Here is a 57,671-nt window from a genome sequence, read left to right as displayed (position 1 = left end):
GTGGAGGGCAAACCGACCGGAGTGGTCAGCCGCCAGGACCTGCTGGCCTTCCTCGCCCGGGGCGCCGGGACCGGAGGCGGCGGGGCACAGTAGGCAGGCGCAGTGGGTACCGGGCCGTCACGGGCCGGAAAAACGCGGTTAACACCCGTCGGGCACGGTGGTGTCCAACGGCGCGGAGGACTTCCGGAGCGGCTCCCGGACTCCTTCCGGCGCCCGGGACGCGGGCCAGGCCCGGCCGCGCGTCCTCGCGGGGACCGCCGTCGTCCCGTCCCCGGTGTACGCACCGGGGTGCGGCGGTCCCCGCGCGGAACCCCGCGCGAGCCCCCGGCACGGCCCCTCGCACGGCGGGGTGCGGTGTTCCCGCCTTCCTGCCCTTCCTGTCCTCGTGGGCCGAACCCGTTCCGTCCCGCGGCCCCCAGCCCCCACCGTCCCGTCGCGCCCGGACCCCGCGCGCCCGCGCTCCCGCCCCCGGGAGAGCGGGGGCGGGGCCGATACTGAATAGGCTTATGCGGAGCAGGAGGGCCCTGAAGAGGGGGCAGAGGGGCAGGTGGGCACGGTGAGTGGTGCGGGCGCGCGGCTGCTGAGGATGTTCGAGGGGCACCGGCTGACCCCCACCCAGCGGCGGATCGCCCACTGCATGGTGCGGCGCGCGGACGACGCCCCGTTCCTGTCCAGCGTGGAACTGGCGGAGCTGGCCGGTGTCAGCCAGCCGTCGGTGACCCGCTTCGCCGTGGCACTGGGCTTCGACGGCTACCCGGCGCTGCGCAGGCATCTGCGCGAGTCCCTGCCGGCGCCCTCGGCGGGCGGTGCTCCCGGGGCCGGGGAGGACGGCGGCGCGGCGGGCAACGCGTACCAGCAGGCCGTGCACGCCGAGATCGAGCATCTGCGGCAGCTCGCGGCCCTGCTGGCCGACCCGGCCCCCGTCGCCGAGGCCGGGCGGCTGCTGGCCGCCTCCCGGCCGCTGCCCGTCCTGGGGCTGCGGGCCGCCGCCGCGCAGGCCCGCGGCTTCGCGTACTTCGCCGCCAAGGTGCACCCGGACGTACGGCTGCTGGACGAGGGCGGCTCGATGCTGGACGACCGCCTCGACGCCGCGGTACGGGCCGGGGCGAGCGCGCTGCTGTGCTTCGCGCTGCCCCGCCATCCGCGCGAGACGGTGGCGGCGCTGGAGCACGCCCGGGAGGCCGGGCTGCGGATCGTCACCGTCGCCGACAGCGTCTTCGCGCCCGTCGCCCGCCCCGGCGACCTGCTGCTGCCCGCCGCCGTCGGGACCGCGCTGTCCTTCGACACCGCCTGCTCGCCCATGATGCTGGGACGGGTGCTGCTGGAGGCGATGTGCGACGAACTGCCCGACGCGCAGGCCCGGCTGGAGGAGTTCGACACGCGCGCCGCCCAGCGGGGCCTGTTCGCCGAATGACCGATTCCGGATGATCCCGGACGATCCCGGACAACCGATCCCGGCCGGGGTCCGGGGGATTTCGCCGGAAGCCGGGCGGGATCCGCCGTTCTCTCAGGCGAATCTCATCATCCCTCAGTACGCTTTCGCACCGGACGAGCCGTCACGCGGTGACGCGGTGGCGGCACACAGCCGAACGGAGAACGTCACCGAAGGAATGAGGAGGGCTGCCGTGGGACGGGGAGCGTACGCGCTGGCGAGGGTCGCGGTGTACACGCGGACTGCGGGCACCGCGCTGTGGTGGACCGGCCTTGCGGCCGCGGGCGTCGGCCTGGCCGTACCGGGGCTGACCGGGCGGCGCGTCGGGATCCTGGGCGGGGCCGCGCTCTTTGTCGTGGCGGCCGCCGCGGCCTTTCTGGCACGCCGCCGCCGCTGCACCGGGCTGATCGAGGCGTCGACCGCGGCGGGCAAGTGGGTGGTGCTCCACGACCGGGCGGTGACCGTGCGCGCCTGGCTGCGCGGGCGCCGCTGGTGGCTGGTCGCCGCCTTCCTGGCCGCCGTGGCATCGTCCCTGGCCGCCCCGGCCGCCGGCGGCCTGCTGCTGGCCGGGGCCGGCGCGGGGCTGTGGGCCAAGGCGGTGTGGCTGGGCCGCTGGGAGCGGCGCAACGAGAAGCTGCTGTGGGTGCGCCCGGAGTGGGCGGACGGGCGCAGCCCGTCCCGCGGGAGCGTACGCGGCTGGATGACCACCGGCCCGCTGGCCGGGGACGCCGCGCCGGGCGGCGCCCGCCGCCGGACCCCGGTGCCGGGCGCGGCCCGGGAGCGCCGCCCCCGGGCGCGGGTCACGGCCGCGGCGCGGTGAGCGCGTCGCGCTGAGCGCCGCCGGACGCGGCGACGAGGTCGTCGAGGGTCTGGGGCGGGCGTACGGTCGCGAAGCGCACGCCGTCGATGTCGATGTCGTCGCTGCCGCCGTCACCGTCTTCGCCGCCCGCCCCGTCCGCCGCGGCGCTCGCGGTGTCCCCGGTGGTGAAGCCGTACACACCCGGCCTGGGCAGGCTGTTGTAGTCGAACGGGGTGGAGAAGTAGTACGCCCCCGTGTCCAGCAGCGCCACCAGATCGCCGGAGGCCAGCTCCGGCAGTTCCCGGCCGCGCGCCACGAGGTCGCCGGCGAAGCAGCAGGGCCCGGCGATGTCCTGCACCACGGGCGCGCCCTGCTTGGGCCGGCCCAGCCCGTCGTAGGCGGCGACCCGCAGCGGCCACGCCTCGGGCGCGAAGACCGTCCGCACGGCGACCTGGGCGCCCGCGTGGGTGACCGCTATCGGACGGCCCCCGGAGCTCTTGGCGTACTCCACCCGGGCCAGCACCAGCCCGCACTTGGCCAGCACCGACCGTCCGAACTCGGTGACCAGCCCGTAGCGCCCGTCGAACAGGCCGGGGACGGTGTCGCGCAGCAGCCGGGCGTACTCGGCGAAAGTGGGGGAGACCTCCTCGGAGTCGAAGTTGACCGGGAGGCCGCCGCCGATGTCGAGGGTGTCGATCCGCCGTTCCCCGGCGGCCCGGTTGATCTCCTCGGCCAGTTCGTAGGTGGCGGCCACGCCCGCGGCCATCTTCTCCAGCGGCATGCCCTGGGAGCCGACGTGGCAGTGCAGCCGGGTGATCCAGGGGCGCTCCACGCAGGCGCGTACGACGAACTCGCGCGCCCCCTCGTCCTGGAGGGCGAACCCGAACTTCGAGGTGGCCGTCGCGGTGCTCATCGCGCCGATGCTGCCGCCGCCGAGCTGCGGGTTGACGCGCAGGCCGACAGGCGAGGCGGACCGGCCCCCGGAGAGGGAGGGCAGGGCGCCGGGGGCCATCAGGGCGTCCAGGCGCTCCAGCTCCTGGCGGTTGTCCGCGTTGAGCGCGATGCCCAGCTCCAGGGCCTCGCGCAGCTCGCCGGCGGTCTTGGCGGGCGAGTCCAGGACGATGCTCTCCGGTCCGACCCCGGCGGCCCGGGCCAGGGCCAGCTCGCCGGGGCTGGCGACCTCGCAGCCCAGCCCGTGGTCGGCGAGCAGCCGCAGCACGGGGACCAGGGAGGACGCCTTCACCGCGAAGGAGTGCAGCACGGGCTGGCCGGGGGCCGTCACCTCGTCGAAGGCCGCGTGCAGGGCCGCGGCCGTCTCCCGTACGGACGCCACGTCCAGCAGGGCCGCGACCGGGTGCTCGTCGGAGAGCAGCCCGCGGGCGACGGCGGCCCGTACGGCGGCGTCGCGGCGGGCGACGGCCGCGGCGGCCCGCGGGCTCCCGCAGGCGTCGGGGGACTCCGGGGCCGCGGGGGACTCCGGCTGGGCGGCGGCGTGGTGCGTGTAAGCCATGGACACAAGACAAACACGGTCGGAGCAGGCGGACGACACCACCCGTTGACTAGTTCTATTCAGTGAATAGAGTTGATGTAGTAACCAATTCACACCTGGAGGCAGGGGACCATGGCAGACCTCTCAGGGCCCTCAGGGCCGCGAACCGTACGGGCCCCGCGCGGCTCCGGGCTGACCGCCCGGGGCTGGCAGCAGGAGGCCGCCCTGCGGATGCTGCGGAACAACCTCGACCCCGAGGTCGCCGAGCACCCCGAGAAGCTCGTCGTCTACGGCGGTACCGGCAAGGCCGCCCGCGACTGGCGCTCCTTCGACGCCATGGTCCGCACCCTCACCACCCTGGGACCGGACGAGACGATGCTCGTCCAGTCCGGCCGCCCGGTCGGCGTGCTGACCACCCACGAATGGGCGCCGCGCGTGCTGATCGCCAACTCCAACCTGGTGGGCGACTGGGCCAACTGGGAGGAGTTCCGCCGCCTGGAGGCGCTCGGGCTGACCATGTACGGCCAGATGACGGCCGGCTCGTGGATCTACATCGGCACCCAGGGCATCCTCCAGGGCACCTACGAGACCTTCGCCGCCGTCGCCGCCAAGCGCTTCGGCGGCTCGCTGGCCGGGACGATCACCCTCACCGCCGGACTCGGCGGCATGGGCGGCGCCCAGCCGCTGGCGGTCACCATGAACGGCGGCGTGGTCATCTGCGTCGACTGCGACCCGCGCGCCATCGAGCGCCGCATCGAACACCGCTACCTCGACGTGCGCGCCGACTCCCTCGACCACGCCCTGCGGCTGGCCGGCGAGGCCCGCGACGCCCGGCGCCCGCTGTCGATCGGAGTCCTGGGCAACGCCGCCGAAGCCGTGCCGCGCCTGCTGGCCATGGGCGCGCCGGTCGACATCGTCACCGACCAGACCTCCGCCCACGATCCGCTGGCCTACCTGCCGCTGGGCGTCGACTTCGCGGACATGGCCTCCTACGCCGCCGAGAAGCCCGCCGACTTCACCGCGCGGGCGCGGGAGTCGATGGCCCGCCACGTGGAGGCGATGGTCGGCTTCCAGGACGCCGGCGCCGAGGTCTTCGACTACGGCAACTCCATCCGCGGCGAGGCGAAACTGGCCGGCTACGAGCGGGCGTTCGCCTTCCCCGGCTTCGTGCCCGCCTACATCCGGCCGCTGTTCTGCGAGGGCAAGGGGCCCTTCCGCTGGGCCGCGCTCTCGGGCGACCCGAAGGACATCGCCGCCACCGACCGTGCCGTACTCGACCTCTTCCCCGAGAACGAGTCCCTGGCCCGCTGGATCCGGATGGCCGGGGAGCGGGTGCACTTCCAGGGCCTGCCCGCCCGCATCTGCTGGCTCGGCTACGGGGAGCGCGACCGGGCCGGGGAGCGCTTCAACGACATGGTGGCCTCCGGCGAGATCTCCGCACCGCTGGCCATCGGCCGCGACCACCTGGACTGCGGATCGGTGGCCTCGCCGTACCGTGAGACCGAGGCCATGCTCGACGGCTCCGACGCCATCGCCGACTGGCCGCTGCTCAACGCCATGGTCAACGTGGCCTCCGGGGCCTCCTGGGTCTCGGTCCACCACGGCGGCGGCGTCGGGATGGGCCGCTCGATCCACGCCGGGCAGGTCACCGTCGCCGACGGCACGCCGCTGGCCGGGGAGAAGATCCGGCGGGTGCTCACCAACGACCCGGGCACGGGCGTCATCCGCCATGTGGACGCCGGGTACGAGCGCGCCGAGGAGGTCGCCGCCGAGCGCGGGGTGCGCGTCCCGATGCGCGAGGACGGCGCGGACGGCGCGGACGGCGCGGACGGCGAAGGATCCGGGAGCGCATCGTGAGGCCGGGCGCCTCCTTCCACCAGATGTGGCGGGAACTGCTGCCCGTCGGACGGTCGGCGGCCACCGGCGGCTACCGGCGCCACGCCTGGACCGGGGCGGACGCCGAGTGCCGGGCGTGGTTCCGTGCGCAGGCCGAGGCGCGCGCACTGGCGTACGAGACGGACCGCAACGGCAACCAGTGGGCCTGGCTGGACGGCTCCGACGGGGCCGCCGGGAACGCCGTGGTGACCGGCTCGCACCTGGACTCCGTGCCCGACGGCGGAGCCTTCGACGGACCGCTGGGCGTGGTGTCGGCCTTCGCCGCCCTCGACGAGCTGCACGGCAGGGGAGTGCGCCCGGCCCGGCCGCTGGCCGTGGTCAACTTCGCCGACGAGGAGGGCGCCCGCTTCGGCCTCGCCTGCGTCGGCTCCCGGCTGGCCGCCGGACAGCTCACCCCCGAGCAGGCCCGGGAGCTGCGCGACGACGACGGCGTCTCGCTGCCGCGGGCCATGGAGCGCGCCGGGCACGACCCCGACGCGATCGGGCCAGACCCCGAACGGCTCGCCCGTATCGGCGCGTTCGTCGAGCTCCACATCGAGCAGGGCCGCAACCTCGCCGCTGAGGACGCGCCGCCCGGCGCGGCCGGCGCGCCCGCCGCCGGGCGCGCGGTGGGCGTCGCCTCCGCGATCTGGCCGCACGGCCGCTGGCGGTTCGACTTCCGCGGCGAGGCCAACCATGCCGGGACCACCCGCCTGGAGGACCGCCGCGACCCGATGCTCACCTACGCCAACACCGTTCTGGCCGCCCGGAAGAAGGCCCGGCTGGCCGGGGCGCTGGCCACCTTCGGCAAGGTCGCCGTCGAGCCGAACGGCGTCAACGCCATCGCCTCCCTGGTGCGCGGCTGGCTCGACTCCCGCGCCCCCGACGAGGAGACCCTGGCCGCCGTCGTCGCCGAGATCGAACGCTCGGCCGCCGAGCGCGGCGCGCGCGACGGCGTGCGGGTGGCCGTCACCCGGGAGTCCGCCACACCCGTGGTGGAGTTCGCCCACGGGCTGCGCGACCGCATCGCGGCCCGGCTCGGCGGCGCGCCGGTGCTGCCCACCGGCGCGGGGCACGACGCGGGCATCCTCTCCGCCGAGATCCCCACCGCCATGCTCTTCGTGCGCAACCCCACCGGCGTCTCGCACTCGCCCGCCGAGTCGGCCGAGGAGGACGACTGCGTCGCCGGGGTGCGGGCGCTGGCCGACGTGCTGGAGGACCTGGCGTGCCCCTGACCCCCGACTCCCCGGCCCCCGACTCCCCGGCTCCCGGCGCACCGCCCCCCGAGGCCGTGTACTGGGCCGAGTACGCCTGGATCGGCGGCACCGTCGAGCCCGGCACGGTGATCGGGACGGCCGGCGGCGAGATCACCGCCGTACGCACCGGGGAGCCCGCCCCGCCGCCCGGTGCCGAGCCGCTGCGCGGCCTGACCGTCCCCGGCCTGGCCAACGCGCACTCCCACGCCTTCCACCGAGCCCTGCGCGGCACCGTGCAGATCGGCTCCGGCACGTTCTGGACATGGCGGCAGGTGATGTACTCCGTCGCCGACCGCCTCACCCCCGACAGCTACTTCGCCCTGGCCCGCGCCGTGTACGCCGAGATGGCGCTGGCCGGTATCACGGCCGTCGGCGAGTTCCACTACCTGCACCATGCCCCCGGCGGAACCCCCTACGAGGATCCCAACGCCATGGGGAACGCACTGATGGCGGCGGCCGCCGAGGCCGGCATCCGCATCACCCTCCTCGACACCTGCTACCTGGCCTCCGGCCTCCTGTCCGACCGCCGCGGCGGCGCCCTGGACCGCCACCAGCTCCGCTTCGGCGACGGCGGCGCCGCCGCCTGGGCCGAGCGGGCCGCGGCCCTGCGGCCGCCGGGCGACCGGGCCCGCGTGGGCGCCGCGATCCACTCGGTGCGCGCCGTGCCCGCCGCCGAACTGGCCGCCGTCGCCGACTGGGCCCGGGAGCGGGACGCGCCCCTGCACGTCCACCTCTCCGAGCAGCCCGCCGAGAACGACGCCTGCCTGGCCGTCCACGGCCGCACCCCCACCCGGCTGCTGGCCGACCACGGCGTGCTCGGCCCCCGCACCACCGCCGTCCACGCCACCCACCTCACCGACGCCGACATCGCCCTCCTGGGGGACTCCGGCACCCGGGTGTGCATGTGCCCCACCACCGAACGCGACCTCGCCGACGGCATCGGCCCGGCCGCCGCGCTGATGCGGGCGGGCTCGCCGCTGTGCCTGGGCAGCGACAGCCACGCCGTGATCGACCTGCTGGAGGAGGCCCGCGCGATGGAACTGGACGAGCGGCTGCGCACCCGCGCCCGCGGCCACTGGACGGCCTCTCAACTGCTGCGTGCCGCAACCGAGTTCGGCCAGGCGGCCATCGGCTGGCCGGAGGCGGGACGGCTGGAGGCGGGCCGGCTCGCCGACTTCGCCACCATCGCCCTGGACACCGTGCGCACCGCCGGGCCGCCGCCCCGGCTGGGGGCGGAGACGGCCGTGTTCGCCGCAACCTCGGCCGACGTACGCCACACGGTCGTCGGTGGTCGCCATGTGGTGCGCGACGGGGTACACCGGAGCGTGCCGGACGTCCCCGCGGCCCTGGCGGAAGCCATCCAGCAAGGAGCAGCCCGCTGATGAGCAACCCGAACACCCCCCTCGACACCACCGCCGGCACCCTCGTCACCAACATCGCCACCCTGGTCACCAACGACCACCACTCCTCCGAGGCCGCCGAGGACACCCCCCTCGGCCTGATCCGGGACGCGGCCGTCGTCATCGAGGGCGACCGCATCGCCTGGGTCGGTACGGAAAGTGAAGCACCCGCCACCGACAGTCGCGTCGACGCGGGCGGCCGGGCGATGATCCCCGGCTTCGTCGACTCCCACTCCCATCTGGTCTTCGGCGGCGACCGCACCGAGGAGTTCGGCGCGCGCATGTCCGGCCGCCCCTACTCCGCCGGCGGCATCCGCACCACCGTCGAGGCCACCCGGAAGGCCACCGACGAGCAGCTCGCCGCGAACCTGGCCCGCCACGTCCGCGAGGCGCTGCGGCAGGGCACCACCACCCTGGAGACCAAGTCCGGCTACGGCCTCACCTCGCGGGACGAGGCACGCGCTCTGCGCATCGCCGACGACCACGTGGACGAGGTCACCTACCTCGGCGCCCATGTGGTGCCCCCGGAGTACGCCGACGACCCGGACGGCTACGTGGACCTCGTCACCGGTCCGATGCTGGCCGCCTGCGCCCGCTGGGCCCGCTGGGTGGACGTCTTCTGCGAGCGGGGCGCCTTCGACGGCGACCAGGCCCGCGCCGTCCTCACCGCCGGAATCGCCCACGGCCTGGTCCCGCGCGTCCACGCCGGCCAGCTCGGGCCCGGCCCCGGCGTGCGGCTCGCCGTGGAGCTGGACGCGGCCTCCGCCGACCACTGCACCCATCTCACCGACGCCGACGTGGACGCCCTGGCGAACAGCCGCACCGTCGCCACGCTGCTGCCCGGCTGCGAGTTCTCCACCCGCTCGCCCTACCCCGACGCCCGCCGCCTGCTGGACGCCGGCGTCACCGTCGCGCTGTCCACCGACTGCAATCCGGGCTCGTCGTACACCAGCTCCATGCCCTTCTGCGTCGCGGTCGCCGTCCGCGAGATGGGCATGACACCCGACGAGGCCCTCTGGTCCGCCACCGCGGGCGGCGCCGCGGCCCTGCGCCGTATCGACATCGGCCGGATCACCCCCGGCGCCCGTGCCGATCTGGTGCTCCTGGACGCGCCCTCGCACGTCCACCTGGCCTACCGGCCCGGCGTGCCACTGGCCGCGGCGGTCTGGCAGCGCGGTACCCGCGTGCTGTGAGCGGGGGCGTCCCGCGCCGCCGTACGCGCCCGTCGCACCCGGGGCCCGTCGGCGTGTGAAGGCCGTTCCAAGGTCAAGTGCGGGTCAAAAAACCGAAAGGGTGATTCCCGTAGGCCATAGGAGTGACGGAACGGGGCACTCGTCCGGTTGGACGGGAGTGGGTCACTCCTCGACCAGCAGACCCTTGCGGAGCTTGCCCAGCGTCCGCGAGAGCAGCCGGGAGACGTGCATCTGGGAGATGCCCAGCTCCTCGCCGATCTCGGACTGGGTCATGTTCGCCACGAAGCGGAGGGAGAGGATTCTGCGATCACGCGGCGAGAGTTCGGCGATCAGCGGCTTGAGGGACTCCACGTACTCGATTCCCTCCAGCCCGTGGTCCTCGTAACCGATGCGGTCGGCGAGCGCGCCCTCGGTCTCGTCCTCGTCGGGCTGGGCGTCGAGGGAGCTGGCGGTGTACGCGTTGCTCGCGGCCATGCCCTCGACCACCTCCTCCCGGCTCAGACCCAGGCGGTCGGCCAGTTCGCCGACGGTCGGGGAGCGGTCGAGCTGCTGGGCCAGTTCGTCCCCGGCCTTGGCCAGGTCCAGGCGGAGTTCCTGGAGGCGCCTGGGGACGCGCACCGACCAGGAGGTGTCGCGGAAGAAGCGCTTGATCTCGCCCACGATCGTCGGCATGGCGAAGGTCGGGAACTCGACCCCGCGGCCGATCTCGAACCGGTCGATCGCCTTGATCAGGCCGATGGTGCCGACCTGGACGATGTCCTCCATGGGCTCGCTGCGGGAACGGAACCGGGCGGCGGCGAACTTCACCAGCGCGAGGTTCAGCTCGACCAGGGTGTTGCGGACGTACGCGTGTTCGTGCGTGCCCTCCCGGAGCGTCTCCAGGCGCTCGAAGAGGGTCTTGGACAGGGCTCGCGCGTCCAGCGGCCCCACCTCGTCGTACGGCGGGACCTCGGGCAGGCCGAGCAGGCCGGACAGGCTCTCCGCCTGCTCCGGACCGGCCTCCGGGAACCCGCTCCCGAACGGTTCGGGTGGGACGACCGACGAGGTGACGGGCGATCCGTCGAGCCGGGGTGACATGGTGCCTCCATCGTTTTCGGCGTATGGCTGCCGAAGCCGTTCCTGCACTACGGGGTGCGGCGCCTCCAAGCCGACGTGTTTTAGTGGTCCCTCCTACGCCTACCTGCTCCCGAGGGAGGATGGCAAGTGCTGGATGCCCGAATATGCCCTGATGTGCTGGTTGCGCGGCTACCGGTTGCGGCTGTAAGGGCGTAGGGTTCGAACGTCCATGTCCGGACGGCAGTGATCGGTTACTGGGAATGTTGAAGGGGTGTACATGGACCGCGGGGTGCCCGGCAGCACCAGCCACCGGGGTCGACTGACGGTCGACGTACAGCGCCACGGCGCGAGCCTGGTGGTGACGCCTGACGGCGAGCTCGACCACCACACCGCCGATCTGCTGCGAGAACCGCTGGAGCGCTCGCTGGAGGACGGGGACAGGCTGCTCGTCGTGGACTGCTCGAAGCTGGAGTTCTGCGACTCCACCGGACTCAACGTCCTCCTGGGCGCCAGGCTCAAGGCCGAGGCGGCCGGAGGAGGGATCCACCTGGCCGGAATGCGGCCGGTCGTCGCGAGGGTGTTCGAGATCACCGGCGCCGACGGCGTGTTCACCCTGCACGAGAGCCTGGCCGACGCGCTGAAGGAGACCCCGCAGCCCTGACCGTGCGGCCTCGGCCGCGTGGTTCCGGCGGAGCGGTTCTCAGGTCGTACGGGCGCGAGGTCGTGCGGACCGCCCGCGTGCCGGCCCGTGACCAGAGTGTTACGTCCGAGCGCGATTCCGTCCCGACGGACGGGTGTTCTCCCGCCCGCGCAGGGCAGGAGACTCCCTGGAATCCCTCCGAAACAGTTGTTCGCAGACCAGGCGAAGACCGACGAACTGGTCAACCGGTGAGGTGAAGCACTGATGAGCACCACCCGGCCGCAACCGGCGGGCGACCGCGGCCCGGAGCCGGAGGGCACCGCCGCGGCCGCGGCCGCACCGGTCGGTCAGGTGCGCGAGATGCGCCAGGTACGGAGGCTGCGACTCATGGGGGCGAGCGGTGCGGTCCCCCGTGCACGTGACTTCACCCGCCAGGCGCTTCACGACTGGGGTTGGCTGCCCGCGGTCGGCCCCGAGCAGCGCGCCGCCGCCGAAGACGCCCTGCTCGTTGTCTCCGAGCTGGTGACGAACGCCTGCCTGCACGCCGACGGGCCGGAAGAGGTGCGCATAGGCTGCGGCCCCAAACTGCTGAGGATCGAGGTGGCCGACCGCGGCACCGGCCTCCCCTCGCCCCGTACCCCGCACCGCCCCGGGCGGCCCGGCGGGCACGGCATGTTCATCGTCCAGCGGCTCTGCCTGGACTGGGGCGTGGTGCGCCATCCGGACGGTACGGCCGGGAAGACGGTCTGGGCCGAACTGGCCGGGCCGGACGCGGACTGAGAGCCGGGCCGCCCCTTCAGCCGGCCCCGCCGGAAGTACGATCCCCACCGCCGGGTCCCGCTCGGGACTCGGCGCACTCGTGTCCGGACACGCCCGCCGGGAAGCGGACCGCGGACGACCAGGGGTAGGGCACATGGAGGGGACGGCGGGCCCCCGCAGACAGCCGACGAGCCGGGTTCCGGTCCTGTCACAGGACCGGGACCCGGCTCGTCCGTACGGGATGGGCAAGGACCCCAAGACCCCCAGGACCCCCAGGACCCCGGAGGCCCCGGGAGCGTTACTTCACGCCGCCCATCAGGGCCCGGATCCGCTTCCCGGCCGTCATGAAGGCGAGGCCCGCGGCCACGGCGACCACGCCCCACATGGTGTAGTACGCCACGTCGCCCATCGGCTCGTTGAGCTGGGTCGCCCAGCCGTTGAGGGCGTTGCCGGTGGCGGTGGCGAGGAACCACAGACCCATGATCTGGCCGACGAACCGCTTCGGGGCCAGCTTCGTCGACAGCGACAGGCCCACCGGGGACAGGCACAGCTCGCCGAGGGTCTGCAGCAGGTACACGCTCAGCAGCCAGAAGACGGTGACCCTGCCCGTCTCGCTGTTCGCCGCGGCGGCGCCCGCCAGGCCCATCAGGCCGAAGGAGCCGCCGATGAGCAGCATCGCCAGGGCGAACTTCATCGGCGCGCCGGGCTCGCGGTCGCGCTTGGCCAGCCACACCCACAGGGTCGCGAACAGCGGCGCCAGAACGATGATCATGACCGGGTTGACCGACTGGAACCAGGAGGCCGGGAACTCCCAGCCGCCGATCGTGCGGTCGGTGTCGTTGTTCGCGAAGATCGTCAGCAGCGAACCGGACTGGTCGTAGATCATCCAGAACAGCACGGCGGTGACGAAGAACCACACGAACGCCTTGACGCGCGGGCGGTCCTGCTCGGTCAGCTCCGGGTTCCGGTACATCGAGGCGAAGTACAGGACGGGGACGACGACGCCGAGGACGGCCAGGAAGTTGACGATGTGCTCGATGTCGTACGTGCCCAGCGCCAGGTCCACCAGCAGTGCCGCGGCGGCCAGGCCGGTCCACAGCGCCACCTTGCGCAGCACCGCGCGCTTCTCCTCCGGCGTGGCCGGAGTGCCGGGGTGGCGGCCCACGTCGCCGAGGTACCGGCCGCCCAGGACGTACTGGATCACGGCCAGCGTCATGCCGACGCCGGCGACGGCGAAGCCCAGGTGCCAGTCGACGTTCTCGCCGAGGTAGCCGACCACCAGCGGCGCGAACATGGCGCCGATGTTGATCGACATGTAGAAGATCGTGAAGCCGGCGTCGCGGCGGGCGCTGGACTGGCCCTCGTAGAGGCCGCCGACCATCGCGGAGATGTTCGGCTTGAGCAGGCCGGTGCCGACCGCGATCAGGCCGAGCCCGGTGAAGAACGCCACATCGGACGGGATCGCCAGCGTGTAGTGGCCCAGCGCGATGACGATGCCGCCGACCAGGACCGCCTTGCGCGCGCCCCACAGGCGGTCGGCGACCCAGCCGCCGGGCATGGCGGCCATGTAGACGACGGCGTTGTAGACGCCGTAGATCGCCGCGGCGAGGGCCTCGCGGCCCGCGAGGGGGCCTTCGAGTACGCCCGCGATCAGGTAGAGGACGAGGATGGCGCGCATTCCGTACCAGGAGAAGCGCTCCCACATCTCCGTCATGAAGAGTGTGGCCAGACCGCGGGGGTGGCCGAAGAAGGTCTTGTCGGTGCTGCCGACGGAGTCCTTCGTCAGGCTGGACGCCATGGTGGTGGTTCCTTGCTCGGTCGGGACGCGCGCGATGTGGTGCGCACGCGCCCGGGCGGGTGGTCGGCCCGGCTCCGCGCCCCCGTCCGCGCGTGTCCGCTCCCGGCCGACAGTTCCTGCGGCGCCGCCGCGCGTCCGGGACCTCGCGGGCCACGGACGGACCGGCTTCCGGGACGCCCCCGCGTACGGGGTGTGTACAGGGGGTTCCTCGGCGACGGGCCCCGGCGCGTCACCGCGCCAAGGGCCGCCGGATTCCGGACGGCGCCTCGGCCAGAGTACGACACCGTCTTCCGCGCACCCGGCCGGCGGCGGGCGGTCAGAGGCGCATGTCACACGTCCTTCCGGGAACCGGGGCGGGGCCGCCCGGGTTCCCGGCGGCCCCGCCGGAGCCGCCGGGGCGAGGTCTACCATCAGGCCATGACCCGAGTACTGCTCGCCGAGGATGACGCCTCCATCTCGGAGCCACTGGCCCGAGCCCTGCGCCGCGAAGGGTACGAGGTCGAGGTGCGCGAGGACGGTCCCGGCGCGCTCGACGCCGGCCGGCACGGCGACATCGACCTGGTCGTGCTCGACCTCGGTCTGCCCGGTATGGACGGACTGGAGGTCTGCCGCCGGCTGCGCAACGAGGGGCACACCTTCCCCGTCCTGGTGCTGACCGCGCGTGCCGACGAGGTGGACACCGTCGTCGGCCTGGACGCGGGCGCCGACGACTACGTCACCAAGCCGTTCCGGCTGGCCGAGCTGCTCGCCCGGGTGCGGGCACTGCTGCGGCGGGGCGCCGTCGAGCCCGTACAGCCCGCCGCCACCCACGGTGTGCGCATCGACGTCGAGTCGCACCGGGCGTGGATGGGGGAGGAGGAGCTACAGCTCACGGCGAAGGAGTTCGACCTGCTGCGGGTGCTGGTGCGCGACGCCGGCCGTGTCGTCACCCGCGACCAGCTGATGCGCGAGGTCTGGGACACCACCTGGTGGTCGTCCACGAAGACCCTCGACATGCACATCTCATGGCTGCGCAAGAAGCTCGGCGACGACGCGGCCAACCCCCGCTACATCGCCACGGTCCGCGGCGTCGGCTTCCGCTTCGAGAAGGACTGACGGCGGCCGTCTCCCGCGCGGGCCCGCCGAAGAAGCCGAAGACACCGCGAAGACACGCGAAGACACGCGAAGACCGCAGCGACACCATGAAGGGCCGGCGCCGCCATGCGCAGACGTCTGATCAACTCCACGCTGGCCGTGGTCCTCGTCGTGATCGCGGTCTTCGGGGTCTCCCTGGTGATCGTCGAGACCCGCACCATCGAGGAGAGCGCCCACGAGAGCGTCCGCTCCGACGCCGCACGGCTGGTCTCGGTCGTCGAGAGCCGCCTGGTCGCCGAGGAGAGCGTGACCGCCGCCTCCATGCGCTCCCAGGTCCCCCACGACCGTCACGTCCGCATCGAGCTGCCCGGGCAGCCGCCCATCGAGCTGGGCGAGCGCCCCGGCGAGGGGGCCATCGAGGGGCGCGCGACCGAGCCGGGCGGCGTCACCGTCACCGTCCGGCAGGACGACGACCGGGTCCGCGAGGAGGTGGGCCGGACTCTGCTGATCATCCTGGCGGTGGCGCTGCTGGCGGTGATAGCGGCGGTGCTCCTGGCGGTGCAGCAGGGCCGCCGTGTCGCGGCCCCCCTCACCGACCTCGCCGAGACCGCCGAGCGCCTCGGCTCCGGCGACCCCCGCCCCCGCCACCGGCGCTACGGCGTGCCCGAGCTGGACCGGGTGGCGGACGTGCTGGACGCCAGTGCCGAGCGGATCGCCCGGATGCTCACCGCCGAGCGGCGGCTCGCCGCGGACGCCTCCCACCAGCTGCGCACCCCCCTGACCGCGCTGTCCATGCGGCTGGAGGAGATCGTCGCGGCGGCCGACGCCATCGAGACCCCCGCTGCCGGGGGTACCGGGGGTACCGGGGGTGCCGGGGACACCACCGGCGCCGACCGGGCGGCCGCCTCCACCATCCGGGAGGAGGCACTGGTCGGCCTCGCCCAGGTGGAGCGGCTGACCGACGTGGTGCAGCGGCTGCTGACCAACTCGCGTGACCCCCGCTCGGGCTCCGCGGTGGGCTTCGACCTGGACGAGGTGGTCAAGCAGCAGATCGAGGAGTGGCGCCCGGCGTACCGCAAGGCGGGCCGGGCCGTCGTCCGCTCCGGCCGCCAGGGCCTGCGGGCGGTGGGCACCCCGGGGGCGGTGGCCCAGGTGCTGGCCACGCTCATCGAGAACGCCCTGATGCACGGTGGCGGCGCGGTCGCCCTGCGCACCCGGATCGCCGGGAACCAGGTGGTGGTCGAGGTGACGGACGAGGGGCCGGGCGTCGATCCGGAGCTGGGGTCGAGGGTGTTCGAGCGCACGGTCAGCGGGCGCAACTCCACGGGCCTGGGCCTGGCCGTCGCCCGCGACCTGGCGGAGGCCGATGGGGGGCGCCTGGAGCTACTTCAGCAGTGCCCGCCGGTCTTCGCGCTCTTCCTCAGCCGTGAGGCCGACGAGCCGCCGGCGGGGGATTGACGCCGTACGCCCCTCGCGGCCGCCGGAAACCCGGCGCTCCCCGCGGAAGACCCAGGTGCGGTACGCCCAGAAGCGGAAGACGGTGGCGACGCCGAGCCCGACGACGTTCCTGGCGATGTTGTCGGCCAGCGGCGAGGTCAGGTCCAGCCCGTAGTGCGAGACGGCCAGCGCGCCGTTCTCGATCACCAGGCCGATGCCGCTGAACAGCGTGAACAGGCCGGCCTCGCGGTGCATCCGGCTCTTGTCGGTGTGCCGGTAGGTCCAGTAGCGGTTGCCCAGGTAGTTGGTCCCGATGGCGACCGCGGTCGCCATCACCCCCGAGCGCACCGGCGCCAGGCCCAGGCCGTGGATGCAGAGGTTGAAGACGGCCACGTTGACGAGGAAGCCGAAGGCCCCCACCGCGCCGAACTTGGCCAGCTCACGCCGTAGCCGCAGCAGCCTGCAGCGCGGTACGCGCCGTTCGCCCATAGTGACCCACTCGCCCCGTTCTCTCGGCTCTCGCGCGGCCCTGCGGGGCCCGCCGTCGCGTCTCGGTCCGCCATGCTAGTCACGGCCCCGTACCGCGCCGGGTACCCGCCGTCCGGCCGATAGGCTACGGACGTGACATTTCCTGTGATCGGCATGGTCGGCGGCGGGCAGCTCGCGCGGATGACGCACGAGGCGGGCATCCCCCTCGGCATCAGGTTCAAGCTGCTCAGTGACACTCCGCAGGACTCCGCGGCCCAGGTGGCCCGCGACGTCGTCGTCGGCGACTACCGCGATCTGGACACCCTGCGCGCCTTCGCCCGCGGCTGTGACGTGATCACGTTCGACCACGAGCATGTGCCCACCGGGCATCTGCGCGCCCTGGAGGCGGAGGGCATTCCGGTGCGGCCCGGGCCCGACGCGCTGGTGCACGCGCAGGACAAGGGCGTGATGCGGGCGCGGCTGAGCGAGATCGGCGTCCCCTGCCCCCGGCACCGGATCGTCGCGGACCCGGCCGACGTCATGCGGTTCGCGCGGGAAGGAGCCGCGCGGGAAGGAGCCGCGCGGGAAGGGGCCGCGCGGGAAGGGGAGGCGCGGGAAGGGGAGGGCCGGCCGGTCGTCCTCAAGACCGTCCGCGGCGGCTACGACGGCAAGGGCGTGTGGGTGGTGTCCTCCGAGGCCGAGGCCGCCGAGCCGTTCCGGGCGGGCGTGCCGGTGCTGGCCGAGGAGAAGGTGGACTACGTCCGCGAGCTGGCGGCCAACGTGGTGCGCTCCCCGCACGGCCAGGCCGTGGCCTATCCGGTGGTGGAGTCGATCCAGGTGGACGGAGTGTGCGACACCGTGATCGCCCCGGCCCCCGGCCTGTCGCCGGAGCTGTCCGCCCACGCCCAGGAGATGGCGCTGGCGATCGCGGGGGAGCTGGGTGTGATCGGGCACCTGGCGGTGGAGCTGTTCGAGACCCGCGACGGCCGTGTCCTGGTCAACGAGCTGGCCATGCGCCCCCACAACAGCGGCCACTGGACCCAGGACGGCGCGGTCACCTCCCAGTTCGCCAACCACCTGCGGGCCGTGCTCGACCTGCCGCTGGGCGATCCGCGCCCCCGCGCGCCGTGGACGGTGATGGCCAACGTGCTCGGCGGCGACTACCCCGACATGTACCAGGGCTATCTCCACTGCATGGCCCGTGACCCGCGGCTGAAGATCCACATGTACGGCAAGGACGTGAAGCCCGGCCGCAAGGTCGGCCACGTCAACACCTACGGCGACGACCTGGCGGACGTACGCGAGCGCGCCGCCCACGCCGCCGCCTATCTGCGAGGGACCATCACCGAATGAGCAACGCCCCCAGCCCCGCATCCGCCCCCGCCGTGGGGATCGTCATGGGATCCGACTCGGACTGGCCCGTCATGGAGGCCGCGGCCGAGGCCCTGGACGAGTTCGAGATCCCCTACGAGGTCGACGTCGTCTCCGCCCACCGCATGCCGCACGAGATGATCGCCTACGGCGACGAGGCGGCCGGACGCGGGCTGAAGGCGGTCATCGCGGGCGCCGGGGGAGCGGCCCACCTGCCGGGCATGCTCGCCTCCGTCACCCCGCTGCCGGTGATCGGCGTGCCCGTGCCGCTGCGGCACCTGGACGGCATGGACTCCCTGCTGTCGATCGTCCAGATGCCCGCCGGGGTCCCGGTCGCCACGGTCTCGGTCGGCGGCGCGCGCAACGCGGGCCTGCTGGCGGTCCGCATTCTGGCGGCCCACGACGAGGAGCTGCGCGAGCGCATGGAGCGGTTCCAGGCGGAGCTGAGGGAGCAGGCGCGGGAGAAGGGCAGGCGGCTGCGGAGCAAGGCCGCCGCGGGCGGCGCCGGGTTCGGCTTCGGAGGCAGGTGAGATGGGTCACTCCGCCGAGCTGCTGGCCCGGGCCAGGGCGCTGCTGGAGGCCCATCCCGTCGCCGACGGCCACAACGACCTGCCGTGGGCGCTGCGCGAGCAGGTGGGTTACGACCTCGACCGGCGCGACATCGCCGGCGACCAGTCGGCCCATCTGCACACCGACATCCCGCGGCTGCGCGCGGGCGGGGTGGGCGCGCAGTTCTGGTCGGTCTACGTGCGCACCGACCTGACGGGCGACGCCGCCGTCAGCGCCTGCCTGGAGCAGATCGACGTGGTGCGGCGGCTGGCCGACCGCCACCCGGCCGACCTCAGGCTCGCCCTCACCGCCGACGACATGGAGGCGGCCCGCGCCGAGGGCCGCATCGCCTCCCTGATGGGCGCCGAGGGCGGCCACTCCATCAACAACTCCCTGGCCACACTGCGCGCCCTGTACCGGCTGGGCGTGCGCTACATGACACTCACCCACAACGACACCATCGACTGGGCGGACTCGGCCACCGACGCCCCGCGTCACGACGGCCTGACCCGCTTCGGCGAGGAGGTCGTGAAGGAGATGAACCGGCTGGGCATGCTGGTGGACCTCTCCCATGTGGCGCCCGCCACCATGCGCGACGCCCTGCGCGTGACGACGGCTCCGGTGGTCTTCTCGCACTCCTCGGCCCGTGCGGTGTGCGACCACCCGCGCAACATCCCCGACGAGGTGCTGGAGCGGCTTCCGGTCAACGGCGGTGTGGCGATGGCCACATTCGTGCCGAAGTTCGTGCTGCCCGCCGCCGTCGCCTGGACCGAGGCCGCCGACGAGAACATGCGTGCCCACGGCCTTCACCCCCTGGACGGCACGGAGAGGGGCCTGGCGGTCCAGCGCGCCTACGAGGAGGCCAATCCGCGCCCGGTCGCCACGGCGGCGACGGTCGCCGACCACCTGGACCACATGCGCGAGGTCGCGGGCATCGACCACATCGGCATCGGCGGCGACTTCGACGGCACGGCCTTCACCCCGTCCGATCTGAGCGATGTGTCCGGATATCCGCACCTGGTGGCCGAGTTGCTGGACCGCCGCTGGTCCGAGGCCGATCTCGCCAAGCTCACCTGGGGGAACGCGGTGCGTGTGCTGCGCGACGCGGAGGCGGTCGCCCGTCACGAGCGGACCAGGCGCGGCCCGTCCATCGCCACCGTCGGACAGCTCGACGGGTAGCCCCTCGACCTTCTCGTGATTCAACTCACGAGCCGGCCCTCCCCGGTACGTCGCTCTGTGTGCCGGGGAGGGTCTTTCTGTGTCATAGCTCCTGGCAGTGGAGGAGAGTGACGCGGAGCCAGACCCGGAATTCGCCACTCTTCGAGAGGTGAACACAGCGGACGGTGATGATCGGACGATCATCAAAGCCTTCGAAACGGGCGTCCTGTGACCCATCGGCTTGTATCGGCGGAAACGATGTGTCTACCGTTCTGGCCGTGCCGTACGAATGTGCGGCGGCCCGCTGTCGAACGCCGAATCCTGTCAACGGCGGCGGGCTGGACCATCCACACCACCCGATGGCAGGAGCGGGGGACCCAAGGTAAGTCGCCGTCCCGGGCCCACAGGGCCCGTACGGGACGGCTTGGGGTGAAGCCATGCCGCGGCACTCGCCGCGGCGCACATGGCCGGGCAACTCCAGCCCGAACCCGACAGCTCACCTCGCAGGCGTAGGAGAAGGAGCACACCTATGTCCGCACGCGGACGTCACCGTCGTATGCGCAACAGCCGTCTCACCCGCCTGTCGCTGGCCATCTCCGTGGGCGGCGCCGGCATGGCCCTCCCCCTGGTGACCGCCGGCGGGGCCAACGCCGCCTCCGTCGACACCTGGGACAAGGTCGCCCAGTGCGAGAGCACGGGCAACTGGTCCATCAACACCGGCAACGGCTTCTACGGCGGCCTGCAGTTCACGCAGAGCACCTGGGCCGCCTTCGGCGGCACCCAGTACGCGCCGCGTGCCGACCTCGCCACCAAGGACCAGCAGATCGCCGTCGCCGAGAAGGTGCTGGCGGGACAGGGCCCGGGCGCCTGGCCCGTGTGCTCGGTCAAGGCCGGCCTGACCAAGGGCGGTCCCGCCCCGGCCGTCTCCCCCGACGGCCGGAGCAACCCGACCGAGCAGAAGGAGCAGGCCCCGGCCGCCGCTCCGAAGGCCGAGGCCAAGCCCGAGAGCAAGCCCGAGCCGAAGCGGGAGAAGAGCGAGCCCGAGGCCGCGCCGCAGCGCGCGGACCGCGGTGAGCGTGCCCACGGCCACGACCACGGCGCCGGCAAGGGCGCCTCCTACGAGGTCGTCGGCGGCGACACCCTCTTCAAGATCGCTGACGCCCAGGGCGTCCAGGGCGGCTGGGAGCGCATCTACGAGGACAATCGCCAGGTCATCGGTGACAACCCGAACATGATCTTCCCGGGCCAGGAGCTCACCCTGGGCGGCGCCGCCGCCCAGCAGAAGGCCGCGGCCAAGCCCGAGGCCAAGCCGGCTCCCAAGGCCGAGAAGACCGAGAAGGCCGCGCCGGCCCCGAAGGCCAAGCCGGCCGAGAAGGCCGAGAAGGCCGAGCCCGTGCGGCAGTCGGCCGAGCGTGCCGACCGCAGCGACCGCGGTGCGGTCACCGGCTACGCCGCCCCAGTGAACGCCGCCCCGTCCGGCTCCTACAAGGCCTCGGGCGCCCGCTGGTCCAACGGCCACACCGGTGAGGACTTCGCCGCCGCCTCCGGCACCCCGGTGAAGGCCGTCACCAACGGCACCGTGGTCTCCGCCGGCTGGGGCGGGGCCTACGGCAACCAGATCGTCATCCGCCACGAGGACGGCCGGTACAGCCAGTACGGCCACCTGTCCTCGCTGTCGGTCAGCGCCGGCCAGTCGGTCAGCGCCGGCCAGCAGATCGGCGCCGTCGGCTCCACCGGCAACAGCACCGGCCCGCACCTGCACTTCGAGATCCGCACCGCCCCCGGCTACGGCTCGGACATCAACCCGCTGGCCTACCTGCGCGCCAACGGCGTCAGCATCTGAGGGTCCTGACCCTCACCGACCCGGCCGCCCGGGTCCGGCCTCCGGGCCGGACCCGAGCCCGGAGCCGGTCATGAGGCGGGCGGGGCAGGGGTGTTCACACCCCTGCCCCGCCCGCCTCTTTTCCGTTCCTCCTCCCTCGCGCGCCCCGCTCACCGGCGTGCCCTGCCCCACACCTTCGCGCCCCACGGGCGGCCGGCTCACTCGACGCAGAGGCAGAAGGGGTGCCCGGCCGGGTCGCGGTAGACGCGGAAGTCGCGCTCGCCCCCGTCGCCCTGGAGAAGTTCGGCCCCCAGCTCCAGAGCCTCCCGCTCAGCCGCGTCCAACTCCTCGCGGGGCACGTAGAAGTCGAGGTGGAACTGCTGCGACCGCTCGGCGCTCGGCCACTGCGGCGGCACGTACCCGCGCGCCTCCTGGAAGGCGAACGTCCGGCCCTTCAGGGGGCCCGAGTCGAACGTCACCTCCACCCACCGGCCCTCGCCCTCGGCCCTCCCGCCCAGCAGCCGTGCGTAGAAGTCGGCGAGCTTCCCCGGCTCCGGGCAGTCCAGTACGACGACGTCCCGCAGTACGGTGATGGCCATGGTGATCTTCCCTCCTGTGTCGCGGATCACTGCTTCTGCTACCCGGCCCGTCATCTGTTGACGACTCCGGCAGGGGGCGCGCACCGCAGTGGCCGACGGCACCCGGCCCCGCCCGCTCGGGGCCGGCGAAGCGGGGGCGGGCCCTACGCCGCCGGCCGGCCCAGCGCGCGGAAGGACCAGCCGGCCTTGCGCCACAGGGCCGCGTCGAGGGTGTTGCGGCCGTCCAGGATGCGCTTGTGCGCCACGGACTGCCCCAGCGCCTCCGGGTCGAGCTCCCCGAACTCGCGCCACTCCGTCAGGTGCAGGACCACGTCCGCCCCGCGCACCGCGTCCGGCGCGCTGCCCGCGTAGCCGAGGGTGGGGAAGACCCGCCGGGCGTTCTCCATACCCTTGGGGTCGTAGACCGTCACCTGCCCGCCCTGCAGATGGATCTGGCCGGCGACGTTCAGCGCCGGGGAGTCCCGTACGTCGTCGGAGTCCGGCTTGAAGGTCGCCCCCAGCACCGCCACGCGCTGCCCCAGGAAGGTGCCGCCCACCGTCTCGCGGGCCAGCTCCACCATGTGGGAGCGGCGGCGCATGTTGATCGAGTCCACCTCGCGCAGGAACGTCAGCGCCTGGTCGGCGCCCAGCTCGCCCGCCCGCGCCATGAACGCGCGGATGTCCTTGGGCAGGCAGCCGCCGCCGAAGCCGATCCCGGCGCGCAGGAACTTCCGCCCGATCCGGTCGTCGTACCCGATGGCCTCCGCCAGCTTCACCACATCGCCGCCGGCCGCCTCGCAGACCTCGGCCATGGCGTTGATGAACGAGATCTTGGTGGCCAGGAAGGAGTTCGCGGCGGTCTTCACCAGCTCCGCCGTCGGGAAGTCGGCGACGACGAACGGCGAGCCCTCGGCCACCGGCTTGGCGTACACCTCGCGCAGCAGCTCCTCCGCGCGTGCCGAGCGCACCCCCACCACGATGCGGTCCGGGCGCAGGGTGTCCTCGACGGCGAAGCCCTCGCGCAGGAACTCCGGGTTCCACGCCAGCTCCGCCGCCTCGCCAGCCGGGGCCAGCTCCGCCAACCGCCTCGCCAGCCGGTCCGCGCTGCCCACCGGCACCGTGGACTTGCCCACCACCAGGGCGGGCCGCGTCAGGTGCGGGGCCAGGGAGTCCACCGCGCTGTCCACATAGGACATGTCGCACGCGTACTCGCCCTGCTTCTGGGGGGTGTTCACACAGACGAAGTGGACGTCCCCGAACGCGCCCACCTCTTCCCAGGAGGTGGTGAAGCGCAGCCGCCCGGTCGAGCCCTCCACCCCGGAGACATGGCGGCGCAGCAGCTCCTCCAGCCCGGGCTCGTACATCGGGGCCCGCCCCTCGGTCAGGGCCTCGATCTTCTCCGGCACCACGTCCAGGCCCAGTACCTCGAAGCCCAGCTCGGCCATGGCCGCGGCGTGCGTCGCGCCGAGGTAGCCGGTGCCGATCACGGTGATTCTGAGGGCCATGGACTGCTCCTGGGATACGGGCGAGATGCTGCCCGCGAGCATATCCGGCCACCGCCGGGGCGGGCGGGGGGAGTGCGGGAGCCGGAGCGGGCCGGTGCGCGGGGGCCGGTGCGGGGCGGTGTCGGCAAACTCATGTATCCGCGGCGACGGCGGGCCACTAGAATTGTGTTACTTAACGGTAGTTAGCAGCAGCGCACCCAGGGAGTGAGACACCGTGGCGGGATCGACCGACTTCGACCTCTACCGTCCGTCGGAGGAGCACGACATGCTCCGGGAATCGGTGCGCTCGCTCGCCGAGGCGAAGATCGCGCCCTTCGCGGCCGAGGTGGACGAGCAGGGCCGCTTCCCGCAGGAGGCCCTGGACTCGCTGGTCGCCAACGACCTGCACGCCGTCCACGTACCCGAGTCCTACGGCGGCGCGGGCGCCGACGCGCTCGCGACCGTCATCGTGATCGAGGAGGTCGCCCGCGTCTGCGCCTCGTCCTCCCTGATCCCGGCCGTCAACAAGCTCGGCTCCCTCCCGGTGATCCTGTCCGGCTCCGAGGAGATCAAGAGCAAGTACCTCGCCCCGCTGGCCAAGGGCGACGCGATGTTCTCCTACTGCCTCTCCGAGCCGGAGGCCGGCTCGGACGCCGCGGGCATGAAGACCCGCGCCGTGCGCGACGGGGACTTCTGGGTTCTCAACGGCGTCAAGCGCTGGATCACCAACGCCGGCGTCAGCGAGTACTACACCGTGATGGCCGTCACCGACCCGGAGAAGCGCTCCAAAGGCATCTCGGCCTTCGTGGTGGAGAAGGGCGACGAGGGCGTCTCCTTCGGCGCCCCGGAGAAGAAGCTCGGCATCAAGGGCTCCCCGACCCGCGAGGTCTACTTCGACAACGTCCGCATCCCCGCCGACCGCATGATCGGCGAGGAGGGCACCGGTTTCGCCACCGCGATGAAGACCCTGGACCACACCCGCATCACCATCGCGGCCCAGGCCCTCGGCATCGCCCAGGGCGCGCTGGACTACGCCAAGGGCTACGTCGCCGAGCGCAAGCAGTTCGGCAAGCCGATCGGCGACTTCCAGGGCGTGCAGTTCATGCTCGCCGACATGGCGATGAAGCTGGAGGCCGCCCGCCAGCTCACCTACGCCGCCGCCGCCCGCTCCGAGCGCGTCGGTCTCGGCGCCGACGGCAGGGCCGAGGACCTGACCTTCTACGGAGCGGCCGCCAAGTGCTACGCCTCCGACGCCGCCATGGAGATCACCACGGACGCCGTCCAGCTGCTGGGCGGCTACGGCTACACCCGCGACTACCCGGTCGAGCGCATGATGCGCGACGCCAAGATCACGCAGATCTACGAGGGCACGAACCAGGTCCAGCGCATCGTCATGGCCCGCAACCTGCCGTAAGGCGCCTTGCCCGGGCGGTGCGCCCGGGAACACGTGCGGGCCCCGGACCGTCCGGTCCGGGGCCCGCACGTTCACATGGCCATGGTGTCGGTCTTCCCCGCGCCGGCGGGTTCAGTCGGCCCGGACGGTGACCTTCTCGCCGTTCTTCAGCTGCCCGACGAGCTGCTTGACCCTGGTCATGTCCCACTTGAGCGAGCCCTGCGGGGCGGAGCCCGCTATCGGCATGTTCATCGAGGTGCCCTCGCCGCCCGAGACGTCCTTCATGGCCCAGAACATCGAGGCGAGGTCGAACAGGCCCATGTCCTCGTCCACGATCAGGGTGTCCAGGCCCGCGCCCAGCGTCGGGTAGAGCCGGAAGGGGTTGATGACCGTGGAGGGGGTGGCGGCCTGGTTCGCCAGGGCGGAGAGGAACTTCTGCTGGTTCTTGGTGCGCTCCAGGTCGCTGCCGGCCTCGTAGCGGTTACGGACGAAGGCCAGGGCCTGGGCCCCGTCGAGGGTCTGGCGGCCTTTCTTGAAGTCGGCGCCGGAGTTCTTGTCCTTGATGTCGCGGGGGATGTCCATCTCCACGCCGCCGAGGGCGTCCACGATGGAGGCGAAGCCGCCGAAGCCGATCTCCGCGTAGTGGTCTATGCGCAGGCCGGTGTTGTACTCGACGGTGCGGACCAGCAGGGTGGCGCCGTCCATGGAGTAGGCGGCGTTGAGCTTGCGCGCGCCGGGGGAGGGGAAGGTCTTGCCGCTCTCGGAGCCCTTGAACTCGGGGATGGTGACCCAGGAGTCGCGCGGCAGGGAGACCATCGTGTTCCCCTCGGGGCCCACATGCAGGATGATCATGGAGTCGGTGCGTTTGCCCTCCGCCGAACCGGTGCGCAGTTCCTTGCGCTCCTCGTCCGACAGCCCCTCGCGGCTGTCGGAGCCGACTATGAGGTAGGTGGTGCCCTCGCCCTTCTCGGGCCGGTCCATGACCGTGCTCAGATCGACCTCCCGGCGCAGCTTGGAGTCGGCCCAGAAGTACGTGCCGACCGACCACACCAGCAGCACGACGAGCAGTGTGACGAGCCCCACCTTGAACCGGCGGCCCCAGTCCGGCGCGGGTCTCGCGTCGCCGTAGCCGGGCCCGGCGGGTCCGGCCGGGCCGCCGCCCGCGTAACCGGAACCGGCGTAGACCTGGCCCGTGTTGTAGCCGGAGTCGTAGCTCGCCTGTCCGCCGTAACCGGAGCCGCCGCCGGGGTCGTTGCCGTATCCGGTCGTCGGTACGGAGCGGTTGGGAACCGGGCGCGGGCCGACGCCGCCGCTGTTGGGCCAGTCAGTCATGGGAGGCAGTGTGCCCTCCCGGACCGGGCGCGCCATAGACAGGGGGGCGGAACAGAAGCGCGGCTGTTGCAGAGCTGATGCATTGCGGGGCGGATCCGGCGGGGAGCGTACGGGATCACACCGGGCCACCCGGTTCCGCCCGTGACGGGCGGCTTAGGGTGGAAGCATGACCACTCAGGCCCAGGCCACCCCGCACGAACCGCCGGGCAAGCCCACCGCGGCGTCCCGCACCACCCTGTCCCACATCATGACGGGGAACGACACCAACCTCCTCGGCACCGTCCACGGCGGTGTGATCATGAAGCTGGTCGACGACGCGGCGGGCGCGGTCGCCGGACGGCACTCCGGGGGGCCGGCGGTCACGGCGTCGATGGACGAGATGGTCTTCCTGGAGCCGGTCCGGGTGGGCGACCTGGTGCATGTGAAGGCCCAGGTGAACTGGACCGGCCGGTCCTCGATGGAGGTCGGCGTGCGGGTGCTGGCCGAGCGGTGGAACGAGTCCACGCCCGCCACCCAGGTCGCCTCCGCCTATCTGGTGTTCACCGCGGTCGACGAGAACGGCCGGCCGCGTCCCGTACCGCCGGTGGTTCCCGAGTCCGAGCGCGACAAGCGGCGTTGGCAGGAGGCGCAGATCCGGCGTACGCACCGGCTCGCCAGGCGCCGCGCCATCAAGGAGCTGCGCGACCGGCGGGCGGCCGAGGGCATGACCGAGGACTGAGCCGTACGGCCCGGCCCCGCGGTCACGGGCAGACGACCTCGTCGCCCGTGACCGCCTTTCCGTTCGTGCCCCCGCCCTCCGGGCGCGAGGGCTCCTCCGCCTCCTTGGCCTCCTCCGCCTCCTTGGCCTCCTTGGCCTTCTTGGCCTCCTTCGAGTCCGGCGCCGGAGACGCGGAGGACTCGGGAGCGTGGCGCACCCGCAGCACCTCGCGGTGGTCGGAGCCCAGCACGACCTCCATCACCCGTCCCTGCCCCTCGACCTCCTCCAGCTCCGCGCCGGGCAGCGCGGTGGCCAGGGCACGCGCCGAGCGGTCCCACTCGGGGTCATGACGGATGACCGTGTGCCGCACGTCCTGCTTCTCCGCGCCGCGCGGAGTGCCGGTGGTGTCGAAGCCGATGGCGCGCAACTCGCGGTCCACCCGCGCCCCGAGGGCGGCGATCGGTGTGCCGTTCTCGATCTGCACCCGGATCTTGCCCGGGTCCACCCGGACCGGGAGGGGGCCGGACGGACGCGCCGCCGCGCCCGGCTCCTCGTCGAGGTTCTTGCCGTCGGGTCGCTTTCCGTGCCCTGCGGCGTGCCCCGTACCGTGTCGCCCCGTACCGTGCCGCTCCGTGCCGTCTCTCGTGCCCGCCGTGGCGCCGGGCGACAGCGGCCGGTCCCGGCGCAGCGCCGCGAACAGCTTCCCGGCCTTCTCCTCGTCCCAGGTCACGGTGGAGCCGATGCCGGGCACGCTGTGGTCGGGGTCCTCCAGGGGCACCGAGGCGAACTCCGAGGAGGCCGCGGTGAAGCCGCGCATCGCCCGCCCCAGGGTCAGCAGTTCGTGGGCGCCGAAGTCCCGGTCGGCGCGCACCGATCCCAGGAGTGCCGAGGCGACCCGGCGCAGCCGGGCCGGGTCGGTCAGCACGCCGCTCCCGGTCGCCTCGTCGATCACGGAGGCCAGGAAGCGCTGCTGGCGCCTGATGCGGCCGAGGTCTCCCTCGGCGTCCACCTGCCGGGCGCGGACGTACTGCAGGGCCCGGCCGCCGTCGAGCCGGGTGGTGCCGGCGGGCAGGTCGAGGCCGCTGCGGCTGTCGGTCAGCGGCCGGGTGGTGCACACCGGGACGCCGCCCAGGGCGTCGACGGTCCGCATGAAGCTGGTGAAGTCGACCTCCAGGTAGTGGTCGACGCGCACCCCCGTCATCTTCTCGACGGTGCGGACGGTCAGGTGCGGGCCGCCGAGCGAGTAGGCGGCGTTGATCTTCCCGGTGCGGCCGGTGCGGAGCTCGCCGGTGGCGGGATCGGTGTGCGGGGGGAACTCGGTGTACGAGTCGCGGGGGATGCTCACCACGCTGGCCCGGTCGCGGTCGGCGGACAGGTGCACCAGCATGAGCGTGTCGGTGCAGTTGCAGGGCGTCCCGCCCAGGGAGTACCGCCGCCGCTCCTGCTCGGTGACGGTGTCGCGTCCGTCGGTGCCGACGACCAGGAAGTTGAGGCCGTCGCCGCTTCGGGGGCGGTGGCTGAGCCCGTGGAAGGGGTCCACCCGCTTCAGCCGGCCGTCCAGCCCGGAGACCAGCGCGTGGCCGATGCCGCCGGCCGTCAGCACCATCACCGAGACGGCGGTGGCCGCCCGGAAGCCCCAGCGGGACGGACCCCGCCGCTTCGGCCGGGGACGGGCGTGGCGACCGCGCTGACGGGACCGTGCGGGCATCGGGGAAGCACCTCCGTGGCGGTGGGGGCCAGGAAGCGGCCAACATAGGCCCATACGATCTACCGACCGCCGGTCCCACGCCGCCCGCCGCCCGCGGCCACCCGGCTGCCGTGCGGGCGGATCACCCGATCGCGGTACCGTGACCCGGTGAGCTCTCCTGTCGAACCCACCTCCCCGGCCGCGGCGCCGCCCGCGGTCTCCGTGATCATGCCGGTGCTCAACGAGGAGCGTCATCTGCGCAGCTCGGTGCGGCACATCCTGGAGCAGGACTACGCCGGTGAGCTGGAGGTCGTGATCGCGCTCGGCCCCTCCGGGGACCGCACCGACTCCATCGCCGCCGAGCTGGTCCGCGAGGACCCGCGGGTGCGCACCGTGCCCAACCCCACCGGCCGCACCCCCGCCGGTCTCAACGCGGCCATCGCCGCCTCCCGCCACCCGGTCGTGGTGCGGGTGGACGGGCACGGGATGCTCTCGCCCGACTACATCGCGACCGCCGTGCGGCTGCTGGAGGAGACCGGCGCGGCCAACGTCGGCGGCATCATGCACGCCGAGGGCGAGAACGACTGGGAGAAGGCCGTGGCCGCCGCCATGACCTCCAGGATCGGGGTGGGGAACGCGGCCTTCCACACCGGCGGCGAGGCGGGCGAGGCCGAGACGGTCTACCTGGGCGTCTTCCGCCGGGAGGTGCTGGAGCGGCAGGGCGGCTACAACGAGGAGTTCATCCGGGCGCAGGACTGGGAGCTGAACTTCCGCATCCGCCAGGACGGCGGGCTGATCTGGTTCTCGCCAAAGCTGCTGGTCTCCTACCGACCCCGGCCCAGCGTCCGCGCGCTGGCCAAGCAGTACCGCAACTACGGCCGCTGGCGGCATGTGGTGGCCCGCTACCACTCGGGCTCGATCAACCTGCGCTACCTGGCGCCGCCGGCGGCCGTGGTTGCCATCGGGGCGGGAGTGGTGGCGGGCGCGCTGGTCACGCCGTGGGCCCTGGTCGTCCCGGGCGGCTACCTGGCGGCCATCACCGCGGGTTCGGTCCCGGCGGGGAAGGGGCTGCCGTTCGGGGCGCGGGTGCGCATCCCGCTGGCGCTGGCCACCATGCACATGTCCTGGGGCTGGGGCTTTCTGACGAGCCCTCGGAAGCTGGCGGAGAAGGTGAAGGCCAGCCGCCGGGAGCCGGTGACGGCCGGCGGCTGACCGGGGTCCGCCGCACACACCACGGGCCGCGCCCCCGTTCCCCGGGGACGCGGCCCGTTTCCGTTCCCCGGGGGGAACGGATCACCAGGTGTGGGCGGGGTTGACGTTCATGCACTTCTTCTCGTCGCCGTTGAGCGCGTTCGCGCTCTCGGGGGCTCCGCGCTCGTCGTCCTCCTCGGGTGCGGGCTGCTCGGGGTAGGCGTTCCCCTCCCGCCAGTCGGCGCCGATCACCACGGTGACCTGTTCGACGCCGGCGGACTGGCGTACGGAACGCCCGGGCAGGCCCAGGGCCTTGGCCACGGCCAGGGCGTCACCGCGCAGGTCCTCGCTCGGGTACGACACGGTGGTGTCGGCCTGGGGAGTCTCCTCGGGGTCGGTCCCGGCCTGGGTGAAGCCGAGCCGCCGCAGCTCCTCGGTGATGACGCCCGCGCGGCCGTTGACGGGTCCGAGGGTGACGGTGCGGGTGCCGTTGCGGACCTGTACCGGGATCTCGTCGGCCGGAGCGGCGGGGTCGGAGGTCTTCTTCTCCTTCTTCGGCTTCTCGTCCTTGCCGTCGAGGGCGATGTCGTCCCGGATGAGGGAGAAGACCTTCTCGGCGTCGCCGGGCTTGGGCACCACGTAGCTGCCGCCGTCGGAGTACTCCCACGGCATGGTGACCATGGTGATCCGCTCGGTGGGGACCTGCTTGAGTTCGTTGCCCAGGTCGTAGAGGTCCTTGACGCCCTCGATGCCGTCGTCGACGGTGAGTGCCTCGGTGGCGGCCTCGGCGAGCGACCTGAGCTTGCCCGGGTCGGTGAGCTTGGTGCCCGCCTTGAGCTGGCGCACCATCGAGTTCATGTACATGTGCTGGGCCCGCGCCCGGCCGATGTCCGTGCCGTCCCCGAAACCGTGCCGGGTGCGCAGCCACTGCAGGGCCTGCTCGCCGCGGACGGTGGTCTCGCCCTTCTCCAGGCGCAGACCGGACCTGCTGTCGTGGATGTTGGCGTCCACGCAGACCGGGACGCCGCCCACCGCGTCGGCCATGTCCACCACACCCGCGAAGTCGATCATCATGAAGTGATCGATGGGGATGCCGGTCAGTTCCATCCAGGTGGCGACCGTGCAGCCCGGTCCGCCGTACTGGAGACTGGAGTTGATCTTGCCGATCCTCTGCGGGTGCTTCGACTCGTCCTCGGGGTCGGTGCACTCGGGGATGGTCACCTTGGTGTCCCGGGGGATGCTGAGCACCGAGAGGCTGTCGCGGTCGGCCGAGAGATGCAGCAGCATCTGGACGTCGGCCAGCGGCTTGCGCCCCACGTCCCTCCGGGAGCCGCCCAGTTCGAGGTTCCGCTCGGAGTTACGGCTGTCGGAGCCCAGCAGCAGGATGTTGAGGGGGGTGCGGCCCTCCGCGTTCTGCCGGTGCTTGAGCTGGTTGTCGCCGAGGGTGAGGGGCTTCCTGGTGAGGTTGCTGTTGAGGTGCTCGTAATAGAGGTAGCCGGCGCCCGCCGTGCCGAGTATCAGCACGGACAGGGAGAGCGCCGTCCAGCGCAGCACCCGTCTGCCGCGGCCGGCCGGCCGCCTCGGGCCACCGGCGCGGTGCCCCGGCCCGCCGGACGCGGGCGCCGCGTCCCCGGGGCCGCCGGCCCCGCCCTCCCCGCCTTCCCGGCTCTGCCCGGACCTCACGGATCCCTCCGGTTCCCCGGATGCGTCCGGCTCGTCGTACATGCTGTCGTTCCAGCCGAAGTCCTCCGGCCGAGGGGCGCGTTCGTGTGCGCCTCTCCCCCCTGCGGTGCGCTGCCCCAACGGGCCCTCTCCCTACGACTCGGCCCGTGCGCGGAAGCGGCGCGCGGGATTCACTTGGCGCATATCTTCTTGTCGGCTTCCACTTTCCCGAGGTCCTCCGGAGCCTTCGCCGGGGCGGCGATGGGGAGGCCGGCCTCCTTGAAGTCGGCGCCGAGCGTCAGCACCATCGGCTCCATCGGCCCGGCGTCCACGGAGCCGGGCTTCAGGGCCGAGGCGGGCAGGCCCATGATGTCGGCGAGCTTGCGGGCCTGGTCGGCCTGGTTGGGCCCGTACTCCAGGGTCGTTCTGTCGAGTTGCTCGGGCGCGTTGCCGCCGTTGCTGGACTTCAGCACGCTCTGGGTGTTCTGCAGCCAGGTGAGCGTCGTCTGCGCGGCCCCGGCGATCTCCCCGCCGTTGAGGATCTCCACACGTACGTCGGAGGCCGCGGCCCGCTCGCCCTTGAGCAGCGCCTCCTGCTCCTTCTTGGCCTTGTCCTTGGCGGCCTTCTCCTTCTTCTCCACCTCGGTGAAGGAGACGTCCTCGCGCAGCATCGCGAAGACCTGGGAGGCCTTGGGCTGCTGGAGGACGACCGTGGCCTTGACCTTCTCCGCGGGGTTGTCGGCCACCGGGACCGTCAGGAAGGAGATGTTCTTGGTCTTGATGCCGCTGAGTTCCCTGCCCAGGTCGCTCAGCTTCTTGATGGTGCCTATGCCGGTGTCGACGGTGAGCGCCTTGGTGGCCGCTTCCGCCAGGTCCCACAGCTTGCCCGGGTCGGTGAGGGTGTCGTTCGACTTGAACTGGCGGATCATCGAACTCAGGAACTGCTGCTGGACCTTGATGCGGTCCAGGTCGCCCTTGTTCCCGAAGCTGCCGCGGGTGCGGACGAAGGCCAGGGCCTGCTCGCCCTCGACGACGCTCTCGCCGGCGGGGAGTTCGAGGTGGGACTTGGGGTCGTCGACCGGTTTCTCCAGGCAGACCGGGACACCGCCGACCGCGGTGGTCAGCGTCTTGACGGCGTTGAAGTCCGCCATCATGAAGTGGTGGACGTCCAGCCCGGTCATCTCCTTGACGGTGCGCATGGTGCAGCCCGGGTCCCGGCCCGCCTGGCCGAGGCTGGTGTTGAACCGGACGTCCTGCTCACCCGGGATGACCTTGGTGGTGCCGTCCTCCCGCTTGGTGGGGCAGTCGGGGATGTCGGTCTTCAGGTCCCGGGGGATGCTCATCACGGTGGCGTTGGTGCGGTCCGCCGAGACATGGAGGAGGAACGTGGTGTCGGCGTGGCCGGGGCTGTTCTTGTCGCCGTAGCCCTCGTTGCCCTCGCCGGTGCGCTTGTCGGTGCCGATCAGCAGGATGTTGAGCGGGCCGTCGCTGCCGAAGCCGCCCTCGGCGGCGTCACCGACGTCGACGGTGTCGATGTTGCCGTTGAAGTGCTCGTAGGCGAGGTAGGCGGCGACGGCGGTGCCGGTGACCATGAAGGCCGTCACACCGCCCGTCCACAGCAGCACCTTCTTCTTCACGGACTTCTTCGGCCTGGCCTTGCGCCGGGAGGCCGCCCTGCCGCCCGCGGCCTGGCGCGCGGCCGCCCTGCCACCGGCCGCCTTGCGCGCCGCGGCCCGTCCGGCCGGTTTCTCGCCGTCCGCCGCACCGTTCCTCGCGCCGTCCTCCGGCGTGCTCCCGCCCTCCGGACGCCGCCTGCGCTGCCGGGGCACCTCGCCGTGCGGCGGGGCCTGCCGACGGCCGGCACGGGGCGCGGGGTTGTCGGCCTGCGAGGACGGGCGGGGGGAGGGGGACGGTCGCGCAGCGGGGGCTGGCGGTCGCAGCTTGTAGTCGCCCGTCTCCGGGTCGAACACCCACTGGTCTGCGGGATCGATGTCACCCGCCCGCCCACGGCTTTGCGCGTCCACGGTTGCCTGAGTCCTCCGTCGTGCCACGCAGCGCCTTCCCTGCCAGGCATCAAGGCGCTCGGTCGGTCTCCGGTGGTGCGCAGCGTTCATGGGCGAGCGCACCGGATTGCTCACACTATCTGCCGCGGCCCGGTGTCAAGCACCCCCGCAGGCAGGTTACTTTCTTCCTCAAACGGACATTCCATTTCAATCCCTTGAGCAGTTCTCTGTGCTGTTTCTCTCGCGTTCTCCCGCGTTCCGGCGCGCCCGCGCTCATCCGCACAGGCTCCCGGCCGTGTCGTCCGCGGACTCCCCGGGGGACGGCGAACCGGTGGGTGAACCGGTGGGTGAACCACCCGGCTCCGGTGCTTCGGTCCCGGTGTCCGACGCGGGTACCCCGGCCCCGGCGGACGGCCCGGTCAGCGGCCCGGCGGAGGGGGACCCGGAAGGGCGCCGCCCTTCCTCCGGCACCGGCCGGTCCTCGCGCAGCGCCTCGAACAGCAGGTCCGCGTCAGGCTGCACCAGCTCGTCGCGGTTGGGGTCGTAGGTGTACGGCTGCCGGGGCGCGGTCATGAACCGCACCCGGTCCTCCGGGATGCCGCGGACGCCGCTGATCAGGTCGTAGAGCTCGGAGAGGGAGTCCAGTCCGGGGTCGGCCGTGAGCGACGACGTCACCGCGTCCAGCACCCGGTAGAGCTCGGCCGGATCGGTCAGGAGCCCGTCGTCGCGCACCTGGCTCAGCATGGTGGTCAGGAACTCCTGCTGCCGCTCCATCCGCTGGGTGTCGCTGCCGTCGCCGATGCCCTTGCGGGCGCGTACGTAGCCGAGGGCCTGCTCGCCGTCGAGCCGCTGGGGCCCGGCGTCCAGAACGAGGTGCGCCTCGGGATCGTTCACGGGCTCGGCCAGGCACACCTCGACGCCGCCGACCGCGTCCACCAGCTTCTCGAAGCCGGTGAAGTCCACGATCAGATGGTGGTCCACGCGGATGCCGGTCAGGTTCTCGACAGTGCGGATCGTGCAGGCCGCCCCGCCCATCTCATAAGCCCAGTTGAACTGCGCGAACAGCGGCCCGGCGGCCGTGCCGTCGGGCCGGGAGCACTCGGGTATGTCCACCATCAGGTCACGCGGTATCGACACCCCGGTGGCGCTGGAGCGGTCGGCGGACAGGTGGAGCAGGATCGTGGTGTCGGAGCGCTGGGTGCCGCTGTCCCGCCCGTACCTGCCGTTGTCGCCACTGCGGTCGTCGGAGCCGATGAGCAGGATGTTCTTCGCCTCGTGCACGACCGCGGCGGGGCGCTCCCGCTCGAAGCGCCGCAACTGCTCGACGGCCTCCGTGTCGGTGCGGATGTTGCCGTCGAGTCTGTTGTAGAGGAACCAGGCCGCGCCGCCCGCCGCGAGTACGGCGAGCGACGCGCCCAGCGCGGCCCAGCGCAGCCACCGGCGGTGCGGCCGGGGCGGCGGGTGGGGGAGGCCGGTCTGCTGCGCGTCCTCGGGTTCGGTCACGTATGTGTTCATCCCTCAGCGGTCGGCGGCGGTTCGCGCACAGCCGTGCGGTCGCCGGTCTTCTGTACAGACACCCGGGAGGGGCCGGTGGTTGTACCGGGGGAGGAAAAACCTCCGTACGACCGGAGACCGGAGGGATGTGTTCGGTTGTGGGATGAATGCCGGGGCGGGCGGGTGGGCCGACGGTGGGTCAGTCGGCCGTGTGGGTGATGCGCTCGCTCCGCCCGCGCTCCTCCAGCCCCGCCGCGTCCAGACGGTCCAGGTGGCGGCAGAGCACGACCGAGCCTCCGGCGGCCAGCGGGGCGAACAGGCCTGCGGACAGCCCCTCCCAGGTGCCGTACGGCAGTCCCGACAGCAGGCGTGCGCCGGGGCCGAGTCCGCGTGCCCCGGCGTCGGCGCGGGCGCGTTCGACGACCTGCGCCCCGGTCAGCTCCCGGCCGCCGACGGCCAGTGCGGGCGCGTCCGGGTCGACGGGGGAGAAGGGGGCGAAGTGGTCGCCCTGGCCCGGCACCTCGACGGCGTAGTCGGTGAAGCCCTCGGGCGGCCGGGGGAAGCGGCCGCCCAGGGGGCGCAGGCTGAGCGCGATGCGCTCGCCGGTGCAGGCGCGGGCCGCCTCCAGGGTGTCCGGGCCGCTGACGACGAGGTCGGCGGCCGCGGCGAGGGAGGAGGCCGAGTCCATTCCGGTCGTACCCGCGGTGTCGGTGGTGTCGGCGGGCAGTTCGGCGACGACTCCGGTGGAGGAGCAGGCCAGCAGCCAGACCGCGGTCTGCCAGTGGGCGGGCAGCAGCAGCGCGAGCCGGTCGCCGGGCTCGGCGGACAGTTCGCCCTGCAGGAGGTTGGCCGTCTTCGCCACCCAATTGGCGAGGGTGGCGACGGAGAGTTCGACGCGCTCGCCGGTGGCGTCGTCGTAGAAGGTCACCAGCGGGCGGGCGGCGTCCGCGGCGAGCGCGGATCGCAGCAGGTCGGCAGGGGTGCGATCGGTGGTGTTCATCGGCGCCAGGGTACGCGGACCGCCGCCCGGAGGAGCCGGAACGGGGTGCTTTCGGTGCCCGGTGGGCACAACTCAGGGCGACCGGGCGTCAGCTCCCCGTTAGACAGCCGTATCCCCTGTGTCCAATATCAGATTTATGCGTGCATTCATTGCGTCATCGATCGGCGTCGCGTGCGCAGCGGCCGCGGTGCTGCCGCTGACCGCGCCCGGCGGCCTGGCAAGCAGCGCCTCCGCGGCCCCCGCACCCGTTTCCGAGTCCGTGGCGGCCCCCCGGCTGCCCGGCAGCACCCAGTCGCTGCCGCTCGTTCCCCTCACCCCGCCGCCCACGACCACGCCGCCCGGCTCCTCCGACTCGGTGTCCCTCGGTCTCCCGGCCCGCGAGGTCGAACCCTTCTCGCTGCTCGGCGTGGTCTGGGACGACCCGGAGGAGGAGCTGCACGGCCGGATCCAGGTGCGCACCAAGTCCGCGGCCACCGGCGAGTGGTCGTCCTGGCAGGAGCTGGAGACCCACGCCGACCGGCCCGACCCCGACTCGGCCGAGTCCCGCGGGGACCAGGTGCGCGGAGCGACGGCGCCGCTGTGGGTGGGCGACTCCAACGGCGTACAGGCCCGTGTCCTGCCGGAGGAGGGCGCCTCCGGGGCGCACCGGCTGCCCGAGGGGCTGCGCCTGGATCTGGTCAACCCCGGCGACGACCCCGCCGCCGGGACCGGGAAGGAGAACCCCGCGGGCGAGGCGAACTCCGCGCTCGCACCGGCCGGAGCCCTGGAGATCCCGGCCCTGGACCGGCAGGAGGCCGGCGAGGACCTGCTCGCGGTACGGGCCGCCGGCCAGGCCGAGCAAGCCGAGCAGGCGGGCCGGGCCGGGCAGTCGGAGGCCGGGGCCGACGCCCCCATCGGCCCCCGGCCCGGCATCGTCACCCGCAGAGGGTGGGGGGCCGACGAGCGGCTGCGTGGACCGTTCCTCTACACCAGGACGGTCAAGACGGCCTTCGTCCACCACACGGCGATGAGCAACAACTACTCGTGCGGCCAGTCCGCCTCCATCATCCGGGGCATCTACCGCTACCACGTCCAGAGCAACGGCTGGCGGGACGTCGGCTACAACTTCTTCGTCGACAAGTGCGGGAAGATCTACGAGGGCCGCGCCGGCGGTGTGGCCAACCCGGTGATGGGAGCCCACACCTACGGCTTCAACCACGACAGCACCGGTATCGCCGTCCTCGGCTCGTACAACAGCACCAACCCCTCCGGGGCCGCGGTGAACGCCGTCTCCAAGCTCGTCGCCTGGAAGCTGGGCCTGCACGGCGTCGACCCGCGCGGCACCGCCGCCATGACCTCCGGCGGCGGCAAGTACCGCAAGGGCACCACCGTCAGGCTCCGCACCGTCTCCGGGCACCGGGACGGCTATGTCACCGGCTGCCCGGGCGACCGGCTCTACTCCAGGCTGGGCACCATCCGGGCCACCGCTGCCCGGTTGCAGGGCAGGTAGCGGCAGGCGGCGGCAGGAGGCTTCGGCCCCGCGCCGTACCCGCCGCCGGCGCGGCCCCGGGCCGGCGGACCGCCGCACCGGGGACCGTGCCGGCCGGGCCGCCTACACTGGCCCGGCCACCAGGCACGGTCCCCAGCAGGAAGCAGAGAAGAACCGGTGACAGAAGCGATCCTCCTCGTCGGGGGCAGGGGAACCCGGCTGCGGCCGCTGACGGTCCACACCCCCAAGCCCATGGTCCCGGCGGCGGGAGTTCCCTTCCTCACCCACCAGTTGGCCCGTGCCCGCGCGGCCGGGGTGGAGCACGTGGTGCTCGCCACCTCCTACCTCGCCGAGGTCTTCGAGCCGTACTTCGGCGACGGGTCGGACCTGGGGCTCCACCTGGAGTACGTCACCGAGGAGGAGCCGCTGGGCACCGGCGGCGCCATCCGCAATGTCGCCTCCCGGCTCCACTGCGGCCCCGGCGACCCGGTACTGGTCTTCAACGGCGACATCCTCACCGGCCTCGACATCCGCGCCCTGGTGGAGACCCACACCTCCTCCGGCGCCGACGTCTCCCTCCATCTGACGAGGGTCGCGGACCCGCGAGCCTTCGGCCTGGTCCCCACCGACGCCGACGGCCGGGTCACCGCCTTCCTGGAGAAGCCGCAGACCCCCGAGGAGATCGTCACCGACCAGATCAACGCGGGCGCGTACGTCTTCGACCGGTCCGTGATCGACACCATCCCCGCCGGCCGCCCGGTCTCCGTCGAGCGTGAGACCTTCCCCGGGCTGCTCGCCGAGGGAGCCCAGCTGCGGGGCATGGTCGACTCCACCTACTGGCTCGACCTCGGCACCCCGCAGGCCTTCGTCCGCGGCTCGGCCGATCTGGTGCTCGGCCGCGCACCCTCCCCGGCCGTGCCCGGCCGCCGCGGCGAGCGGCTGGTGCTGGACGGCGCGGAGGTGGCCCCCGGAGCCAAGCTGACCGGCGGTACGGCGGTCGGCGCGGGTGCGGTGATCGCGGAGGGGGCCCGGGTGCACGGCAGCACGGTGCTGGACGGCGCGGTCGTCGGGCCGGGCGCCGTGGTGCGCGACTCGCTCGTCGGCACGGGGGCGCGCATAGGGGCGCGTACGGTGTTGGAGGGCGCGGTCATCGGAGACGGTGCGGTCGTGGGCGAGGACAACGAACTGCGCGACGGCATCCGGGTGTGGTGCGGCGCCCGCCTTGAGGCGGGCTCGGTCCGCTTCTCCTCCGACCGCTGACCCGGAGCGCCGAACCGTGACCGACTCCGACCCCGGCGACCTCGACAACCTCGACAGCCCCGGCCCCGTATCCGGCTCCTGCCCCGATCCCGCCCCCGCCGTCCGCCGCTGGGCCCCGCCGCGGCCGTTCGGGCCGCACGACCTGCGCCGCAATCTGCGGGTGCTCCGGCGCGGCCCGTACGACCCCGCCTACCGGGTGGCCGGCGGCGCGGTCTGGCGGGCCACCCGCACCCCCCTGGGCCCGGCCACACTGCGCGTCGCGCCGGACGCGGGCGCGGGCGAGGTGGTGGGCGAGGCGTGGGGACCGGGCGCCGAGTGGATCCTCGACCGCCTCCCGGCGCTGCTCGGCGCCGGCGACGACCCGTCGGCCTTCGTCCCCCGCCACCGGCTCGTGGCGGAGGCGCACCGCCGCCACCCCGGACTGCGGCTGGTGCGCACCGGACTGGTCCTGGAGTCGCTGATCCCCTCGATCCTGGAGCAGAAGGTCACCACGGACGAGGCGTACCGCGCCTGGCGACTGCTGCTGCGCCGCCACGGCGAGCCCGCGCCGGGCCCGCCCGGCCGGCTGCCGGAGCACATGTACGTGATGCCCGGGCCGCGCACCTGGGCGCTGATCCCCTCCTGGGAGTGGCACCGGGCCGGGGTGGACGACAAGCGCTCCTCGGCGATCCTGCGCGCGGTGGCACGCGCCCGGCGCATGGAGGAGGCCGCGCGCATGGAGGAGGCCGAGGCGGTGGCCCGCCTGACGGCGATCCCCGGCATCGGCCCGTGGACGGCGGCCGAGACCCTCCAGCGCGTCAGCGGCGCGGCGGACGCGGTGACGGTCGGCGACCTGCACCTGCCGGGGATCGTGGTCCACGCGCTCACCGGCGCGCGCGACGGTGACGACGCGCGGATGCTGGAACTGCTCGCCCCCTACGCGGGCCAGCGCCACCGCGCCACACGGCTGATCCTGGCCACCGGCCGCACCCCGCCCCGCCGCGCGCCGCGCTTCCCCCGCGGCGACATCGCACGCCTGTGACCGCTTCCGCTCCCGAAGCAGCGCGTCAGCGGACGACGGTGAAGTCCTCCGCCGGTCGCGGCGGGCGCGCCTTCGGCGGGACGGCGGGACGGCCCACGGCCACCGCGCCCATCGGATCCCAGCCGCCGGGCAGATCCAGCACCTCGCGCACCACGTCGCGGCAGAACATGGTGGACGACACCCACGCCGACCCCAGCCCCTCGCCCGCCAGGGCGACCAGCAGGTTCTGCACCCCGGCCCCGGCCGCGACCACGAACATCTCGCGCTCGGCGGCCGAGCGCCGCGCGTCCGGATAGTCGTGTGCCCCCTCGGTCACCAGGCACGGCACCACCAGATACGGCGCGTTCCGCAGCACGTCCCCGCGCCGGACCCGCTTCGCGACGCTCTCCTCGCCCTTCCCGTCGGCGCGCAGATCGGCGATCCACGCCTCCCGCATGGCGTCCAGCAGCCGGGTGCGGGAGGCGGCCGACTCCAGCAGGACGAAGCGCCACGGTGTCGTGTGGTGCGGCGCCGGGGCCGTGACCGCCGCCGCCACCGCCCGCCGCACCGCCGCGCCGTCCACCGGCTCGCCGGTGAACTCCCGCACGGTGCGCCGCAGCGTCACCGCCTCCCGTACGGCCTCGGAGACGCCCAGGCGGAACATGTCGTCGGCCGCCGCGCGGACCAGCGCCCGGGCTCCGGTCTCCGCGTTCTCCCCGCCCGCCCCGTGCTCCTCGCCCTCGTCCTCGCCGTCGGCCCCCTCCTCGGGGGAGTCCCACAGCACGTGCTGCGGCAGGCCCCGCACCACCGCGACCGGCAGTCCGTCGGCCTTGCCCTTCACCAGCTCCCCGGCCCCGGCCAGTTCGTCGCCGACGGCCGTGACCGTCACGCCCAGCGGGTTGCCGTACATGTCGGTGCCGCCGCGCAGGTCCTGAAGGACCCGGACCCCGGCGGCGCCGATCGCGACATCGGTCTGCCCCGTGCGCCACGGCCGCCCGAAGGTGTCGGTGACCACGACCCCGACCGTCACGCCCAGCAGTGCCCGCAGGCCCGCGCGGATCCGGCGCGCGGAGGCGTCCGGGTCCTCGGGCAGCAGCAGCACCGTCCCGGCCGGGGTGTTGGAGGCGTCCACCCCGGCGGCCGCCATCACGAAGCCGTGCCGGCTCTCGACGATCCGCGCCGGACCGCGCCGGGCGACCACCCGTACGGTCTCGGCGTCGATCGCGGCCTCCCGGTCGGTGGCCTCGACCACCCGTCCCTCGGCCTTGCTGACGATCTTCGACGTCACCACCAGCACGTCGCCGTGGGCCAGACCGGGCAGACCCGGGGCGGTGGCCGCGTCCGCGATCAGCTTCACCAGGTCGTCGCCGGGCCGCACTTCGGGAATCCCCGGCAGCGCCCACACCCGGTACGCCGGGGGAGTGTCCGCGCCGGTCACATCCGCACCTCCTCGGCGAGGGCGAGCGCCTCGCGCGCCATCCGGGCGGTGGCCCCGACGTCCGTCATCAGCAGCGGCACGGCCCGGCAGCGGATGCCCGCCGCCTCCACCCCGGGCACCGCGCCGGAGTCGGCGGTGTCCACCAGCCAGCCGTCCAGCAGCCCGGACCCGTAGTGCCCGGCCACCGCCGCGGCCGTGGTCTCCACACCGATGGCGGCCAGCATCCTGTCGGCCATCCCGCGCACCGGGGCGCCCCCGATGACGGGGGACAGGCCCACCACCGGCACCCCGGCGTCGGCGATCGCCTCGCGGATGCCGGGCACGGCGAGGATGGTGCCGATGCTGACCACCGGGTTGGACGGCGGGAAGAGGACCACGTCCGCCTCCGCGAGGGCCTCCAGCACGCCAGGAGCCGGCTTGGCCTGCTCGGCGCCCACCGGGAGCACCGCCTGCGCGGGCACCGAGGCCCGCAGCCGCACCCAGTACTCCTGGAAGTGCACGGCCTTGCGGCCGCCGTCCTCGGCCTCGATCACCACATGGGTCTCGACCCGGTCGTCGGTCATCGGCAGCAGCCGCACCCCCGGACGCCAGCGCGCGCACAGCGCCTCGGTGACGGCGCTGAGCGGATAGCCGGCGCCGATCATCTGGGTGCGCACGATGTGGGTGGCGAAGTCGCGGTCGCCCAGGCCGAACCAGTCGGGGCCGACACCGTACGCCGCCAGCTCCTCCTTCACGGTGAAGGTCTCGTCCGCGCGGCCCCAGCCCTGCTCCTCGTGGATGCCGCCTCCCAGGGTGTACATCACCGTGTCGAGGTCCGGGCAGACCTTGAGGCCGAACAGGTGGATGTCGTCGCCGGTGTTGCCGACGACCGTGATCTCGGCGTCGGGTGCGGCCTCCTTCAGTCCACGCAGGAAGCGGGCACCACCGATGCCCCCGGCCAGAACCACAATGCGCTGCATGCGGACAGTCTCTCAGTCCGGAGCCGGCCCGCCCGGCCGGGGCGTCAGCCCGGCAGCGGACTGCGGGGCGCGTCCGCTGCCGGGCTGACGCCCCGCTGTGCCGGAGCGCACGAGACGGCGTGCGGGGCGTGCATCGGCATCTCGGTGAGGCCGGGGAAGTACACGTGCAGGCTGACGGCCGGCTCGAGGGCGTCGTTGACGACCTCGTGGACGTAACCGGGCGCGAACACCCGCTGCGCGCCGGCGCCCAGCGCGCGCTCCCCGCTCGCGGTCCGCTCGGTCAGTTCGCCGTCCAGGACGGTGAGGACCCCGCAGGAGGGGCCGTGGCCGTGCGGTCCGCTGCCCTGGCCCGGCACCCAGCTCAGCAGCCAGACCTCGTAGCCGGGCCCGGTGCGCAGCCGGTGGTACCAGCGGGTGGAGGCGTCGTACCGCACCAGCGGGGCCCATGCGGTGCGGTCGGCGGCGATCGTACGGGCCAGGCCGGCGAAACCGGCGACGGTGGAGGGGTGTTCGGGGACGGGCGGCAGGAGATGGGGGACGGCGAGCGGGTCGCCGGCGATCTCGACATCACTGTTCACGGTGGAGAGTTCCTCTGGGGGCGCGGTCGGAGCGGGGAGGAGCGGAGCCCGGGGGGAGGCACCAGGGCCGGGAAGGGGAGGCGAGAGGGAGAGAGAGGAGAGGAGAGCGGGAGGCCGCGGCGGAAGGGTGCTTCCGCGCCACCGGCCGGCCACCGGCGGTCCCGGCCGTCCCGGCGACTCGGTGCGCCTCAAGAGCACCGGAGACCGGTGGACCTCAGGACTCGGGGGACCTCAGGGCCCGGGGAGCCTCGGAACCTCGACCCAGGACCTCAACGAAGGCAACAGCGACAGCGGGCCCGGGCAGCGCGAAGGGCCCCGCGGTGGCGGGCCGGGCTGAACGAGCGGATCGCTGGCATGACACCAAGGAGAACGGGTACCTCGTTCCGCTGTCAACCGGCCGTCAACCGGACGGCCCGTTTGGCAGGCGAGTTTCACCACTTCCGGTTGTCGGGGCCGGTGAAAGGTTTATGCGTGCCGGGAGCGGACAAGTGGCGCAACATCCGCACGTACAAACGTCGTTGTGGATCTGTGATCAGAGTGTGATCGAGATCGCTTCGGAGCGTGGAGGGCAACGCGGCCGGTCTCGGGCGCGTCCTTCCGGACGGGAGGGTCGGTTGGGCGAGATGTCCGATCCTGCTGTCATGGTTTGTGATGATTTAAACACTTAATGCAAGGGTTTGGTTCCGCAGAGTGAATAACGGACCCAATAGCAGATCTCGGCTTGACTCGCGTGGATGTACACACTTGTAATTTCACTCGTGTCGTTCGGCCGGGATCGATAACGACAGCATCACGGGGACGTAAAGACAGACGAGGGGCGCGCATGACCGAGCTGTTCGAACAACTGCTGGTCGAAGAGGCGGACGAGGAGCTCGGCTGGCAGGAGCGCGCGTTGTGCGCCCAGACCGACCCCGAGTCCTTCTTTCCGGAGAAGGGCGGTTCCACCAGAGAGGCCAAGAAGGTCTGCCTCGCCTGCGAGGTCCGCTCCGAGTGCCTCGAGTACGCCCTCGCCAACGACGAGCGCTTCGGCATCTGGGGCGGCCTGTCGGAGCGTGAGCGCCGCCGCCTGAAGAAGGCCGCCGTCTGACGGACCGACACCGCCCGTCCCCGCCCTCCCGGCGAAGGTTCGCACAACACCCCGGCCGTGCGGCCGCCTGACGAAGCGGCAGAAGAAGCAGAAGCGGCAGAAGCGGCAGAAGAAGAGACACGAGGAACCGGCGGACGAAACGGCACAGAACACCGCACGGACCACAGAGCACCCGATCCGCCCCCGCGCACCGCGCGGGGGCGGATCGCTGCGCGGGTATCCAGTACCCGGGACCCCGGACGCCGGGGCGCGTACAGCCATTAGTGTGGGGAGCCGTCCACGACGCGGCCGCCGAGCGCACGGCACCCGCGTCCAGCACACTTCCAGCAGTCCGACGCAGCAGCCTTCCGGGGGGCGACCCCCGGACCCCGGCCGGAGGGCCCCTACCCCGATGTCCGTGCACAGTCACCCGGCGGCCCAGTACGAGGCGGCCACAGCAGCGTTCGCCTCACCACGGCCCGAGGCCGACCCCGGCGGGCCGCCGGAGTTCCCCCGGCACGTCGTCACCGCCGTGCTCGTCTCCCACGACGGCGAGCGCTGGCTGCCCGACGCCCTGGCCGCGATCACCGGTCAGGAGCGGCCGGTGCAGGACGTGATCGCCGCCGACACCGGCAGCGCCGACGACTCCGCGCGGCTGGTCGCCGAGGCGCTCGGCCCCGACCGCGTACTGCACCTCGCCCGCCGCACCGGCTTCGGCGCGGCGGTCGGCGAGGCGGCCCGCACCGCGCCCGTCCTCGGCCCCGAGGACCTGCCCTACCTGAAGCGGCCCAGCGGCTGGGACCCGGTCACCCGGACCTGGCGCGACGACGCCTACGACATGCCCGAACTGCCCTACGGCGAACCCGTCCAGTGGCTGTGGCTGCTGCACGACGACTGCGCGCCCGCGCCGGACGCCCTCGCCGAACTGCTCCGCGTCGCCGACGCCGACGAGTCGGCCGCCGTCGTCGGCCCCAAGCTGCGCAGCTGGTACAACCGCCGGCAGTTGCTGGAGGTCGGCGTCTCCATCGCCGACAGCGGCCGGCGCTGGACCGGTCTGGACCGCCGGGAGCAGGACCAGGGCCAGCACGACCAGGTGCGGCAGGTGCTGTCCGTCTCCACCGCCGGCATGCTCATACGGCGCGACGTCTTCGAGCGGCTCGGCGGCTTCGACCGCTACCTGCCGCTGATGCGCGACGACGTGGACCTGTGCTGGCGGGCCCAGGCCGCCGGGTACCGGGTGCTCGTCGCGCCCGACGCCGTCGTCCGGCACGCCGAGGCGTCCTCCCGGGAGAGGCGGCCCATCGACTGCGTCGGGCGCTCGGTCGCCGGCCCGCACCGCGTGGACAAGGCGGGCGCGGTCTACACACTGCTCGTCAACGCTCCCGGGAAAAAGCTGCCCTGGGTCCTGCTGCGGCTGGTCGTCGGCACCCTGCTGAGGATGCTCGCCTATCTGGTCGGCAAGGTGCCCGGGCAGGCGCTCGACGAGTTCAGGGGGCTCATGGGCACCCTCCTGCGCCCCGAACGCGTCCTCGCCGCCCGGCGCAGGCGCGGCAGACCCGCGGTCGCGCACTCGGAGCTGCGCCCCCTCTTCCCGCCCCCGGGCGCGACCGTACGCGCCACAGCCGAGCAGGTGGCGGGCAGTCTCGCCCGGCGCTCCGACCCCGACGCCTCCTCCGGCGCGCGGCACGGCGCCGTCGAGACCGGGCCCGGCGACGACGACGCCGACTTCCTGGAGGTCGAGCAGTTCGCCCGGCTGAAGCGGATCGCCCGCAAGCCGGGGCCCGTGCTCTTCGCCGTGCTCCTCCTGGCCTCCCTGGCCGCCTGCCGCGACCTGCTGGGCGGCGGGGCACTGGCCGGCGGCGCACTGCTGCCCGCGCCCGGCTCCGCCGCCGAGCTGTGGTCGCGCCACCTGGAGACCTGGCAGCCGGTGGGCACCGGCGCCGCCGAGTCCGCACCGCCGTACCTGGCGGTCCTCGCCACGCTCGCCACCGTCTTCCTCGGCAGCACCGGGTTCACCCTCACCCTGCTGCTGGTCTGCTCGGTGCCGCTGGCCGGACTCACCGCCTACTTCGCCTCCCGGCCGCTGGTCGGCTCCCGGCTGCTGCGCGCCTGGGGCGCGGTCGCCTACGCCTTCCTGCCCGCCGTCACCGGCGCCCTGGCGGGCGGCCGGCTCGGCACCGCCGTGCTCGCGATCGTCCTGCCGCTGATGGCCCGGGCCGCGGTGGCGGCCTCGGGGCTGCGGACGACCGGGGACGGCCGGCCGGGCTGGCGCCCCGTGTGGGCCCTGACGCTGCTGCTCACCCTCACCACCGCCTTCACCCCCGTCGTCTGGCCGGTCGCCGCCGTACTCGCGCTGACCCTACTGGCCCTGCGGGCCCGGCAGCGCGCCCACACCGGGGCGTACGCGGTCCGCGCCGCCGTACTGCTGGTGGTGCCGATGGTGCTGCTGGCGCCGTGGTCGCTGGAACTGCTCACCAGCCCCTCGGCCTTCCTGCGCGAGGCGGGGCTGCCGTACGGCGAGGGCAGCGCCTCCGCCACCGGACTGCTGACCCTCGACCCCGGCGGGCCCGGGACGGTGGGCGGGATGCTCTTCGCCGGCGTCGTGCTCGCCGCCCTCGCCGCGCTGCTGCGCTCCGAGCGGCGCACCGCGATCCTGGCCGCCTGGGCCACCGCCCTGACCGGCCTGCTCTTCGCCGCGCTCACCGGCGGCTCCGGCTGGGCCGGACCCGCCACCCTCGTCTACGGCCTGGGCCTGCTGGCCGCGGCCGTACTCGGCGCCGAGGGCGCACGCGGCCGGGTCGCGGCCCAGAGCTTCGGCTGGCGGCAGCCGGTCGCGGCCCTGATCGGCCTCGCGGCCGCCGTGGCGCCCCTGGTGGCCGCCGCAGTCTGGATGGCGGCCGGCGCCGACGGACCGCTGTCGCGGCGCAGCCCGGTGCAGGTCCCGGCGTTCGTCGCCGAGGAGAGCGGCACCCGGGACCGGCCGCGCACCCTCGTCCTCGACGGGGACACCGGCGCCGGGAACGCCGGAAACAGCACCTCCTCCGCGGCGGCCCGGGTCTCGTACACCCTCGTCCGCGGCTCCGGCGCCCGGCTGGGCGACGGTGACACGGCCCGCGAGGCCGGGAGCGACCGGCGGCTGGACGAGATCGTCGCCAATCTGGTCGCGGGCTCCGGCGCCGACCAGGCCGAGCAGCTCAGCGGCTACGCCGTCCGCTACGTCCTGGTGCGCGACGGCGCGCCCCGCGAGATGAGCGCGGTGCTGGACGCGACCCCGGGGCTGTCCCGGCTCAGCCAGGAGGACGGCAGCGCGCTGTGGCGGGTGGACGCCCAGGTCGCCCGGATCACCGTCGTCCCCCCGAAGGAGAAGGGCGGCGCGGCGGCCGAAGCGGTGACCGTCGCGGCCGGGCCGGTCCGGGCGCGCACCGACGTCCCCGCCGGACCCGCCGGGCGGGTGCTGCGGATCGCCGACACCGCCGACCCCGGCTGGCGGGCCACGCTGGACGGGCGCCCGCTGAAGCCCGTCACCGTGGACGGCTGGGCGCAGGGATTCGAACTGCCCGCGCAGGGCGGCCGGCTGGAACTGGTCCACGAGACTTCCGTGACGCACACCGCATGGGTGTGGGCGCAGGGCTTCCTGATGCTGGTGGTGCTGGTCATGGCGCTGCCGGGACGTCGCCGGGAGATCGACGACGACCTGCCCGAGGCGGCCGAGACGGTACCGGCCCAGCCGGTGGAGGGCGAGGGCCGGCGGGCCCGCAGGCTGCGCGCGGCGCAGGAGGCGGCGGACGGTCCGCCGCCGGGGGCCGAACCGGGATCCGAGCCGGAACCGGCACCCGGACCGGAGTACGAGCCGGCCCCGCAGCCCCAGCCCTCGTACGCGCAGCAGCAGGGCTGGGACGGCTGGGACGGGCAGCGGTACGAGCAGTACGCCGGCCAGGGCGACCCGTACGTGCAGGGCGGGCGGCCTCCGCAGGGCGGCGCGTACGGCGACACGTACGACGGCGGCTCGCACGGCGGCGCGTACGGCGACACGTACGACGGCGGCTCGTACGGCCACGGCGCCCAGGACGGCACGACGTACGGCGACAGGAGCGACCGCGCATGAACCGCACCGCCCACTCACTGATCGGCGTGGTCGCCGCGCTGGCCGCCGTCACCGGCCTCGCGGCGCTGACCGCCCCCTCCGGCGAGCCCGCGGCCGGCCCCGCCGCCGCCCGGCTCCCCGTGGAACGCTCCACACTGGTGTGCCCGCAGCCGGCCTCCTCGGAGGTGGGCGAGACCACGTACACGGCCTACACCCCCAAGGGCGACACCGAGCGGAAGAGGAGCGCGGGGAACGGGGCCGGACTGCTGCCGGCCGGGAGCACCCTGGAAGGCGGCGGCCGCGGCGGCGAGGACGGGAAGGACGGGAAGGACGGGAAGGGGGACGACGGGCCCGACCCCGTCGTCCCCCTGGAGAAGCCCGGAGTCCCGGTCACCGCCGAGGCGGACAGCAGCGGCTCGCCGGCGCTGACCGGCTCGGCCGACGGAAGCCTCGCCCCCGGCTGGACGGTCCAGCAGACCACCCTCGTCACCGCGGGCACCGGCCGCGGGCTGCTGGGCGTGTCCTGCACCGCGCCCGGCACCGAGTTCTGGTTCCCCGGAGCGAGCACCGCGAAGTCGCGCCACGACTACATCCACCTGACCAACCCCGACGACGCCCCGGCCGTGGTCGACCTGGAGCTGTACGGCAAGGACGGCTCGGTGAAGACCGAGAGCGGCGAGGGCCTCAACGTCCCCGGCCGCTCCACGGTCCCCGTGCTGCTCTCCACGCTCTCGCGCGAGCCGGTCACCAACGTGGTCCTGCACGTGGTGGCGCGCAGCGGACGGATCGGGGCCCAGGTGCAGTCGCTCGACGAGAAGCTCGGCGGCGACTGGCTGCCGGCCTCCGCCGAATCCCGCGGCTCCCTGATCCTGCCGGGCATCCCGGCCGACGCCACCGCCGTACGTCTGGTCGCCTTCGCGCCCGGCGAGAAGGACGTGGACCTGAAGGTGCGGCTGGCCACCCCCACCGGCGCCATCACCCCCGCCGGCCAGGAGACCCTCCACGTCAGGAGCGGCACGACCGTCGCCGTTGACCTCGGCGACGTGACCAGGGGCGAGCCGGGTTCGCTGATCCTCTCCCCGGCCGAGGAGGGCGGCGGCGCCCGGGTCGTGGCGGCGCTGCGCGTACTGCGCGGCGAGGGGGCGCGGCAGGAGACGGCGTTCGTCCCCGCCACCGAGCCCGTCCGGGAGCGTGCGTCCGCGGCCGGTGGCGACGCGGGAGCGAAGAGCGGCGAGGACGGCGGTACGGTCCTGTCGCTGGTCGCCCCGGAGAAGGCCGCCAAGGTGCGGGTGACCGCGTCGGCGGGCAGCGGCGGCGGCGAACCGGTCAGCAGGACGTTCGACCTCAAGGCCGGCACCACCACGGCCGTCGACGACCTGCGGCCCGAGGGCGGGAAGGGGCGCTACGCGCTCACCGTCGAACGGCTGTCGGGCGGGACGGTGTACGCGGCCCGGACGCTGTCCCTGGAGGAGGACGGCATCCCGATGTTCACCGTGCAGACGCTCCCGGACGACCGGGGGACGGTGGCGGTGCCGCGGGCCGGGCAGGATTTGTCGGTGCTCGTCGACTGAGCGGGCGTACGGCGAGAAGGGCCCGGGTGGCGCCCCTCAGGGGGTGCGGCCCGGGCCCGTTCCGCTCCCGGCCGCCTTCAGTCCTGGCCGTAGCGCGGGTCGATCGACTCCGGGGCCAGCCCGAGGAGTTCGGCGACCTGCTCGACGACCACCTCGTGGACGAGCAGCGCCCGGTCGTCGCGCGTCCTGGCGCGCAGCTCGATGGGCCGCCGGTAGACGACGATGCGGTCGGGGCGGCCGTCCCGCGCGGCCGCGTACCGGCCGAGCGGCACGCTGTCCGGTCCGCCGAGCCAGCCGTCGATCCAGCCGTCGGGCCCGCTCCCGCCCCCCGGCGCGGCCGGCGGCACCTCCTGCACCACGAACTCCACCCCGGACAGCTGCGGCCACTGCCTCTCCAGCCGGTCGGCGGAGTCGCGCACCAGATCGTCGAAGGCGTCGGCGCGGCTCATGGCGAGCGGCACCTGGGGCGGCGCGATGGGGCCGCGCATGCCGCGTCCATGGCGATCCCGGCGACGCGGTCGCGGATCGGGCCGGCGGGGCGGTACGGGGTTGCTCATCACCTTGAGAGTAGCCGTCCGGAGGGCGCCGGGGAGCGGGGACGGCGCGACCCCGCACTTTCCGTGACGCACCTCCCGCACCGCCGGGCACGGCCGCGCGCCGTCGCCCACGGTCCGCACGCCGTCCCGCGCCCCCCGGCGCACGGGACGGCGTTCACCACCGGCCGCCGGAGACCGACCGGTTCTGTTCTCCACGTTTTTCCACGGTCTTCCCACGGTCCTGTTTCGGACAACTCCCCGATCGATGATCGCTCCTCGATGACGGAATCCGAACGAAGGGGTAACGGTGCCTATGTCCGGCTTCCGTCCCGCCGCCAACCGGACTTTTCCGGCCCGTGCCAGGTCAGCCGGTCCGCCGCCGTCCCGCGGGATCCCGGTGGGCCGGCACGACACAACAGGGTGACCTCCCGGAGAGTCGTCGCGGCCCGCTCAAGAGTGCGGTACCGTCCAACATCGTGAGCCCTGTACGTCGCTGTTCGCGCACCGCGTGCGGCCGCCCTGCCGTGGCGACGCTGACGTACGTCTACGCGGACTCGACGGCCGTCCTCGGCCCCCTCGCCACCTATGCCGAGCCCCACTGCTACGACCTGTGCTCGGAGCACTCGGAGCGGCTGACCGCCCCGCGCGGCTGGGAGGTCGTCCGCCTCGCCGTGGACGCGGGCCCCGCCCGCCCCAGCGGCGACGACCTCGAAGCCCTGGCCAACGCCGTCCGCGAGGCCGCCCGCACCCCGCAGCGCAGGAAGCCCGCCCCCACCGAGCAGCCCGGCTCCGGCGGTGTGCGCGAGACGGATCTGATGGAGGTGGCTCGACGTGGCCACCTGCGGGTACTGCGGTCCCCCGAGAACTGATCGCCCCGTTACATTTGGGGCGTCGCCAGATACTCCAGAAGGGGTGGACCGTGCCTGACCTGTCACACATCGTGAAGGCGTACGACGTACGTGGTGTGGTGCCCGACCAGTGGGACGAACCCCTCGCCGAACTGTTCGGCGCGGCGTTCGCGACGGTCACGGGCGCGAGCGCGATCGTGGTCGGACACGACATGCGCCCTTCCTCACCGGGCCTGTCGCGGGCCTTCGCCCGGGGAGCGGCCGCCCGCGGCGCCGACGTCACCGAGATCGGCCTGTGCTCCACCGACCAGCTCTACTTCGCCAGCGGCCGGCTCGGCCTGCCCGGCGCGATGTTCACCGCCAGCCACAACCCCGCCCGGTACAACGGCATCAAGATGTGCCGGGCCGGCGCCGCTCCCGTCGGCCAGGACACCGGCCTGGCCGACATCCGCGCACTGGTGGAGGAGTGGGCCGCCGCCGGGGCCCCCGAGCCGGCGGAGAAGCCGGGGACGATCACGCAGCGGGACGTGCTGGCCGACTACGCCGCCCATCTGCGCTCGCTGGTCGACCTCACCGCCGTCCGCCCGCTGAAGGTCGTCGTCGACGCGGGCAACGGCATGGGCGGCCACACCGTCCCCACCGTCCTCGACGGCCTGCCCGTCGAACTGGACGCGATGTACTTCGAACTCGACGGCACCTTCCCCAACCACGAGGCCAACCCGTTGGATCCGGCCAACATCGTCGACCTCCAGGCCCGGGTGCGGGAGACCGGCGCCGACATCGGCCTGGCCTTCGACGGCGACGCCGACCGCTGCTTCGTCGTCGACGAGCGCGGCGAACCCGTCTCCCCGTCGGCGATCACCGCCCTGGTCGCGGAGCGCGAGCTGGCCAAGCACCCCGGCTCCACCGTGATCCACAACTGCATCACCTCCTGGTCCGTCCCCGAGGTCGTCAAGGAGGCCGGCGGCGCCCCGGTGCGCACCCGGGTGGGCCACTCCTTCATCAAGGAGGAGATGGCGCGCACCGGCGCGGTCTTCGGCGGAGAGCACTCGGCGCACTACTACTTCCGCGACTTCTGGAACGCCGACACCGGCATGCTCGCCGCCCTCCACGTCCTGGCCGCGCTCGGCGGGCAGCGGAGAACCCTGTCGGAACTGGTCGCCCGGTACGACCGCTACGCCGCCTCCGGCGAGATCAACAGCACCGTCGAGGACCAGGCCGGGCGCGCCGCCGCGGTGAAGGCCGCCTACTCCGGCCGCGAGGACCTGACGCTGGACGAGCTGGACGGCCTGACGGTCACGGCGCCGGACTGGTGGTTCAACCTCCGTCCCTCCAACACCGAGCCGCTGCTGCGCCTGAACGTCGAGGCGCGTGACGCGGAGACGGCCGCCAGGGTCCGCGACGAGGTGCTGGCGATCGTCCGCGCCTGACGGCCGGCGCCGCCGGGCACCGCACGGCGGCGCCGGAACCGGCCACCGGTCCCGGCGCCACCGTGCGGCCCGCGGCGGCGACCCGCGGCCCGGCCCGACGGGCCGCCGCCACGGCACCCGCCGACGGAGAGCGGTCTCCCGGCGGTACGCTGACCGCACGACAGCACCACAAAGCAGCACAGCACCCGCCCCGAAGGGACGCACCCCATGCCGCTCGAAGCCGGTCTCCTGGAGATCCTCGCCTGCCCGGCGTGCCACTCCCCCCTCCACGAGGAGGGCGACGAACTGGTCTGCGAGGGCAGCGAGTGCGAACTGGCGTACCCCGTCCGGGACGGCATCCCCGTCCTCCTCGTCGACGAGGCACGCCGTCCCGCCTGAGCACGACCGCCCCCGGCGACCGGAGAGGCCGCACATGCTGGACGAGACCCTGCTCGACGCCCCCGACGCCCTGGCCGGAGCCGACACCCACGGCCTGCTGCGCGGGGCCGCCGCCTCCGGCGCCCGCGCCCGTACGGCCCTGCGGCACGCCACCGAGGCGGGCCTGACCGAACTGCGTCCCGACGGCCGTCCCCGCGCCATCCTGGTCGCGGGCACCGGACCGGCCGTCGCCTGCGTCGCCGACCTCCTCGCGGCCTTCGGCAACGGAGCCGTACCCGTCACCCTGCTCCACCCCGCGGGCTCCCTCCCCGACCCCGGCGCACTGCGCTGGACGCTGCCCGGCTGGGCCGGTCCGCTGGACCTGCTGCTGCTCGCCACCCCGGACGGCCACGAGGGCGGCCTGACCGCACTCGCCGAGCAGGCGTACCGCCGGGGCTGCACCGTCGTCTCCGTCAGCCCCGCCCCCGCCCCGCTGGCCGAGGCGACCATCCAGGCCCGCGGTCTGGCCGTACCGCTGGCCGAGGTGCCCGGCGAACACTACGAGGGCCCCGACCCGCGCGACGCCTACGAGCGGCAGGCCCCGGCCCCGCCCGCCGCCCCCGGCCTTCTGTGGGCGCTGCTCACCCCGCTCCTCGCCCTGGCCGACCGGCTCGGCCTGGCCGCCGCCGGCCCCGAAGGGCTGGCCGCGCTCGCCGACCGCCTCGATCAGGTCGCCGAGCGGTGCGGCCCCGCCGCCGCCACCTACGGCAACCCCGCCAAGACCCTGGCCGTGGAGCTCTCCGACGCGCTGCCGCTGCTGTGGAGCGAGGGCACCGTCGCGGCCGCCGCCGCCCGCCACTTCGCCACCACCCTCACCTCGCTCGCCGGCCGCCCGGTGCTGGCCGCCCTCCTTCCGGAGGCGCTCACCGCACACGGCGCTCTGCTGACCGGCTCCTTCGCGGGCGCGGAGGACACCGACGACTTCTTCCGGGACAGAGTGGAGGAGCACGAGGCGATGCGCGCCCGGATCGTCCTGCTGCGCGAGGGCCCCCCGGCCGCCCACTCCGCCGCCGTCGCCGCCCGCGACCTGGCGTACGGGCACGGCACCCCGGTCAGCGAACTGGAGCCGGCCGAGGGCAGCACCCCGCTCGAAGCCACCGCCGAACTACTGGCCACCGTGGACTTCGCCGCCGTCTACCTCGCGCTCGCCGGCGGCGAGCGGCGCTGACGGGGACGCCCGGGCCGCCGGAACAGTCGGAGCCGTCGGAGCCCGGACGACGAGGTCCGGGCCCGGAACCAAGGACCCTAGGACCCAAGGACACCATCCCGCATGGACCTCCTCACCAACACCGTGCGCCCCTACGCCTGGGGCTCCACCACCGCCATCCCCGAACTGCTCGGCACCGAGCCCACCGGCGAACCGCAGGCCGAGCTGTGGATGGGAGCCCACCCCGGCGCGCCGTCGAGGATCGACCGCGGAGGCGGGACGGCCCTGTCGGAGGCGATCGCGGCCGACCCCGAGGGCGAACTGGGCCCGGCGGTCGTCGAGGCGTTCGGACCGCGGCTGCCGTTCCTGCTCAAGGTGCTGGCGGCCGCCTCCCCGCTCTCCCTCCAGGTGCACCCCGACCTCGCCCAGGCCAGGGAGGGCTTCGCCGACGAGGAGGAGCGGGGCATTCCGGCCGACGCCCCGCACCGCAACTACAAGGACGCCAACCACAAGCCCGAACTCGTCTGCGCCCTCACGCCCTTCACCGGCCTGTGCGGCTTCCGCGCCCCCGCCCAGGCCGCCGACCTGCTGGAGGCCCTGGACGTCGGCGGCCTCAAGCCGTACGCGGACATCCTGCGCGCCCGGCCCGAGGACGAGGCACTGAGCGAGGTGCTGACCGCCGTGCTCTCCGCCGACCGGGAGGCGATCGCCGAGACCGTCGCCGCGGCCGCCGCGGCGGCACGGCGACTGGCGGCCGGGGAGGGGCCGTACGCCCGGGAGTACGCCGCCTACGCCGGTATCGCCGGCCACTACCCCGGTGATCCGGGCGTCCTGGCCGCGATGCTGCTCAACGTCGTGCACCTGGAGCCGGGCGAAGCCCTCTACCTCGGCGCCGGCGTCCCGCACGCCTACCTCGGCGGCCTGGGCGTGGAGTTGATGGCCAACTCCGACAACGTGCTGCGCTGCGGTCTGACCCCCAAGCACGTGGACGTCCCCGAACTGCTGCGCGTCGTCCGCTTCGAGCCGATGGAGCCGGAGGTGCTGAGGCCGCGCACCACGTCCGCGGGCGAGGAGGTGTACGCGGCGCCCGTCGACGAGTTCCGGCTCTCCCGGTACGTTCTGGCGCCCGGCTCCGAGCCGCACGACCTGGACGACCGAACCCCCCAGATCCTGCTGTGCACGGAAGGGGAGATCACCCTGCGGGAAGTGACCGCGGGCGGCGCGGGCGGCGAACTCGCCCTTCCCCGGGGCCGGTCGGCCTTCGTACGGGCGGGCGAGCGCGTCGCGGTCCTCGGCAGCGGTACTCTCTTCCGCGCGACCGTGGCCGTATGACCGCGATGTGACCGCACCACCGCACCGCGAGGCCAGGGGGCCCCGGGCGCGGGAACAAGCCCTGCCGTCTTCCCAGGAGAGCCGACCTTCATGAGTGCATCAGGCGGAACCAAGGCGATCGTCGCCGCGCTGGGCGCCAATCTGTCCATCGCCGTGGCCAAGTTCGTGGCGTTCGCCTTCAGCGGCTCCTCGTCGATGCTCGCCGAGGGCGTCCACTCCGTCGCCGACTCGGGCAATCAGGCACTGCTGCTGCTCGGCCACAAGAAGGCGAAGAGGAAGGCGAGCGAGGAGCACCCCTTCGGATACGGGCGCGAGCGCTACATCTACTCCTTCCTCGTGGCCATCGTCCTGTTCTCGGTCGGCGGCCTCTTCGCCCTCTACGAGGGCTACGAGAAGATCAGACACCCGCACGAACTCTCCCACTGGTACTGGCCGGTGGGCGTCCTGGTCTTCGCGATCATCGCCGAGATCTTCTCCTTCCGGACCGCGATCAAGGAGTCCAACGAGATCCGCGGCACGCAGTCGTGGACGGCGTTCGTCCGGCGGGCCAAGGCGCCCGAACTGCCGGTCGTGCTCCTGGAGGACCTCGGCGCCCTGGTCGGCCTCATCCTGGCCCTGGCCGGCGTCGGCCTGGCGCTCCTGACCGGCGACCCGGTCTGGGACGGCATCGGCACCATCTGCATCGGTGTGCTGCTCGTCGTCATCGCGATCGTCCTCGCCGTGGAGACCAAGTCCCTGCTGCTGGGCGAGTCCGCCGACCCGGAGGCGCTCGGGAAGATCCGCGAGGCGATCGTCGACGGCGAACGGGTCACCCGGATCATCCACATGCGCACGCTCCACCTCGGTCCGGACGAGCTGCTGGTCGCCGCCAAGATCGCGGTGGAGAGCCACGAGTCGGCGGCCGAGGTCGCCCGCGCGATCGACGAGGCCGAGCACCGCATCCGCGCGGCGGTCCCGATCGCCCGCGTGATCTACCTGGAGCCGGATATATACCGGGCGGACGAGCCGAAGGACGCCGCCGCCAAGGCGCTCTGAGCGGCGGCACGGCGACGCCGGTACGGCGAGCGGCCCGGGACGACGGATCTCGTCCCGGGCCGCTCGCCGTACCGCGGCCGCCCCCGCTCCCATGGCCGGAATCCCACGGTGCCGCCCGGTGCCTACAACCCTGTCCCGTCCCTGCCCCGTCCCCGTCCCGTCCGTGCGACGCACCGAGCGTGTAGCCTCGGGAAGGCACAGACGTCGCTGCTGATGGCGGTCGGGCGGCCAGCACGGGCCGGCCGAGGGAGAGAGGGCCTCCGACGGACTGCGCTGCGGCCAGGGGACACGTACGTTCGTATGGTGCGTACGGTGACGACGGCACATGACGGCGGACCGCCGGGGTGCCCGTCTCCCGTGCGCCTGTCCGCTGCCGCAGACCAGCCAGCCGTACCACCTCGACCGATTCCGAGGAGCAGCTCTCATATGACGACGACCGACGCGTCCACCGGCGCATCGACCGACGCGACCGCCACTTCGACCGGCGTTTCGACCGGCACAGCACGGGACTTCAAGGTGGCGGATCTGTCCCTGGCGGCGTTCGGCCGCAAGGAGATCACGCTGGCCGAGCACGAGATGCCCGGTCTGATGGCCATCCGCCGCGAGTACGCCGCTTCCCGGCCGCTGGCCGGGGCGCGGATCACCGGGTCGCTGCACATGACGGTGCAGACGGCCGTGCTGATCGAGACGCTGGTGGCGCTGGGCGCGCGGGTGCGCTGGGCGTCCTGCAACATCTTCTCCACCCAGGACCACGCCGCCGCCGCGGTCGCGGTCGGTCCGGACGGCACGCCCGAGGAGCCGCGGGGGGTGCCGGTCTTCGCCTGGAAGGGGGAGACGCTCCAGGAGTACTGGTGGTGCACCGAGCAGGCGCTGACCTGGCCGGGTGAGCCGACCGGCGGGCCGAACATGATCCTGGACGACGGTGGGGACGCCACGCTGCTGGTGCACAAGGGGGTGGAGTACGAGAAGGCCGGTGCGGTGCCGGACGTCTCCACGGCCGAGTCCGAGGAGCACGCGGTCATCCTGGGGCTGCTGGCCCGCACCCTGGCCGAGCGGCCGGGCAAGTGGACGGCGCTGGCGTCGGAGATCCGGGGGGTGACGGAGGAGACCACCACCGGGGTGCACCGGCTGTACGAGATGCGGCGTGATGGGGTGCTGCTGTTCCCGGCGATCAACGTCAACGACTCGGTGACGAAGTCGAAGTTCGACAACAAGTACGGCTGCCGGCACTCGCTGATCGATGGGATCAACCGGGCCACCGACACCCTGATCGGTGGCAAGGTGGCGGTGGTGTGCGGCTACGGGGACGTGGGCAAGGGGTGCGCGGAGTCGCTGCGCGGGCAGGGTGCGCGGGTGATCGTCACCGAGATCGATCCGATCTGCGCGCTGCAGGCGGCGATGGACG

Annotated in this window: 47 protein-coding genes and 1 riboswitch (1 of these 48 running past the window's edge); of the genes, 31 read left to right on the top strand and 16 right to left on the bottom strand. The window is 73.5% G+C overall.

Annotated elements, in window-relative coordinates:
- From BM237_RS00240 to BM237_RS00230, 3 genes are all read left to right on the top strand, one after another.
- A protein-coding gene (locus BM237_RS00240) for a cystathionine beta-synthase (protein ID WP_093846493.1) crosses the window boundary here: on the top strand, positions 1–93 show its 3' portion. The gene continues 1,317 nt to the left of window position 1, outside the view; 93 of the gene's 1,410 nt are visible here — the last part of the coding sequence; its start codon lies beyond the left edge, outside the window; its stop codon occupies positions 91–93.
- A gap of 493 nt (positions 94–586) precedes the next feature.
- Complete coding sequence (locus tag BM237_RS00235) at positions 587–1,414, top strand: MurR/RpiR family transcriptional regulator (RefSeq protein WP_093847300.1); 828 nt, start codon at positions 587–589, stop codon at positions 1,412–1,414.
- Between the two features lie 211 nt (positions 1,415–1,625).
- Entirely contained in the window at positions 1,626–2,252 is a 627-nt protein-coding gene (locus BM237_RS00230; RefSeq protein ID WP_093846491.1) for a hypothetical protein, read from the top strand.
- Here the strand turns inward: BM237_RS00230 and BM237_RS00225 are convergent.
- Positions 2,233–3,741: a type III PLP-dependent enzyme domain-containing protein gene (locus BM237_RS00225; RefSeq protein ID WP_093847298.1), complete on the bottom strand. Its 1,509-nt coding sequence runs from the start codon at positions 3,739–3,741 to the stop codon at positions 2,233–2,235. The genes BM237_RS00230 and BM237_RS00225 overlap by 20 nt on opposite strands.
- Positions 3,742–3,852: 111 nt before the next feature.
- On the opposite strand from BM237_RS00225, the gene hutU reads away from it, so the two are divergent.
- Genes hutU through hutI form a run of 4 tightly spaced genes read left to right on the top strand, consistent with a single transcriptional unit; the run spans position 3,853 to position 9,444 of the window.
- Positions 3,853–5,577 (top strand): urocanate hydratase, encoded by a 1,725-nt coding sequence (gene hutU, locus BM237_RS00220; RefSeq protein ID WP_093846489.1) that lies wholly within the window; start codon positions 3,853–3,855, stop codon positions 5,575–5,577.
- Between the two features lie 23 nt (positions 5,578–5,600).
- On the top strand, positions 5,601–6,830 hold the full coding sequence (locus tag BM237_RS00215) for an allantoate amidohydrolase (RefSeq protein WP_093847296.1): 1,230 nt from the start codon (positions 5,601–5,603) through the stop codon (positions 6,828–6,830).
- On the top strand, positions 6,821–8,233 hold the full coding sequence (locus BM237_RS00210) for a formimidoylglutamate deiminase (protein WP_425443618.1): 1,413 nt from the start codon (positions 6,821–6,823) through the stop codon (positions 8,231–8,233). The genes BM237_RS00215 and BM237_RS00210 overlap by 10 nt, the downstream gene beginning before the upstream one ends.
- A complete protein-coding gene (gene hutI, locus BM237_RS00205; protein ID WP_093846487.1) occupies positions 8,233–9,444 on the top strand; it encodes an imidazolonepropionase in 1,212 nt (403 codons plus the stop codon). Before BM237_RS00210 ends, hutI begins: the two co-directional genes overlap by 1 nt.
- Before the next feature lie 162 nt (positions 9,445–9,606).
- Here the strand turns inward: hutI and BM237_RS00200 are convergent, their stop codons facing one another.
- The gene (locus tag BM237_RS00200) at positions 9,607–10,521 is read right to left on the bottom strand and encodes an RNA polymerase sigma factor SigF (protein WP_093846485.1); all 915 of its coding nucleotides are present in this window, start codon (positions 10,519–10,521) and stop codon (positions 9,607–9,609) included.
- Between the two features lie 256 nt (positions 10,522–10,777).
- On the opposite strand from BM237_RS00200, the gene BM237_RS00195 reads away from it, so the two are divergent.
- Both BM237_RS00195 and BM237_RS00190 read left to right on the top strand, forming a co-directional pair.
- Entirely contained in the window at positions 10,778–11,161 is a 384-nt protein-coding gene (locus BM237_RS00195) for an STAS domain-containing protein (protein ID WP_093847292.1), read from the top strand.
- A 243-nt stretch (positions 11,162–11,404) separates the two neighbouring features.
- Positions 11,405–11,920, top strand: a complete 516-nt coding sequence (locus BM237_RS00190; RefSeq protein WP_093846483.1) for an ATP-binding protein — start codon at positions 11,405–11,407, stop codon at positions 11,918–11,920.
- 277 nt (positions 11,921–12,197) lie between these two features.
- Here BM237_RS00190 and BM237_RS00185 read toward each other — a convergent pair whose 3' ends face one another.
- Positions 12,198–13,697, bottom strand: coding sequence for a peptide MFS transporter (locus BM237_RS00185; RefSeq protein WP_093846481.1), 1,500 nt, complete (start codon positions 13,695–13,697; stop codon positions 12,198–12,200).
- A gap of 417 nt (positions 13,698–14,114) precedes the next feature.
- On the opposite strand from BM237_RS00185, the gene BM237_RS00180 reads away from it, so the two are divergent.
- Together BM237_RS00180 and BM237_RS00175 are read left to right on the top strand one after the other, a co-directional pair.
- Positions 14,115–14,792, top strand: coding sequence for a response regulator transcription factor (locus BM237_RS00180; protein WP_093846479.1), 678 nt, complete (start codon positions 14,115–14,117; stop codon positions 14,790–14,792).
- A 105-nt stretch (positions 14,793–14,897) separates the two neighbouring features.
- Positions 14,898–16,229: an ATP-binding protein gene (locus BM237_RS00175; protein ID WP_093846477.1), complete on the top strand. Its 1,332-nt coding sequence runs from the start codon at positions 14,898–14,900 to the stop codon at positions 16,227–16,229.
- On the opposite strand, the gene BM237_RS00170 is transcribed toward BM237_RS00175, so the two are convergent.
- On the bottom strand, positions 16,155–16,697 hold the full coding sequence (locus tag BM237_RS00170) for a GtrA family protein (RefSeq protein ID WP_093846475.1): 543 nt from the start codon (positions 16,695–16,697) through the stop codon (positions 16,155–16,157). The two genes, BM237_RS00175 and BM237_RS00170, sit on opposite strands and share 75 nt — an antisense overlap.
- Positions 16,698–16,850: 153 nt before the next feature.
- Between BM237_RS00170 and BM237_RS00165 the strand changes: the two genes are divergently transcribed.
- From BM237_RS00165 to BM237_RS00150, 4 genes are all read left to right on the top strand, one after another.
- A complete protein-coding gene (locus tag BM237_RS00165) occupies positions 16,851–18,029 on the top strand; it encodes a 5-(carboxyamino)imidazole ribonucleotide synthase (RefSeq protein ID WP_245793363.1) in 1,179 nt (392 codons plus the stop codon).
- A complete protein-coding gene (purE, locus tag BM237_RS00160; RefSeq protein ID WP_093846471.1) occupies positions 18,026–18,577 on the top strand; it encodes a 5-(carboxyamino)imidazole ribonucleotide mutase in 552 nt (183 codons plus the stop codon). Before BM237_RS00165 ends, purE begins: the two co-directional genes overlap by 4 nt.
- A 1-nt stretch (position 18,578) precedes the next feature.
- On the top strand, positions 18,579–19,775 hold the full coding sequence (locus tag BM237_RS00155) for a dipeptidase (protein ID WP_093846469.1): 1,197 nt from the start codon (positions 18,579–18,581) through the stop codon (positions 19,773–19,775).
- 284 nt (positions 19,776–20,059) lie between these two features.
- Positions 20,060–20,279, top strand: a riboswitch (cyclic di-AMP (ydaO/yuaA leader).
- A 31-nt stretch (positions 20,280–20,310) separates the two neighbouring features.
- On the top strand, positions 20,311–21,597 hold the full coding sequence (locus tag BM237_RS00150; RefSeq protein WP_342746208.1) for a transglycosylase family protein: 1,287 nt from the start codon (positions 20,311–20,313) through the stop codon (positions 21,595–21,597).
- 197 nt (positions 21,598–21,794) lie between these two features.
- Here the strand turns inward: BM237_RS00150 and BM237_RS00145 are convergent, their stop codons facing one another.
- Positions 21,795–22,175: a VOC family protein gene (locus tag BM237_RS00145; RefSeq protein WP_093846466.1), complete on the bottom strand. Its 381-nt coding sequence runs from the start codon at positions 22,173–22,175 to the stop codon at positions 21,795–21,797.
- Positions 22,176–22,318: 143 nt separating this feature from the next.
- Complete coding sequence (locus BM237_RS00140) at positions 22,319–23,659, bottom strand: UDP-glucose dehydrogenase family protein (protein ID WP_093846464.1); 1,341 nt, start codon at positions 23,657–23,659, stop codon at positions 22,319–22,321.
- Positions 23,660–23,873: 214 nt separating this feature from the next.
- Between BM237_RS00140 and BM237_RS00135 the strand changes: the two genes are divergently transcribed.
- On the top strand, positions 23,874–25,052 hold the full coding sequence (locus BM237_RS00135; protein ID WP_093846463.1) for an acyl-CoA dehydrogenase: 1,179 nt from the start codon (positions 23,874–23,876) through the stop codon (positions 25,050–25,052).
- A 111-nt stretch (positions 25,053–25,163) separates the two neighbouring features.
- On the opposite strand, the gene BM237_RS00130 is transcribed toward BM237_RS00135, so the two are convergent.
- Positions 25,164–26,363 carry an LCP family protein gene (locus BM237_RS00130; protein WP_425443617.1) on the bottom strand — a complete coding sequence of 400 codons (1,200 nt, stop codon included), beginning with the start codon at positions 26,361–26,363 and terminating at the stop codon, positions 25,164–25,166.
- A 166-nt stretch (positions 26,364–26,529) separates the two neighbouring features.
- Here BM237_RS00130 and BM237_RS00125 point away from each other — a divergent pair, with 166 nt between their 5' ends.
- Entirely contained in the window at positions 26,530–27,081 is a 552-nt protein-coding gene (locus tag BM237_RS00125; RefSeq protein WP_093846459.1) for an acyl-CoA thioesterase, read from the top strand.
- A gap of 22 nt (positions 27,082–27,103) precedes the next feature.
- Here the strand turns inward: BM237_RS00125 and BM237_RS00120 are convergent, their stop codons facing one another.
- Positions 27,104–28,768, bottom strand: coding sequence for an LCP family protein (locus BM237_RS00120; RefSeq protein WP_093846457.1), 1,665 nt, complete (start codon positions 28,766–28,768; stop codon positions 27,104–27,106).
- Between the two features lie 147 nt (positions 28,769–28,915).
- Here BM237_RS00120 and BM237_RS00115 point away from each other — a divergent pair, with 147 nt between their 5' ends.
- Positions 28,916–29,959: a glycosyltransferase family 2 protein gene (locus BM237_RS00115; protein ID WP_281253866.1), complete on the top strand. Its 1,044-nt coding sequence runs from the start codon at positions 28,916–28,918 to the stop codon at positions 29,957–29,959.
- Positions 29,960–30,040: 81 nt separating this feature from the next.
- On the opposite strand, the gene BM237_RS00110 is transcribed toward BM237_RS00115, so the two are convergent.
- From BM237_RS00110 to BM237_RS00095, 4 genes are all read right to left on the bottom strand, one after another.
- Positions 30,041–31,663, bottom strand: a complete 1,623-nt coding sequence (locus tag BM237_RS00110) for an LCP family protein (protein WP_093846455.1) — start codon at positions 31,661–31,663, stop codon at positions 30,041–30,043.
- A gap of 128 nt (positions 31,664–31,791) precedes the next feature.
- Positions 31,792–33,624 (bottom strand): LCP family protein, encoded by a 1,833-nt coding sequence (locus tag BM237_RS00105; protein ID WP_093846453.1) that lies wholly within the window; start codon positions 33,622–33,624, stop codon positions 31,792–31,794.
- Between the two features lie 252 nt (positions 33,625–33,876).
- Positions 33,877–35,106, bottom strand: coding sequence for an LCP family protein (locus BM237_RS00100; RefSeq protein ID WP_245793325.1), 1,230 nt, complete (start codon positions 35,104–35,106; stop codon positions 33,877–33,879).
- A 190-nt stretch (positions 35,107–35,296) separates the two neighbouring features.
- Positions 35,297–36,097, bottom strand: coding sequence for a TIGR03089 family protein (locus BM237_RS00095; RefSeq protein ID WP_093846449.1), 801 nt, complete (start codon positions 36,095–36,097; stop codon positions 35,297–35,299).
- A 136-nt stretch (positions 36,098–36,233) separates the two neighbouring features.
- Here BM237_RS00095 and BM237_RS00090 point away from each other — a divergent pair, with 136 nt between their 5' ends.
- The 3 genes from BM237_RS00090 (at position 36,234) to BM237_RS00080 (ending at position 39,846) form a co-directional block, all read left to right on the top strand.
- Complete coding sequence (locus tag BM237_RS00090; protein WP_093846447.1) at positions 36,234–37,586, top strand: peptidoglycan recognition protein family protein; 1,353 nt, start codon at positions 36,234–36,236, stop codon at positions 37,584–37,586.
- Positions 37,587–37,742: 156 nt separating this feature from the next.
- The gene (gene manB / locus BM237_RS00085) at positions 37,743–38,825 is read left to right on the top strand and encodes a mannose-1-phosphate guanylyltransferase (RefSeq protein ID WP_093846446.1); all 1,083 of its coding nucleotides are present in this window, start codon (positions 37,743–37,745) and stop codon (positions 38,823–38,825) included.
- Between the two features lie 142 nt (positions 38,826–38,967).
- On the top strand, positions 38,968–39,846 hold the full coding sequence (locus tag BM237_RS00080) for a DNA-3-methyladenine glycosylase family protein (protein ID WP_093847288.1): 879 nt from the start codon (positions 38,968–38,970) through the stop codon (positions 39,844–39,846).
- Between the two features lie 25 nt (positions 39,847–39,871).
- Here the strand turns inward: BM237_RS00080 and BM237_RS00075 are convergent, their stop codons facing one another.
- Genes BM237_RS00075 through BM237_RS00065 form a run of 3 tightly spaced genes read right to left on the bottom strand, consistent with a single transcriptional unit; the run spans position 39,872 to position 42,800 of the window.
- Positions 39,872–41,263: a coenzyme F420-0:L-glutamate ligase gene (locus BM237_RS00075; RefSeq protein WP_093846444.1), complete on the bottom strand. Its 1,392-nt coding sequence runs from the start codon at positions 41,261–41,263 to the stop codon at positions 39,872–39,874.
- Entirely contained in the window at positions 41,260–42,222 is a 963-nt protein-coding gene (gene cofD / locus BM237_RS00070; RefSeq protein WP_093846442.1) for a 2-phospho-L-lactate transferase, read from the bottom strand. The genes BM237_RS00075 and cofD overlap by 4 nt, the downstream gene beginning before the upstream one ends.
- Positions 42,223–42,266: 44 nt before the next feature.
- On the bottom strand, positions 42,267–42,800 hold the full coding sequence (locus BM237_RS00065) for a cysteine dioxygenase (protein ID WP_093846441.1): 534 nt from the start codon (positions 42,798–42,800) through the stop codon (positions 42,267–42,269).
- Between the two features lie 823 nt (positions 42,801–43,623).
- Here BM237_RS00065 and BM237_RS00055 point away from each other — a divergent pair.
- The 3 genes from BM237_RS00055 to BM237_RS00045 all read left to right on the top strand — a co-directional run bounded on the left by BM237_RS00055 (position 43,624) and on the right by BM237_RS00045 (position 49,521).
- Positions 43,624–43,887, top strand: coding sequence for a WhiB family transcriptional regulator (locus tag BM237_RS00055; protein WP_003950432.1), 264 nt, complete (start codon positions 43,624–43,626; stop codon positions 43,885–43,887).
- A 391-nt stretch (positions 43,888–44,278) separates the two neighbouring features.
- Complete coding sequence (locus BM237_RS00050; RefSeq protein ID WP_093846439.1) at positions 44,279–47,971, top strand: glycosyltransferase; 3,693 nt, start codon at positions 44,279–44,281, stop codon at positions 47,969–47,971.
- Entirely contained in the window at positions 47,968–49,521 is a 1,554-nt protein-coding gene (locus BM237_RS00045) for a DUF5719 family protein (RefSeq protein WP_093846437.1), read from the top strand. The genes BM237_RS00050 and BM237_RS00045 overlap by 4 nt, the downstream gene beginning before the upstream one ends.
- 77 nt (positions 49,522–49,598) lie before the next feature.
- Here the strand turns inward: BM237_RS00045 and BM237_RS00040 are convergent, their stop codons facing one another.
- Positions 49,599–50,078: a metallopeptidase family protein gene (locus BM237_RS00040; protein ID WP_093847286.1), complete on the bottom strand. Its 480-nt coding sequence runs from the start codon at positions 50,076–50,078 to the stop codon at positions 49,599–49,601.
- Between the two features lie 452 nt (positions 50,079–50,530).
- Between BM237_RS00040 and BM237_RS00035 the strand changes: the two genes are divergently transcribed.
- The 7 genes from BM237_RS00035 to BM237_RS00005 form a co-directional block, all read left to right on the top strand.
- Positions 50,531–50,926 carry a DUF3499 domain-containing protein gene (locus BM237_RS00035; protein ID WP_237880924.1) on the top strand — a complete coding sequence of 132 codons (396 nt, stop codon included), beginning with the start codon at positions 50,531–50,533 and terminating at the stop codon, positions 50,924–50,926.
- Positions 50,927–50,976: 50 nt separating this feature from the next.
- Entirely contained in the window at positions 50,977–52,335 is a 1,359-nt protein-coding gene (locus tag BM237_RS00030) for a phosphomannomutase/phosphoglucomutase (protein WP_093846433.1), read from the top strand.
- A 207-nt stretch (positions 52,336–52,542) separates the two neighbouring features.
- On the top strand, positions 52,543–52,713 hold the full coding sequence (locus tag BM237_RS00025; protein WP_093846431.1) for a Trm112 family protein: 171 nt from the start codon (positions 52,543–52,545) through the stop codon (positions 52,711–52,713).
- 34 nt (positions 52,714–52,747) lie between these two features.
- Complete coding sequence (locus tag BM237_RS00020; RefSeq protein WP_093846429.1) at positions 52,748–53,920, top strand: SIS domain-containing protein; 1,173 nt, start codon at positions 52,748–52,750, stop codon at positions 53,918–53,920.
- Between the two features lie 102 nt (positions 53,921–54,022).
- A complete protein-coding gene (gene manA / locus BM237_RS00015; protein ID WP_093846427.1) occupies positions 54,023–55,231 on the top strand; it encodes a mannose-6-phosphate isomerase, class I in 1,209 nt (402 codons plus the stop codon).
- 90 nt (positions 55,232–55,321) lie between these two features.
- Positions 55,322–56,266 (top strand): cation diffusion facilitator family transporter, encoded by a 945-nt coding sequence (locus BM237_RS00010; protein WP_093846425.1) that lies wholly within the window; start codon positions 55,322–55,324, stop codon positions 56,264–56,266.
- A 426-nt stretch (positions 56,267–56,692) separates the two neighbouring features.
- Positions 56,693–57,671, top strand: a 979-nt coding sequence (locus BM237_RS00005) for an adenosylhomocysteinase (protein WP_093846422.1), incomplete at its 3' end; no start/stop codon positions are given.

It is taken from the genome of Streptomyces mangrovi, from assembly GCF_900114215.1.
GTDB classification, from domain to species: domain Bacteria; phylum Actinomycetota; class Actinomycetes; order Streptomycetales; family Streptomycetaceae; genus Streptomyces; species Streptomyces barkulensis.
The sequence above is the reverse complement of the archived record's forward strand: the minus strand, read 5'-3'. Positions and strand labels throughout refer to the sequence as shown.

Excerpts from the sequence above, each read along its gene's own strand:
- BM237_RS00215 (WP_093847296.1), top strand. The coding sequence starts at position 5,601 with ATGTGGCGGGAACTGCTGCCCGTCGGACGGTCGGCGGCCACCGGCGGC.
- BM237_RS00145 (WP_093846466.1), bottom strand. The coding sequence starts at position 22,175 with ATGGCCATCACCGTACTGCGGGACGTCGTCGTACTGGACTGCCCGGAG.
- cofD (WP_093846442.1), bottom strand. The coding sequence starts at position 42,222 with ATGCAGCGCATTGTGGTTCTGGCCGGGGGCATCGGTGGTGCCCGCTTC.
- BM237_RS00125 (WP_093846459.1), top strand. The coding sequence starts at position 26,530 with ATGACCACTCAGGCCCAGGCCACCCCGCACGAACCGCCGGGCAAGCCC.
- BM237_RS00095 (WP_093846449.1), bottom strand. The coding sequence starts at position 36,097 with ATGAACACCACCGATCGCACCCCTGCCGACCTGCTGCGATCCGCGCTC.
- BM237_RS00120 (WP_093846457.1), bottom strand. The coding sequence starts at position 28,768 with ATGCCCGCACGGTCCCGTCAGCGCGGTCGCCACGCCCGTCCCCGGCCG.
- BM237_RS00190 (WP_093846483.1), top strand. The coding sequence starts at position 11,405 with ATGAGCACCACCCGGCCGCAACCGGCGGGCGACCGCGGCCCGGAGCCG.
- BM237_RS00225 (WP_093847298.1), bottom strand. The coding sequence starts at position 3,741 with ATGGCTTACACGCACCACGCCGCCGCCCAGCCGGAGTCCCCCGCGGCC.
- BM237_RS00045 (WP_093846437.1), top strand. The coding sequence starts at position 47,968 with ATGAACCGCACCGCCCACTCACTGATCGGCGTGGTCGCCGCGCTGGCC.
- BM237_RS00150 (WP_342746208.1), top strand. The coding sequence starts at position 20,311 with ATGCGCAACAGCCGTCTCACCCGCCTGTCGCTGGCCATCTCCGTGGGC.
- BM237_RS00090 (WP_093846447.1), top strand. The coding sequence starts at position 36,234 with ATGCGTGCATTCATTGCGTCATCGATCGGCGTCGCGTGCGCAGCGGCC.
- BM237_RS00195 (WP_093847292.1), top strand. The coding sequence starts at position 10,778 with ATGGACCGCGGGGTGCCCGGCAGCACCAGCCACCGGGGTCGACTGACG.
- BM237_RS00050 (WP_093846439.1), top strand. The coding sequence starts at position 44,279 with ATGTCCGTGCACAGTCACCCGGCGGCCCAGTACGAGGCGGCCACAGCA.
- BM237_RS00055 (WP_003950432.1), top strand. The coding sequence starts at position 43,624 with ATGACCGAGCTGTTCGAACAACTGCTGGTCGAAGAGGCGGACGAGGAG.
- BM237_RS00025 (WP_093846431.1), top strand. The coding sequence starts at position 52,543 with ATGCCGCTCGAAGCCGGTCTCCTGGAGATCCTCGCCTGCCCGGCGTGC.
- purE (WP_093846471.1), top strand. The coding sequence starts at position 18,026 with ATGAGCAACGCCCCCAGCCCCGCATCCGCCCCCGCCGTGGGGATCGTC.
- BM237_RS00140 (WP_093846464.1), bottom strand. The coding sequence starts at position 23,659 with ATGGCCCTCAGAATCACCGTGATCGGCACCGGCTACCTCGGCGCGACG.
- BM237_RS00175 (WP_093846477.1), top strand. The coding sequence starts at position 14,898 with ATGCGCAGACGTCTGATCAACTCCACGCTGGCCGTGGTCCTCGTCGTG.
- BM237_RS00155 (WP_093846469.1), top strand. The coding sequence starts at position 18,579 with ATGGGTCACTCCGCCGAGCTGCTGGCCCGGGCCAGGGCGCTGCTGGAG.
- hutI (WP_093846487.1), top strand. The coding sequence starts at position 8,233 with ATGAGCAACCCGAACACCCCCCTCGACACCACCGCCGGCACCCTCGTC.
- manA (WP_093846427.1), top strand. The coding sequence starts at position 54,023 with ATGGACCTCCTCACCAACACCGTGCGCCCCTACGCCTGGGGCTCCACC.
- BM237_RS00110 (WP_093846455.1), bottom strand. The coding sequence starts at position 31,663 with ATGTACGACGAGCCGGACGCATCCGGGGAACCGGAGGGATCCGTGAGG.
- BM237_RS00130 (WP_425443617.1), bottom strand. The coding sequence starts at position 26,363 with ATGACTGACTGGCCCAACAGCGGCGGCGTCGGCCCGCGCCCGGTTCCC.
- BM237_RS00040 (WP_093847286.1), bottom strand. The coding sequence starts at position 50,078 with ATGAGCAACCCCGTACCGCCCCGCCGGCCCGATCCGCGACCGCGTCGC.
- BM237_RS00165 (WP_245793363.1), top strand. The coding sequence starts at position 16,851 with ATGGTCGGCGGCGGGCAGCTCGCGCGGATGACGCACGAGGCGGGCATC.
- BM237_RS00180 (WP_093846479.1), top strand. The coding sequence starts at position 14,115 with ATGACCCGAGTACTGCTCGCCGAGGATGACGCCTCCATCTCGGAGCCA.
- BM237_RS00020 (WP_093846429.1), top strand. The coding sequence starts at position 52,748 with ATGCTGGACGAGACCCTGCTCGACGCCCCCGACGCCCTGGCCGGAGCC.
- hutU (WP_093846489.1), top strand. The coding sequence starts at position 3,853 with ATGGCAGACCTCTCAGGGCCCTCAGGGCCGCGAACCGTACGGGCCCCG.
- BM237_RS00235 (WP_093847300.1), top strand. The coding sequence starts at position 587 with ATGTTCGAGGGGCACCGGCTGACCCCCACCCAGCGGCGGATCGCCCAC.
- BM237_RS00170 (WP_093846475.1), bottom strand. The coding sequence starts at position 16,697 with ATGGGCGAACGGCGCGTACCGCGCTGCAGGCTGCTGCGGCTACGGCGT.
- BM237_RS00010 (WP_093846425.1), top strand. The coding sequence starts at position 55,322 with ATGAGTGCATCAGGCGGAACCAAGGCGATCGTCGCCGCGCTGGGCGCC.
- BM237_RS00200 (WP_093846485.1), bottom strand. The coding sequence starts at position 10,521 with ATGTCACCCCGGCTCGACGGATCGCCCGTCACCTCGTCGGTCGTCCCA.
- BM237_RS00185 (WP_093846481.1), bottom strand. The coding sequence starts at position 13,697 with ATGGCGTCCAGCCTGACGAAGGACTCCGTCGGCAGCACCGACAAGACC.